The sequence below is a fragment of the Acidimicrobiia bacterium genome, from assembly GCA_018057765.1.
GTDB lineage: Bacteria > Actinomycetota > Acidimicrobiia > IMCC26256 > JAGPDB01 > JAGPDB01.
Window position 1 is genome coordinate 1 of record JAGPDB010000014.1, and the last position, 45,480, is coordinate 45,480.

43 protein-coding genes are annotated in these 45,480 nt (G+C 36.5%); 17 read left to right on the top strand and 26 right to left on the bottom strand.

What is annotated here, in order from left to right; genetic code table 11:
• Position 1 precedes the first annotated feature (1 nt).
• The gene (locus tag KBF89_05650; GenBank protein ID MBP9115813.1) at positions 2-925 is read right to left on the bottom strand and encodes a hypothetical protein; all 924 of its coding nucleotides are present in this window, start codon (positions 923-925) and stop codon (positions 2-4) included.
• Positions 926-1,013: 88 nt separating this feature from the next.
• Here KBF89_05650 and KBF89_05655 point away from each other — a divergent pair, with 88 nt between their 5' ends.
• Both KBF89_05655 and KBF89_05660 read left to right on the top strand, forming a co-directional pair.
• Positions 1,014-2,024: an aldo/keto reductase gene (locus tag KBF89_05655; protein MBP9115814.1), complete on the top strand. Its 1,011-nt coding sequence runs from the start codon at positions 1,014-1,016 to the stop codon at positions 2,022-2,024.
• Between the two features lie 48 nt (positions 2,025-2,072).
• A complete protein-coding gene (locus tag KBF89_05660) occupies positions 2,073-2,693 on the top strand; it encodes a TetR/AcrR family transcriptional regulator (protein ID MBP9115815.1) in 621 nt (206 codons plus the stop codon).
• Positions 2,694-2,704: 11 nt separating this feature from the next.
• Here the strand turns inward: KBF89_05660 and KBF89_05665 are convergent, their stop codons facing one another.
• The 8 genes from KBF89_05665 to KBF89_05700 all read right to left on the bottom strand — a co-directional run bounded on the left by KBF89_05665 (position 2,705) and on the right by KBF89_05700 (position 10,759).
• Entirely contained in the window at positions 2,705-3,919 is a 1,215-nt protein-coding gene (locus KBF89_05665; protein ID MBP9115816.1) for an acyl-CoA dehydrogenase family protein, read from the bottom strand.
• A gap of 162 nt (positions 3,920-4,081) precedes the next feature.
• Positions 4,082-4,555, bottom strand: coding sequence for an HU family DNA-binding protein (locus KBF89_05670; protein MBP9115817.1), 474 nt, complete (start codon positions 4,553-4,555; stop codon positions 4,082-4,084).
• 72 nt (positions 4,556-4,627) lie between these two features.
• Positions 4,628-5,935, bottom strand: coding sequence for a right-handed parallel beta-helix repeat-containing protein (locus KBF89_05675; GenBank protein MBP9115818.1), 1,308 nt, complete (start codon positions 5,933-5,935; stop codon positions 4,628-4,630).
• 47 nt (positions 5,936-5,982) lie between these two features.
• On the bottom strand, positions 5,983-6,726 hold the full coding sequence (locus tag KBF89_05680) for a gamma-glutamyl-gamma-aminobutyrate hydrolase family protein (GenBank protein ID MBP9115819.1): 744 nt from the start codon (positions 6,724-6,726) through the stop codon (positions 5,983-5,985).
• Between the two features lie 31 nt (positions 6,727-6,757).
• On the bottom strand, positions 6,758-7,654 hold the full coding sequence (locus KBF89_05685; protein ID MBP9115820.1) for an ABC transporter permease: 897 nt from the start codon (positions 7,652-7,654) through the stop codon (positions 6,758-6,760).
• Positions 7,651-8,481 carry an ABC transporter permease gene (locus KBF89_05690; GenBank protein ID MBP9115821.1) on the bottom strand — a complete coding sequence of 277 codons (831 nt, stop codon included), beginning with the start codon at positions 8,479-8,481 and terminating at the stop codon, positions 7,651-7,653. The genes KBF89_05685 and KBF89_05690 overlap by 4 nt, the downstream gene beginning before the upstream one ends.
• A 72-nt stretch (positions 8,482-8,553) precedes the next feature.
• The gene (locus tag KBF89_05695) at positions 8,554-9,702 is read right to left on the bottom strand and encodes a spermidine/putrescine ABC transporter substrate-binding protein (protein ID MBP9115822.1); all 1,149 of its coding nucleotides are present in this window, start codon (positions 9,700-9,702) and stop codon (positions 8,554-8,556) included.
• A 28-nt stretch (positions 9,703-9,730) separates the two neighbouring features.
• Positions 9,731-10,759: an ABC transporter ATP-binding protein gene (locus KBF89_05700; GenBank protein MBP9115823.1), complete on the bottom strand. Its 1,029-nt coding sequence runs from the start codon at positions 10,757-10,759 to the stop codon at positions 9,731-9,733.
• A 213-nt stretch (positions 10,760-10,972) separates the two neighbouring features.
• Here KBF89_05700 and KBF89_05705 point away from each other — a divergent pair, with 213 nt between their 5' ends.
• The 6 genes from KBF89_05705 to KBF89_05730 all read left to right on the top strand — a co-directional run bounded on the left by KBF89_05705 (position 10,973) and on the right by KBF89_05730 (position 18,263).
• Positions 10,973-11,542: a hypothetical protein gene (locus tag KBF89_05705; GenBank protein MBP9115824.1), complete on the top strand. Its 570-nt coding sequence runs from the start codon at positions 10,973-10,975 to the stop codon at positions 11,540-11,542.
• 1 nt (position 11,543) lies between these two features.
• Positions 11,544-11,867, top strand: a complete 324-nt coding sequence (locus KBF89_05710; GenBank protein ID MBP9115825.1) for a 4a-hydroxytetrahydrobiopterin dehydratase — start codon at positions 11,544-11,546, stop codon at positions 11,865-11,867.
• 41 nt (positions 11,868-11,908) lie between these two features.
• Positions 11,909-13,189, top strand: coding sequence for a DNA repair exonuclease (locus KBF89_05715; GenBank protein MBP9115826.1), 1,281 nt, complete (start codon positions 11,909-11,911; stop codon positions 13,187-13,189).
• The gene (locus tag KBF89_05720; GenBank protein MBP9115827.1) at positions 13,189-15,789 is read left to right on the top strand and encodes an AAA family ATPase; all 2,601 of its coding nucleotides are present in this window, start codon (positions 13,189-13,191) and stop codon (positions 15,787-15,789) included. The genes KBF89_05715 and KBF89_05720 overlap by 1 nt, the downstream gene beginning before the upstream one ends.
• 64 nt (positions 15,790-15,853) lie before the next feature.
• Positions 15,854-16,891 carry an agmatinase gene (speB, locus tag KBF89_05725; GenBank protein MBP9115828.1) on the top strand — a complete coding sequence of 346 codons (1,038 nt, stop codon included), beginning with the start codon at positions 15,854-15,856 and terminating at the stop codon, positions 16,889-16,891.
• Positions 16,892-16,895: 4 nt separating this feature from the next.
• Positions 16,896-18,263 carry an aminotransferase class V-fold PLP-dependent enzyme gene (locus KBF89_05730; GenBank protein ID MBP9115829.1) on the top strand — a complete coding sequence of 456 codons (1,368 nt, stop codon included), beginning with the start codon at positions 16,896-16,898 and terminating at the stop codon, positions 18,261-18,263.
• Here KBF89_05730 and KBF89_05735 read toward each other — a convergent pair.
• The 5 genes from KBF89_05735 to KBF89_05755 form a co-directional block, all read right to left on the bottom strand.
• Entirely contained in the window at positions 18,260-19,009 is a 750-nt protein-coding gene (locus KBF89_05735) for an amino acid ABC transporter ATP-binding protein (protein ID MBP9115830.1), read from the bottom strand. The two genes, KBF89_05730 and KBF89_05735, sit on opposite strands and share 4 nt — an antisense overlap.
• Positions 19,006-19,806 carry an amino acid ABC transporter permease gene (locus KBF89_05740; GenBank protein ID MBP9115831.1) on the bottom strand — a complete coding sequence of 267 codons (801 nt, stop codon included), beginning with the start codon at positions 19,804-19,806 and terminating at the stop codon, positions 19,006-19,008. Before KBF89_05740 ends, KBF89_05735 begins: the two co-directional genes overlap by 4 nt.
• A gap of 43 nt (positions 19,807-19,849) precedes the next feature.
• On the bottom strand, positions 19,850-20,635 hold the full coding sequence (locus KBF89_05745; protein MBP9115832.1) for a transporter substrate-binding domain-containing protein: 786 nt from the start codon (positions 20,633-20,635) through the stop codon (positions 19,850-19,852).
• Positions 20,636-20,759: 124 nt separating this feature from the next.
• Positions 20,760-22,337, bottom strand: a complete 1,578-nt coding sequence (locus tag KBF89_05750; protein MBP9115833.1) for an aldehyde dehydrogenase family protein — start codon at positions 22,335-22,337, stop codon at positions 20,760-20,762.
• Between the two features lie 9 nt (positions 22,338-22,346).
• Positions 22,347-23,780: an FAD-binding oxidoreductase gene (locus tag KBF89_05755; GenBank protein ID MBP9115834.1), complete on the bottom strand. Its 1,434-nt coding sequence runs from the start codon at positions 23,778-23,780 to the stop codon at positions 22,347-22,349.
• Between the two features lie 114 nt (positions 23,781-23,894).
• On the opposite strand from KBF89_05755, the gene KBF89_05760 reads away from it, so the two are divergent.
• From KBF89_05760 to KBF89_05775, 4 genes are all read left to right on the top strand, one after another.
• On the top strand, positions 23,895-24,989 hold the full coding sequence (locus tag KBF89_05760) for a saccharopine dehydrogenase NADP-binding domain-containing protein (protein MBP9115835.1): 1,095 nt from the start codon (positions 23,895-23,897) through the stop codon (positions 24,987-24,989).
• Between the two features lie 17 nt (positions 24,990-25,006).
• Positions 25,007-26,086 carry a DUF1338 family protein gene (locus tag KBF89_05765; protein MBP9115836.1) on the top strand — a complete coding sequence of 360 codons (1,080 nt, stop codon included), beginning with the start codon at positions 25,007-25,009 and terminating at the stop codon, positions 26,084-26,086.
• Positions 26,087-26,166: 80 nt separating this feature from the next.
• Positions 26,167-27,078 (top strand): pirin family protein, encoded by a 912-nt coding sequence (locus tag KBF89_05770; protein ID MBP9115837.1) that lies wholly within the window; start codon positions 26,167-26,169, stop codon positions 27,076-27,078.
• Positions 27,079-27,103: 25 nt separating this feature from the next.
• Positions 27,104-28,378 (top strand): MFS transporter, encoded by a 1,275-nt coding sequence (locus KBF89_05775; protein MBP9115838.1) that lies wholly within the window; start codon positions 27,104-27,106, stop codon positions 28,376-28,378.
• Between the two features lies 1 nt (position 28,379).
• On the opposite strand, the gene KBF89_05780 is transcribed toward KBF89_05775, so the two are convergent.
• The 3 genes from KBF89_05780 to KBF89_05790 are packed head-to-tail and all read right to left on the bottom strand — an operon-like array spanning position 28,380 to position 30,957.
• Complete coding sequence (locus KBF89_05780) at positions 28,380-28,838, bottom strand: CopD family protein (protein ID MBP9115839.1); 459 nt, start codon at positions 28,836-28,838, stop codon at positions 28,380-28,382.
• Positions 28,839-28,885: 47 nt separating this feature from the next.
• The gene (locus KBF89_05785) at positions 28,886-29,710 is read right to left on the bottom strand and encodes a YwiC-like family protein (GenBank protein MBP9115840.1); all 825 of its coding nucleotides are present in this window, start codon (positions 29,708-29,710) and stop codon (positions 28,886-28,888) included.
• Positions 29,710-30,957 carry a hypothetical protein gene (locus KBF89_05790; GenBank protein MBP9115841.1) on the bottom strand — a complete coding sequence of 416 codons (1,248 nt, stop codon included), beginning with the start codon at positions 30,955-30,957 and terminating at the stop codon, positions 29,710-29,712. The genes KBF89_05785 and KBF89_05790 overlap by 1 nt, the downstream gene beginning before the upstream one ends.
• An 84-nt stretch (positions 30,958-31,041) precedes the next feature.
• Here KBF89_05790 and sufB point away from each other — a divergent pair, with 84 nt between their 5' ends.
• From sufB to sufT, 4 genes are read left to right on the top strand one after another with little or no spacing between them, the layout of a single operon-like run.
• Complete coding sequence (sufB, locus tag KBF89_05795) at positions 31,042-32,478, top strand: Fe-S cluster assembly protein SufB (protein MBP9115842.1); 1,437 nt, start codon at positions 31,042-31,044, stop codon at positions 32,476-32,478.
• Positions 32,478-33,227 (top strand): Fe-S cluster assembly ATPase SufC, encoded by a 750-nt coding sequence (gene sufC / locus KBF89_05800; GenBank protein MBP9115843.1) that lies wholly within the window; start codon positions 32,478-32,480, stop codon positions 33,225-33,227. Before sufB ends, sufC begins: the two co-directional genes overlap by 1 nt.
• Complete coding sequence (gene sufD / locus KBF89_05805; GenBank protein ID MBP9115844.1) at positions 33,224-34,468, top strand: Fe-S cluster assembly protein SufD; 1,245 nt, start codon at positions 33,224-33,226, stop codon at positions 34,466-34,468. The genes sufC and sufD overlap by 4 nt, the downstream gene beginning before the upstream one ends.
• The gene (gene sufT, locus KBF89_05810; protein ID MBP9115845.1) at positions 34,461-35,003 is read left to right on the top strand and encodes a putative Fe-S cluster assembly protein SufT; all 543 of its coding nucleotides are present in this window, start codon (positions 34,461-34,463) and stop codon (positions 35,001-35,003) included. The genes sufD and sufT overlap by 8 nt, the downstream gene beginning before the upstream one ends.
• A gap of 95 nt (positions 35,004-35,098) precedes the next feature.
• Here the strand turns inward: sufT and ric are convergent, their stop codons facing one another.
• The 4 genes from ric to KBF89_05830 all read right to left on the bottom strand — a co-directional run bounded on the left by ric (position 35,099) and on the right by KBF89_05830 (position 39,036).
• A complete protein-coding gene (ric, locus tag KBF89_05815; GenBank protein MBP9115846.1) occupies positions 35,099-36,133 on the bottom strand; it encodes an iron-sulfur cluster repair di-iron protein in 1,035 nt (344 codons plus the stop codon).
• A 100-nt stretch (positions 36,134-36,233) separates the two neighbouring features.
• A complete protein-coding gene (locus KBF89_05820; protein MBP9115847.1) occupies positions 36,234-36,878 on the bottom strand; it encodes a helix-turn-helix domain-containing protein in 645 nt (214 codons plus the stop codon).
• 340 nt (positions 36,879-37,218) lie between these two features.
• Positions 37,219-38,796 carry an AAA family ATPase gene (locus KBF89_05825; protein ID MBP9115848.1) on the bottom strand — a complete coding sequence of 526 codons (1,578 nt, stop codon included), beginning with the start codon at positions 38,794-38,796 and terminating at the stop codon, positions 37,219-37,221.
• Between the two features lie 87 nt (positions 38,797-38,883).
• Positions 38,884-39,036, bottom strand: a complete 153-nt coding sequence (locus tag KBF89_05830) for a hypothetical protein (protein MBP9115849.1) — start codon at positions 39,034-39,036, stop codon at positions 38,884-38,886.
• A 102-nt stretch (positions 39,037-39,138) separates the two neighbouring features.
• Here KBF89_05830 and KBF89_05835 point away from each other — a divergent pair, with 102 nt between their 5' ends.
• Positions 39,139-40,134 (top strand): hypothetical protein, encoded by a 996-nt coding sequence (locus KBF89_05835; GenBank protein MBP9115850.1) that lies wholly within the window; start codon positions 39,139-39,141, stop codon positions 40,132-40,134.
• 15 nt (positions 40,135-40,149) lie between these two features.
• Here KBF89_05835 and KBF89_05840 read toward each other — a convergent pair whose 3' ends face one another.
• The 5 genes from KBF89_05840 to KBF89_05860 form a co-directional block, all read right to left on the bottom strand.
• Positions 40,150-41,547, bottom strand: coding sequence for a hypothetical protein (locus tag KBF89_05840; protein MBP9115851.1), 1,398 nt, complete (start codon positions 41,545-41,547; stop codon positions 40,150-40,152).
• 144 nt (positions 41,548-41,691) lie between these two features.
• On the bottom strand, positions 41,692-42,381 hold the full coding sequence (locus KBF89_05845) for an anaerobic ribonucleoside-triphosphate reductase activating protein (GenBank protein ID MBP9115852.1): 690 nt from the start codon (positions 42,379-42,381) through the stop codon (positions 41,692-41,694).
• Positions 42,382-42,384: 3 nt separating this feature from the next.
• The gene (locus tag KBF89_05850; protein ID MBP9115853.1) at positions 42,385-44,553 is read right to left on the bottom strand and encodes a ribonucleoside triphosphate reductase; all 2,169 of its coding nucleotides are present in this window, start codon (positions 44,551-44,553) and stop codon (positions 42,385-42,387) included.
• A gap of 401 nt (positions 44,554-44,954) precedes the next feature.
• Positions 44,955-45,251, bottom strand: coding sequence for a hypothetical protein (locus tag KBF89_05855; protein ID MBP9115854.1), 297 nt, complete (start codon positions 45,249-45,251; stop codon positions 44,955-44,957).
• Positions 45,223-45,480: hypothetical protein (locus tag KBF89_05860; protein MBP9115855.1), on the bottom strand; the 258-nt coding region annotated here is incomplete at its 5' end. The genes KBF89_05860 and KBF89_05855, both read right to left, overlap by 29 nt.

Sequence of the window (45,480 nt, forward strand, 5' to 3'; positions counted from 1 at the left end):
GTTAAGAAAGCATCCATTCAAGAATTGCCGCACGAATAAATAAACCATTTTCAACTTGTTCCCAAATTAAGCTTCGAGGATCGCTATCAGTTTCGATTGTTAACTCTCCTGTTCGAGGTAGAGGATGCAAAATTAATGCATCTGATTTCATCATAGAAATAGTTTCGTTATTTACTGGTGGATATATATTATGTTCTGTAGATCCCCATCGTTCTTTTTGTGGTCGCAGTACACTTAGTACATCAGCATCTTCAATTACATCGATTAAGGATTTTGATCTAACAACTTTTGCCCCACGACTTTTTAAATCTTGTTCTAACACAAAATCAATTTGCATATCATCATCTGCAACAAAAGTAAATGTAATTCCTTCTCTTGCCAGTAATCGAACTTGGGAATACATTACACGTGAATTAATTAAGTCACCATATGAAACAATATTTTTTATTGAACTCAAATCACGATGTTGACTTATTGTAAAAACATCTAATAAACCTTGAGTAGGATGTTCGTATGCACCAACTCCAGCACTAACTATTGGTTTTGTTACATTATCTCGAATTATATCAATTGTTCCAAATTCTTTACGACGAATAACAATTGCATCACAATATTTTTCAATTACTCGAATTGTATCGACTAGCTGTTCACCCTTTGCGGAACTAGTTGAAGCGGGATCATCAAAGCCAATAGTTTTACACCCAATTCGTTGGGCTGCACTATCAAAAGATAACTTAGTGCGTGTCGAAGGTTCAAAAAATGCGAGACCGACTACAGGAGCATTTTCATAACCTAACTTATAAATATTAGAATTCGAAAAACCTTTAGATTTAAATTCCAATGCTCTTGAAAAAATATCTTTTATCGCACTAGAACTAATATCATCAACGCTCAACAACTGATTCGAAGAATTATTATCACTCACACCATATATATTACCTAAATTCTTATTAAATTTGTCTAGCCAACCTCAAATTTCTTTATTTATAATTCATCGGACATAGAATATAACCATGAAATTACGAAAATTAGGAAATACAGATCTATTAGTATCCGAAATAGGTTTTGGAACTTGGACTATTGCAACGAACTGGTGGGGTCAAGCAGACGATCCATCCGACATGTTAAAAACTGCATTCGACTGTGGAATTAATTTTTATGATACCGCTCCTGCTTATGGTGACAATGGTCTCGGCGAAACAATAATGGCAGATTTCATTAAAGAACATAAAGATGAAATAATTGTTACTACAAAATGTGGCTACGATATTCATGCAGAACGACCGAAAGAACACAGTGAACGACCACACAATTGGTCGCGTAATTCAATAATTTCTCAAACAGAAGATTCTTTAGAACGATTAGGTCTTGAAACTATTGATCTAATGCAATTACATAATATCCGACTTGATGCAGTTGAGAATGATGAACTATTTGAAACACTTGACGACCTTGTTGAGCAGGGAAAAATTCGTTATTATGGAGTTTCACTTGGACCTGCAATTGGCTGGGAAAATGAAGGTATGATCTCCTTAGATAAAAGGAATATTGTTTCACTTCAAACTGTTTATAATGCTCTAGAGCAGGAACCTAGTAAAACGTTTATGAAACATCAAAAGTGTATTGATGGTTCAGTCTCAATGATCTCTCGTGTACCTCACGCAAGTGATTCTCTTTCTGGAAAAGTAACTCGCGAAAATCTAGATGATATGTTTAAAACTGGAGACCACCGTTCATTCAGAGTTAAAGATAACATGCTCGACAATTTAGATAAAGCCGACACACTTTCATATTTGTGGGCACCGGGAACTAATAGAACAATAGGACAAGCAGCTATTGCAGCAATTCTTGCCGAGAAGAAGTTTGCTTGTGTATTACCTACTTGTCTAAATGTCGAAGAGATTCGTGAATATGCAAGTGGTAATGATAATCCTTTAACATCAGATGAAGCTGAAAAATTATGGGCGCTTTTTGACTCTAACTTTGACCATGAAAATCGTTTCGATATGGAAATGCGAAGCTAAAGCTACCAATAAGTAGACATCCATCTCCTAAGTTACTAAGATCGTAATATGGTAAATAAGGATTTGTCAAAAGCAACAACTCGAATGCGCGCACATGATCGTCGTAGACAGCTATTAGATGTTGCAACTAACGTTTTTGCTGAACGCGGTTTTTCGGCGACTATTATGGATGATATAGCTTTTGCTGGTGGTATTACTAAACCAGTTTTATACCAACATTTTGATTCGAAACGTGCTCTTTATATTGCAGTATTAGAAGATGGTGGATCAAGATTAATAGATTCTATATCTATTGCAACAAGAAAAAGTTCAACACTTCGTGAACAAGTCACCTTAGGTTTTGATGCATATTTTAATTTCGTCCGAGACGATGAAGCTGCTTTTAGATTACTATTCACATCAAGTTCAAAAAGTGATACTGATTTTGTTGTTGTAAAAAATAAGGTACTTGAACAATTTTGTGATCATGTTACATCGCTAGTTATTGATCAAATAGAAGATGAAGAGCGTAGACTAATCGCTCACGCAATAATTGGTATGGCAGAATCAGCTGCAAAATATTTCTATCTTAAAGAAATTGATTCTGAAGTTGAAAATATAACAGAAGAACAATTTCGTAAATGGGTAAGCGACCTTGCATGGAAGGGTATGCGCGGTATTAACGAATAATAGGAGTTAAATTAAACTATGTGTTCACCAGAGATTGCACGAGCAACAACTAGTCTCTGAATTTCAGAAGTTCCTTCAAAAATCGTATATATCTTTGCATCACGATGCCATCTCTCAACTGGATAATCACGGGTATAACCATATCCACCTAAAATTTGAATCGCACGATCAGTAACACTCACAGCTACTTCACCAGCTTTTAGTTTTGACATTGAGCCTTGACCAGTATCGAAATGTTTCCCATTTCTAGCCATCCAACAAGCACGCCAAACTAGTAGTCGCGCAGCATCAATTTCAGTCACCATATCAGCCAAAGAAAAAGCAATAGCCTGATTTTGAATTATAGGACGACCAAACTGTACCCTTCCCTTCGCATATTCAAGAGCATATTCATAGGCCGCGCGAGCAATCCCAATTGCTTGAGCACCAACTAACGGACGCGATGCTTCAAATGTACTCATTGCAGCTTGAGTTTTAGAAGATTTACCTTCTTTAGCTTTAGCAATACGAGCATCTAGTTTCTCTTTTCCACCCAATAGCATCGACCCTGGGATACGAACATCATCTAAAACAACTTCTGCAGTGTGGCTAGCTCTAATACCATGTTTTTTGAACTTCTGGCCTTGAGATAAGCCCTTGGTTCCTGGTGGAACAATAAAGCTTGCATGACCGCGTGAGCGCAACTCTGGTTCTACACTGGCTACCACAACATGTATGTCGGCTATTCCACCATTTGTAATCCATGTCTTTGTCCCATTTAATACCCATTCATCTTTTGCTTCGTCATAAACAGCTTTTGTACGAAGTGAACTAACATCAGAACCAGCATCTGGTTCGCTTACACAAAATGCTGCGAGACCTATTTTTTCTTTAGTACCAAAACACTGTGGAATCCATAAAGCAATTTGTTCAGGTGTACCATTTCCCATTATTCCACTAACGCCGAGTGCTGTCCCCATTATCGATAAGCCAATACCAGCATCGCCCCAGAATAATTCTTCCATTGCAATTGGCATGGTGATTCCAGTTTCATCAGTGAAAGCCTGCGCTAAAAATTCCCAAGAATACAATCCTATATTTGCAGCTTCTTGAATTATTTCCCAAGGGGTTTCTTCACGTTCGTCATAATCAGATGCAACTGGACGAATAGTATTCACAGCAAACTCGTGAATCCAATCTTTTATTTGTACTTGATCTTCCGTAAGCTCTACATTAAAACCTGACATTGACACTCCTATTAATACTCATTAAGCGATATCGGTATATTCTAAACGGAAATTAAGTACTTTGTATGCAATTCTCAATCTAGGTTGAGTCTTGGCATAATTTGGCATAAAAAAAGAGACTCGCAAGGAGCCTCTTTAGACATTATATTTTAGCGCTATAAACTATCGTTTTTTAGCAGTAGTTTTCTTTGCAGCAGTTTTACGTGCTGGAGCTTTTTTAGCTGGAGCTTTTTTAGCAACTGCTTTTTTAGCTGGAGCTTTTTTAGCTGGAGCTTTCTTAGCTGGAGCTTTCTTAGCAACTGCTTTTTTAGCAGCTGGTTTCGCAGCAACTTTAGAAGCAGCCATTTTTCCAGTAAGCGCAGCATCTTTGAAAGCTTTCAAAGGTGTGATCTTTGCTTTACGTGAAGCTTTGATTTTTATAGTTTCGCCAGTTGCAGGGTTGCGACCCATACGAGCTTTGCGATCTACGCGAGCAAATTTTGCAAATCCTGGAATTGCAATAGTTTCACCTTTTGCAACGCTTTGCATAATTATTTCGACGATGTGTTGTAACACTTCATCACTTTTCTTTTTTTCTAGTTCAGCACGTTCTGCAATTTCTGCAACGAGTTCTTTTCTATTCACTTTATCCTCCATTTGGTTTAAGTTAGTAATAGCTTTGCACATTATTAACACTAAATGTTGCATTTAACTCTTATTTTATTGATTTTATTTAGATGTTGGTACTTTCAATAGCGTTAAATCTGGAGACAATATTTTCACTATTTGCTTAGGTAGTTGTTTTAGGTCACCTGGCATTTGGGGTTCTGTTATTTCTGACAAGTTAATAGATGAATAAACTGGTGGGGTCTTTGTTTTTGATTTAGGTCTAAAAGAGGCAGCAAATGGCCCAGGTGTAGCACCTTGGCAAGTTAGTACCGATTCTATTTTTTCTATATTTGAGGATCCAAAAGTATTATCTTTAAAACAATTCCCCAAGCTCATTACATTCGGTCGGCCTGAAATAAAATACTGTATATCAATAGCTCCATTGCCGACTAAGTTTTTCTTCTGTTTCCCTATAAAGTTCTCTGATATTTTATTATTCATTGGCAAAAAATCTTTTTGTGAAGTCAAAATTATCCCACCAACTATATGATCAATAATAGAATTACCGACTATAGAATTAGATGTTCCACCAGCAATCACTACCCCATAACCAAAAATATCTGGATTTATATTTGGAGCATCTTCATTATTGTTATTAGAAACAAGATTTGCTGCAATGACAGTATTGCCCTGAAATACTTCTTTATTATTTGAATCATTTAATAGATATATACCTGATTGGTTATTTGTGAATTCATTTTGATAAACATAAAGTTCACTAGCTGAATTTTCTCCTTGAAAACCTAATCCGTTAAAAGTTGCATAGTTATTATCAACATCTATATTGCAAGGCTTACATTGACCAATATAGATACCTGCCTTAGCATTTGCGTAAGTAAATGTATTTTCAATCACACCATTTTTTGCCAATGATGAAGAAATGCCGGAGATACCGTTGCTATTTGCATTTATATATTGGACACTAAAACGTTCTATGGCTGAAGAAATATTGGAAGTCTTTTTTGGGTTTTTAGTGCTTATATTATTTGGATATTCGTAGCCTCCTTGTATTAAAACACCATTATCACGAAATTTCTGTACTGTTAAGTTTTCTATACGTACACCATCGCTAGCGACAATGATTCCATTATCTTGTTCATAACTACCATCAATAATGACACTATTTCTATCAAGGCCTCGCAAAGTTATATCTTTGGTTTTGATGACAATCGATCCTGAATATTTCCCTGGTTCAATCAAGACAAGATCTCCAGGTTTAGATTTATCAATAGCGCTTTGAATCGATTGGCCATTAGTAATAGATAATATTTTTGGTTTTTGTAATACTTTCGAATCTGATGAACATGCATTCAAGCTCAAAAGTAATATCGAAACTATTGCGATAACAAAAAACTTTATATATTTCACATCTGAATTTTAAACCAGTCAGCAGTACTTTTAAGGCTTTAAAAAGTTTATTCTTCTCGTCGATTATTTAGTGTACGAAAGAGTGCAACTTCCTCAAGGAAACGGCCAAAAATTATTGATGGATTCCCAAATAGTTCTGGATGCCACTGGACTCCAACAGCGAACCAATCTGAAGTAGTTTCTATAGCTTCAATTGTCCCATCACTAGCGTAACCACCAATAAGTAGATCTTTACCTAGTTGGTCAATACATTGATGATGTACCGAATTGGAAGTTATTTCATTCGTTGGAAATATTTTATCAAACCAAGTTCCTGAAACAATATCTACTCTGTGCCTGACTGCAGATCTCTCTTCAAATGTCTCTCCTAATATAGGATGGTCAGATCTCTTACCAGCGATATCTTGATTTAAAGAACCGCCTTTAAAAACATTCAGTGCTTGCATACCACGACAAATTCCCAATGTTGGAATTTGCATTTCTTGCGCAGTTTTCAATAGAGCAAAATCACTTTTATCTAAAGCTTCGTGAGGAATTTTTGTATTTTCTCCTAATTCCTGTCCATAATATTTTGGGTCAATATCACGACCACCCGGGACTACAACTCCATCAATCGCTGATAATATAGTTGGCATATCCTCAAGCGAAGATATAGGCATCAATGTCACGATAGCTCCTTGGCTCCGCAATGCATCAATATCAGCTTGATAAACATATTCTCTAAAACGAGGTTCATGTTTAGGAGCAGCATCACTTGAAGGTCGAGTAGCTATTAATATTCTGGGTTTCATGTAAGTCTCTTCGGGCTATTAAGGTAAACTCTCAAGGAGTATTTGCACGTATCTTAGCAATTTTTTTCTGTTTTCGAATAGATAAAACTGTCGGAATTATAAATATTGTTGTAGTTATTATCAATAAAATGCTCGATAGTACGTTTATCTGAGGAGGGATAGCAGTTCTAGATTGACCAAAAACTTGAATAGGGAATGTTTTAACGTCACCACTTACGAATAGAGTAATAATAAAATCATCAAAAGATAAAGCAAAAGATAATAAAAATGCTGCAAAAATACCAGGCAGTGCTAGTGGAAATATTACTTTAAAAAAAGTTTGTCTCCCGTTTGCACCTAAGTCCTTGGCGGCATCTTCTATGGCCCAATCGAAACCTCGTAATCGCGCTTTTACTGTTAATGTTATATAGCTCATGCAAAACATTATGTGTGCAATAAATATTGTTGGCATACCAAAAGGAATTTTTAAAGTATGTCCACCTATTTTATATGTGAAGTCTAAAAATAGTGTTAGGAGTGAAGCACCAAGAACTATTTCTGGTGTAGTAAGCGGCAAAACTAGAAAACCTGCGATTGCACCAGAACCTTTTATTTTCCTTCGCGCTAGAGCAAAAGCTATAAGTGAACCAAGGATCACTGCGATTAGAGAAGAACCCAATGCAATATATATAGATCTATATAGAGAATTATTTAATTCTGGATAATAAAATTTATTAGGCTCTCCGCCCATAATTGTTTTTACCCAATGTTTAGTCGTGAAGCCTTTCCAAACTAAATTAAATTTTGATGAAGGGTCATTAAAGCTAAAAATCAGAATGATTGAAATTGGTATAAATAGATAGATCATTACAAGGGTTCCAGAAATATTAACTCCCCAGCGGCCTAATTTTCCCCCTCTTGATTCAACGTAAGTTTCTTTATCACTCATCCAGCTAAATCCTCTGCATCAAAAATTGAACTGTAAATTATGAATAGAATTACAACAATCAACATAAATATAAAAGAAAGTGCCGATGCTACAGGATAATTACTTTGACGCAAAAATTGGTCTTGTACAACTGTACCTATCATAGATGTTTTTGCTGAACCTAAATAATATGTATTAACAAAATCGCCTGCAGCAGGAATAAAGACTAGAAGACTACCTGCAAAGATTCCTGGTGCAGCCATAGGTAGAATTATCTTTCGAAATGCTATAAATGTATTTGCATATAGATCGCGTGCAACATTCATTAATTTTGGATCGATTTTTTCTAATGCAACGTATAGAGGAAGAATCATGAATGGTAAGAAGTTATATACGAGTCCACCAATTACAGCATATGGTGTTCTTAAAACTTGAAAATCACTAGGCAAAATTGAGATAGTTGCATTAGGTCCAACAAAGTGAGAGAAAATAGGTCCATGTGAGCCAAGAATAGTTTTCCAAGCTAATGTTCTAATTAAGAAACTCGTAAAGAATGGCACCATTACTATGCCCATCCAAAAGTTTTTCCATCGTCCAGCTCTGAAAGCTATTATATATGCGAGTGGGAATGCTAAAAATATTGCAATAATTGTTGCAATGATGGCATAGGTGAAAGATCTTTGAAATTGTGCTCCGTAATCTGTGAATGCAGTCGAATAATTTGACCATTCCCAAGCAAACTTAACGTTTCCAAACCTGGTTGGCCTTACTGAAAGTGATTTAATAAATAAAGAAATTAGAGGTATCAGAAAGAATAAAATTAACCAGATTATTCCAGGAGAAAGCATTGCTACTGGAGCAAATCTTCTTTTTCTTTTTACGGTTTCTTCTACCTCTATATCTTCAGCCATTAATTAGTCTCATCCGGCACCAGTTATTTCAGATGATCTAGCATCGAATTCTTCTTCATCTTTTTCACTAAGTGATGCAAAGATATTTAGACTTTCTAAAAATTCATCTGATGGATTTACTAATGGGTTATCTGCAAGTTTTGCAGCTTCTCCACCAAGTTTTCTTAATTCTTCACCTACACCTTTTACAGGTGAAATAAATTGAACTTCCTGAACCCATTTAGCACTAACTACTGGATCATAAAAATAGTTAATAAATTCTGTGGCCAAACCTGGTTTATCCGAAGAAATAGGGATCATGAAGTTATCCGATGCATTTGTTCCACCTGATTCTGGAACATAAAAACGAACGTCAGGGTTATCTATGGTAATTTGGGCAACGTCGCCGGCCCAAGCGAAACATGCAGCTAGGTTACCGCCACTTAAATCTGTAACATATTCATTTCCATTTATACCACTAATTTTCCCTGAATCAATGTAATTCTTCAAATCATCAAAGACTGGGCCGAATTCTTTCATGCCTGAATTTTCAATATCAATTCCTTTTGCCAAACCAATAATTCCAATTGTATCTCTCATCTCTGAAAGTACAGTTTTTGTACCCGAAACAGCTAAGAAATCATCAAAGGTCTTAAGTTCTTTTCCTGTCTGTGCAATATTATAAGCAATACCGGCAGGTACTGACGCCCATGGTGCTGAATATTTACGAGTTTTATCAAAACTAGGCGAAGCCAAATTTGAAGTTAGATTTTTCTTATTAGGAAATTTAGAATCATCTAGTGGTTGTGCCCATTTAACTTGATTTATAATGCGGTTAGCCATCCAGTCAGTTAACATAAATCCGTCGCGGTTAATAGATTCATTGCGATTTAGTACTGGTTGGATTTTTGCAAAATATTCACTGTTATCATTTATATCTTCAATGTATGTGAGTTTTATTCCGGTATCTTTTTCAAAATCTTTTTTTAATTGATCTGAAATATATGACGTCCAGTTCGAAATAGTTACCGATTTAGCTTTACTAGAAGAACCACTAGAGCATGCTGCGAGAATTGCAGGAGATATTGCTAGCGTACCACCAATAATTCCAATGGATTTTAAGAAATCTCTACGATTTACTTGTAATCCGCTTGATACTTCTTTTTTTTCGTTTGTCATTATTCCCCCATTATCATTTTGTTTATATTTATTTCTTGAATGCTCTGACTACCTTTTGATCACATGTCAATCGCAATGGTGAACCTACTAGCTGTTCATCCAAATTATCCACCCAATCAACATATGCAAATAATTCTTGACCATTTGGCCCAATGAGTGAATATCGCGACTGTGCACCTTCAAATGTATGTGAACTTACTGTGCATTCTAAATAATTACTATCTGGTTTAGATGCTGAATTTTCAGGAAACAGAACAACTCTTTCCGGTCTTATCATTATTGTTACATCATCGCCAACTTTTAAATCATCTGGAGTTGATTCTGACTGGATTTGATTATCTCCAACAGCGATGGTTAAAACACCGCCATTATCTTTTGTAACTTTTCCTTCTATTAAATTTGCATCACCAATAAAACTTGCAACAAATTGAGTACTTGGATGATTATAGATCTCTTCAGGAGTACCTATTTGTTCGACGCGACCTTGGCTCATGACAGCAATACGATCACTCATTGTTAAGGCTTCATGTTGGTCATGGGTAACAAAAATGAACGTTATACCGACTTCACGTTGAATTCGTTTAAGTTCAAGTTGCATATTTTGACGTAATTTTAAGTCAAGAGCAGCTAATGGCTCATCTAACAATAGTGCTTTAGGCATATTTACCAGGGCTCTGGCCAATGCAACTCTTTGTTGTTGACCACCACTTAATTGCGCTGGTTTTCGATCTGCAAATTGTTCCAGTTTTACTATTTCTAGCATTTTCATTGCACGCTTTTTAGCTTCGCCTTTTTTTACACCTTTTATTGTTGGTCCAAACATTACATTTTTGAGTACAGACATATGAGGGAATAATGCATATTGTTGAAATACTGTATTCACATCTCGTTTAAATGGAGGTGTTCTTGATACATCTTCGCCTTCTAAAAGCACCCGGCCTTTAGTCGGCAAGTCAAAACCTGCAATCATTCGAAGTGTTGTTGTTTTACCACAACCAGATGGTCCAAGCATCGAGAAAAATTCACCTTTTTTTATTTCAAAATTGGCATTTTCCACGGCAACATATTTTTCAAAAATCTTTGATACATTATCTAATTTGATAACAGAGTCAACTGACTCTTCTGGTGATTTGGAATCCACGACTAAATCATATACCTAATGTTGTCCAATATGGTGGAATTAGAGGATTGTATCAATATTTATAAGGTATAAAAACATTTTTCATACGGCGAGTTGAATATATCTAAACTTCTAACCTAAATTAAACGTATGGAAAATATTTCGCAAGATGCAAAACCTCACGATCTTTCAGATCAAAGCCCATGGGAATCATTTAAAAAATCAGCATTTAGACTCGAATCATTACCAGAATACCGTGTTGATTATGAAGCTAAAGATTACGCTGACTATCTAGCTGGCAAAGATGTAGATATTACAAATAATGATGGCATGATAAAATGGTGTGATTTAGTTAAATCTAAAATTGCTGTTGGAGCAAGAATGGACCGCGCCCGTATTGTTTGTAACCCTTCGACTGACTATCTACGATTTGAAATGACACATGCCTACGAGATGACTACGAAAGCTGGTGAAGTTATTAGACTTATTAGTGAAGATGATTTTGATCTTACGTGTGACGATAATGAGCTAGATGTAATTTTTAACCGCTGGGGTGCCATTGATTTTTGGTTATTAGATGAAAATCATCTATTAATTATGGACTATGACGACGATGGAACATATATTGGAATTAATGAATCAAAAGATGAAGAAGATTTGCGTGATGCAATTAAAATCCGTGACGCAGTAATGCGCATTAACCATTTTGTAGAGATTTGATATGGACAATATAGATAAACAAGATAAAATAGTCAAACTTTCACATAGTGAGATCGTTGAATTGTTGAAAAATTCTGAACTTGATGGTTTTCGTCATAATGATGCATCTATTTCTAAAATATATCGATTTGATACTTTTACAAAGGCAATAAATTTTATGTTTAAAGTATCTGAATTTTGTGAAGAAATAGACCACCACCCTAATTGGACAAATATATATAATCGTGTTGAAGTTGATTTATCTACCCACGATATTTTAGGTGTGAGCGAAAAAGATTTAGAACTAGCTAAGGTAATGAATAAAGTCGCAAAATCTATTAACTAAGCATATAATAATTGTCACACAGCCATGATACGCTTGTTTATATGAGCTTGAAGTTTCCGTCCCTCAAAATTCTGCATTGCGCAGATCTGCATTTAGATGCTGCATTAAGTGGTTCTTTAAGAACTAGTCAAAATGCGTATATTGACGATCGCGATATTGCTATATTACGAGATGCCCCGCTTTTGGCTCTAAATAATATTTCTAAGACCGCGATTAGCGAAAAAGTAGATATTCTTATTATTGCCGGCGATTTATTTAACATGAAAGATGATGCGGCAATGAATCATCGTGTCCGATCTTATCTTTTCAATTTCTTTAAAATTTTAGAATCAGAAAATATACAAGTTGTTATCACTGTTGGTAACCATGATCCGCTTAAATTTATTTCTGAAATTTCAGCTTCATGGCCAAAAAATGTTTTTCTTTTTAGCAATAAAGAAGTAGAGACAGTTTCTTTTATATTCAATGGTCATAGCGTTGATATACATGGTGTTAGCTATGCAACCCAAAACGAGGATCGTAATTTAGCAAAACAATTTCCGACTAAAACAAATGCAGATTTTAATATTGCAGTCTTACATACAAATGTTGGAGGAGACTTAAATCATTCAAACTATGCGCCAAGTAGTTTGAAAACTTTGACATCATATGATTACGATTATTTTGCACTAGGCCATATTCATAAACGCGCAATTCTCTCAGATAACCCTTTGGTTGCTTATAGTGGAAATCATCAAGCATTTAGCCCAAAACCTTCAGAATGTGAAGCCAAAGGCGTATCGATAATCGAATTCGAACATCCTGGATCGATAGCAATCTCTATATTTATCGAAACGGATGTCGTCAGATACATAAAAGAAGATTTAACAATCGAGAATTCGAATAGTGTTGAAGAGATCGCCGAAAACATTAAGCTGCAATTAGAGAATAAATACGAAGACATATCACAACTTATATTATGTCGTTTAGTTTTAACATTGATTGAGTTTGAAGGTTCATATATAGATACTGACGACCTGACAGACATTATTAATGAGAATATTACTGGAGTAATAATTACAGAGATCAAAACCAACAGTCAAACAGAAAGTTTCGAAGAGCTTGTGCAAAACAGCGAATATTTTCAAAGCATCGAACAAGAAATTGATTCTATAGGCAATATTGAAATAGATGAACTCTATGGCAAACAGGCTTTAAAAATATCTAATGCCTTATCAATAAGCGAGATTAACGTTTCAGACTATGTACCTATAGATACAGAAATAGAAGTTAAAGAATATATTTCACAAGTACATAATGAATTATTAGGAAAAACTAAATAATGACTAATCCATACATTTCATCAATCCATATTGAGTACTCCAATTTAAACCCAGTAAATATTGAAGATTTATCTCCAGAATTGAATATAATTTTTGGTGATAACGAAACTGGAAAATCTCGGATACGTGATTTTATCACTTGGATGCTTTTTGCAAATGGTGAAAAATTTCATTCAGATAGAACAAAAAATATAAGTAGTAGCTATAAAGATACATTTAAGAATATTGATATTTCTACAAATGGTGAGATATCAATCGTCAGTGGCTCTGAAAATAATACTATTAGACAAATATTGAATGGTTCAAAATTAGAGAATCGATTTTTACCAGCAAACCTTGACCTTAGAAGAACCTTAACAGATGGCATTTCTTATAACAATTATTCTTCAATATACTCATTATCTTTAGATGAGATAAACAAAGACACATCTGAGTCAATGTTAAAAGATCAAACGCAAGTTGAATATATCTTTGGCGCATTACAAGCTAAGACATCAGTTTCACCCGCACTATTGATCAAGACAATTAAAGAAAAATGTGAATCTTTGTTCCTAGAAAATGCTACAGCTAAAAAAGAAATCAATATCGTATTGAAAAAGATTGATGAAAATAAAAAAGAACTTAAAGCACTAAAAACCGATTCAAAACTATCAAATGATCTTGAAGGTGCTATTGCACAATTAAATATAGAACGTATTGAAACTAGATCTGAAGCAGACTCCATAGAACTAGAGATTAAAAATCTTAAATCTATGATTGATAATATTGAAATATACACGAAATTTAATGAATTAAAAGCAATTTCTCCACAGCCATATAACGAAAAATTGGTTGATGAGGTAAACGACATCGATGTATTATTAAAACAATCAAAACATTTAATTACTGATGAAAAAGATTTAGATACTTTAGAAAATGAGAAACAGAGCCAGCTAAAAGATCTTGAGCAAATATCATTACGTTTAAAAGAAACACTCGATCCAGATGATACAACTACATATCTTGTTTCTCAAGAATTTGAAGCTGTAATAGAAGATCAAATTTTATCACGATCATCAAATAAGTCGATTTTAGAAAATTTAAAAAATGAAATAAGTAATTTGTCGAGCAAAATAGAACTCTCTAATAAACAATTAGAAAAATATGCTGCAGAGTCGAAAATTCAAATTAAAGAAAATACCAATGATACAAGTACTTTTGAGAAGAAATCATACAAGAATACGAACACTATAATTGCATCCATATTATTCACATCTTTAATAGGTGCTGGATTTATGTTTAAAAATATTACAATAAGTGCCGTTGGAGCGACAGCATTATTTGCAACCATAATTGGATATCTACTTTCATCTAAAAATGCGATTAAGTCAAATTCACCAATAGAAGTTATAACAACATCTATAAATCCAACTTTAAGCCAGGTTGACCATCTTCAAATAGAAATTGAACATAACAAACAATTACTTTCATTAAAAAAACTTGAACAGGTGAAATTACTCGAAGATATCAAAATTGGAAGTAGTACATATGGTAATAGCTGCTTAAAAGCAGGTTTTAAAGAGAAAATTGAACCAAATCATGTTCAAAAATATATTAAAGATTTCAATTCATTAACAACTATAAATATTCAAATAGATAAAACTATAAATTCAATCAAAAGACTGACTTCGAAATTCGATAGCTTTTATTCCACAATAAACGATTTAGCTGAACGATCAGATTACAGAAAAGAAAATGATATTTCTTTTCTATCTATTACTCATGCGCAAAATTGGCTAGATACATTAAATGGCATTGCAAAGCAACAAAAAGAATTGAAATCACAAGCAGATGTTCATAATACTAAAATGGAAAAACTCGAAAATCAATTATTGGAGAATTTCACTACATTAGAAAATGCTAAACGTGTTTTTATAGGACAATCATCTGAAAGTTTACTTTCTAATCTCTCGGATGCAAATTTTGAAAATGCACAAATAAAAGAAAAAGTAGATGAAATATCTCAATCAATTGGAACATTGAGTGAAAAACAAGAAGTTTTAAATAAATCGACACTTATTCAAGATCTCTATTTAATTCAAGAAGAATTAGTAAGCGAATTACGCCACTTGCATAATAAATATAAGCTTGCTTATATTAGTTCCAAAGTATGTGAGTCTGCTTTTAATAAATGGCAAGAAAACTTTCAACCAGAGGTTACTAAAAAAGCATCAGAACTATTTTCAAAAATGACAAATTCCAAATGGGAATCTATACAAACAGATATTGAAAATATTAGCCAATCAAAGTCACAACAAAGTTTATTTAATGCCAGAAACGCCAAATCAATACTAGATAGCAACAAGCTTTCAAGGGGAGCTAGTGAACAACTTTATTTAGCTTTTCGCTTAGCCGTTATGCAAACCAATAAACGTGCTCCTTTTATACCCGCGATGTTTGATGATATTGCCGTAAATTTCGATAAAACACGATTTAAATCTATTGTGCCAATTATTAACGAGATCGCAGAAAAACGTCAAATATTTTACTTTACGTGCCATGAATGGGTTCGTGACTCACTATTAACAAATACAGACGCAAAACTCTTCACCTTAACCTAAGCTATATCAAGACAAACATAGGTGAGTACAGTCGCAGCAATCTAAGTTCGTATAACATAGACATATGGAAAATAGTAAAACTGAAAACGGCCAACAGAATATAAATCCTGAATTCGAGGCACTAATACCACCAGGATTACAAGAACAATTAGATGCTCCAAGCTATCAAGGTATGTTGAGTTTCGGAAAATTTCCTTACCTTACAGAGCCTGAACAACTTGATGCATTCAAACCAGATGTTGCAATAGTTGGAGCGCCTTATGATGACAATACATCAAATCGGCCAGGTGCAAGATTCGGTCCACAAGCAATTAGAGCAAGAGCATATCATCCTGGTACTTTTAACATAGACCTAGAGATTGAGCTATTTGAGAAACTCAAATGTGTAGATTACGCAGATGCAATATGCCAAGCTGGAATGTGGGAATATTCACGCAAAGCAATATTTGATCGTGTATTAGAAGTAGCAAATAGAAATATCTTCCCAATAACAATTGGTGGTGACCACTCAATAGTAAACCCAGCATTTAGTGCAATAGCTGAAAAATATGGTAAAGGAAAAGTCGGTATAATTCATTTTGATGCACACGCAGATACAGGCAATATAGTCGATGGAAATCTTTGTAGTCATGGAACGCCCATGAGGCGACTCATTGAATCTGGTGCTGTAAAAGGAGAGAACTTTATACAGGTAGGACTGCGTGGTTATTGGCCAGGTACTGAAGAATTTCAATGGATGAAGGACCAAGGTATGAGATGGCATACTATGGAAGAAGTGTTCAAAGATGGCATACAAAAGGTAATTAGTCAAGCATTAGAAGAAGCAAAACAAGGTACAGAATTCTTATATATGTCAGTAGACATAGATGTATTAGACCCAGGATTTGCACCAGCAACAGGAACCCCAGCTCCCGGTGGAATGACTCCGCTTGAACTATTAAAAACTGTTAGACGAATTGCTCTGGAAACAAACTTAGTAGGCATGGACTTAGTAGAGGTATCGCCACCCTATGACTGGGCTGATGTAACTATTAATAATGCTCATGGAGTTATATGGGAAGTACTCTCAGGTCTCGCCTATAAAAAAATAAATTCGAAATAATCAAATGGGATTACACGACTTTAATGAAGATACAGCAGAGCTTGCAGAACGAATATTAAAATTTACTTTAGAGAGACTAAAGCAAGACCCGCCGTCTCTCGGCGGGCCAGTTCCACCAGAAATACTTTTACCAAAATTTAATGGAGTAATTACAAATAAAGGACTTGGTGGAAATAAAGCATTTAACTTTTTTGAAAATATAGTTCAACCTGCAACAATATCTACTGATCACCCTAGATATTTAGCTTTCGTAACCAATGCACCGTCAAACACAGCATCACTTTTTGATTTAGTCGTATCAGCATGCTCCATGTACGGTGGCACTTGGCTTGAGGGATCGGGAGTAGTAGCTGCTGAGAATCAAGCATTGCGTTTTATCATGGACATGGTGGGTTATCCAGAAAGCGCTGCTGGTGTTTTTGTTTCTGGAGGAACCGCCGCAAATCTATCTGCACTTATTGCTGCAAGACATTGGTTTCGAAGAGTGCATCCAGAAATGGAAAAGGTTAGATTAGCATTAGCGTGTGCACCAAGTGCACACACCTCAATCAAACATGCAGCCCAAGCTATGGATGTAGATTTACTTGAGATTCCTGGTGATGAATATAATAGACTTACTCCTGAAAATCTTCAAGCAGCACTAAATTCATATTCAAAAGAAGATAGGGATCGACTCTTTTGCGTTGTTGCAACTGCCGGTGCAACAAATACTGGTTATGTAGACGAACTAAATCAAACAGGAAAAATAGCATATGATATCGACGTTTGGTTTCATGTTGATGGCGCATACGGTGGTGCTGGTATGTTATGTGAATCCACAGCACCGTTATTTGAAGGTGTGACACAAGCCGATAGTTTTGTTGTAGATCCACATAAGTGGTTGTTCTCACCATATGATTGTGCAGCACTTATATATAAAGACCCACTAGATGCACGTCTTGCACACGCTCAACACGCAGAATATTTAGATGTTGTAAATGATACAGTTGAATTTAATCCTTCCGACTATGCACATCATTTGACAAGACGTGCGCGTGGATTGCCGCTTTGGTTCGCACTTGCAGTTCACGGTACCGATGCATTTTCAACAGCTGTAACGACATGTGTTGATGTAAGCAATGAAGGCGGGGAACTAATAAGGAAATCTGACCATCTCGAGTTAGTGATTGAGCCACAATTGAGCGTGATCTTATTTAGAAGAAAAGGTTGGACTGGGCAAGATTACACTTCTTGGTGTAATACTTTGTTAGAAAATGAATTTGCATTCATAGTACCGACATCATTTAACGGCGAGACTGTTATACGTCTATGTATAACAAATCCGAATACAACAGTTAAAGATTTAGAGTTGATAATTGATTCATTAGCTTAAAGCCTGTCAAGTACACGAGACAGAAATAATTTTGTTCTCTCATTTTTTGGATTAGTGAATATATCCTCTGGGTCACCTTGTTCAACCACTACTCCATCATCCATAAATACTACCCGGTCTGCAACGCCTCGAGCGAAGTCCATTTCATGAGTTACCACAACCATAGTCATACCTTCATTAGCGAGTTTTCGCATAACTTGTAAAACGTCACCAACTAATTCTGGATCAAGCGCAGATGTCACTTCATCAAATAACATTATGTCAGGCTTCATTGCCAATGATCGTGCAATGGCGACACGTTGTTGCTGTCCACCAGAAAGCGATGCTGGAAACATGTCGATCTTATCACTCAGTCCAACATCTTTTAATACACTCAAAGCGATCTTTCGAGCCTGAACTTTGCTCATATCTTTTACTTTTACTAGCGCTAAGGTAACATTTTTGATGACTGTCATATGAGGAAATAAATTGAAATGTTGAAACACCATACCCACGTTAGTACGAAGTTTATTTATCTCTTTTTTATTTATTTTTGAAACCGCTTTACCTAAGACGGTGATTTCACCTGTTGATATTTCTTCTAGCTGTGTAATACATCTCAATAAGGTTGATTTACCAGAACCAGAAGGTCCTATTATACAAACAACTTCTCCTCGAGTAACATTAAAATTAATATCTTTTAATACGACCTTGTCACCAAAAGATTTAGCAACATTTTCAAACTTTATTACAACTTCATCACTCATCGTGTACCTGCTTTCGCACGACGCTCAAAAAATGCCACAAGTTGAAGTAGAGGGATAGTAATTAAAAGATAACAAATACCCGCTGCAATTAGTGGCGTTGTATTTGCGAGTTGATTAGTAGCATCACGTGCAAACTTTGTTAATTCTCTACCACCAACTTCTACTCCTAAAACAGAAACTAAAGAAGTATCTTTAAATAGTAATGCAAGTTCATTTGTCAGTGGACCAACAATTGTCCGAAAAGCTTGTGGCAAAACAACTTTTTTCATCGTCTGAGTATTCGACATACCCAGTGAACGGGCAGCCTCAGCTTGGCCACGTGGGACTGATTCAATACCCGCACGAATTGTTTCTGCCATATACGCGCCAGCTACCAATGATAGCGCCAATGCACCAGGTATGTACTTCGTACCATCTCGACCAAATGGCCAAAGATTATTAAAAAAACTTAAAGGACCAGGAAAATTTAAGTTATATTCTTTAAATAGGATAGGGAAACCTAAACCGATCACAATCATTATTAGCAACAAAGGTAGGCCGCGAATAAAATCGATAAAAGTTGCAGAAGGCCATCTCAAATATTTCTTTTTGGAAGTACGCATTAAGGCTAAGAACAGACCAAATGAAAGCCCCCCAATAAAAGCTATAGTCGTAAAAACAATAGTATTTCTTGCAGCTTCTAAGAATATTTCGGGGAAAACCTTTTTGAATATACGTAGAGAAAAAAATTCATCAAGTATCCCCTCAACTCCGCCAGCGGCAAGTCTTGGATACAAAATAAGCTGGTGTGCAATCATATTACACACCAGCTTATTGTAATTTAACTAAAATTGATGGTTCTTAGTTAGTACCTAAGTATTTAGCAACGATTTTATCGTAAGTATCATTACTCTTTAACTTTTTCAAAGATACATTTATGGCTTTAGTAAGTTCAGGATTATCCTTAGAAATTACAAATCCATAACCCTCATCACCTTCGAACTTTTTAGTTACAGTTGCAGAACCATTCGTAGTTGACTCATATGCGTTAATTGGATAATCTTGGATCACACCATCAATCGAACCTGCACGTAAAGCGCTTAAAAGCTCATCCGCACCAGTAAATTCTTTGACTGTATAGCCATCTTTTTCTGATGATTCTTTTGCAAAATCGGCTCCTGTAGTTTCACTTTGAACGCCAATTACTTTTCCAGATAATTTATCAAGATCTGTCAAGGTTTCTGTATCTTTATTATTAACTAGTAAAGACTGTGTGATTGTGAAATAAGAATCAGAAAAATCATTTGACATTTTCCTCTCATCTGTTATAGAAACAGAAGATGCAACTACGTCGCACTTACCAGCTTTTAATTGAGCAAATATTGAATCGAAATCAGTATCGACGAATTTTGCTTCAAGAGAATTGTCTTTAGCTATAGCTGAAATTAAATCAGCATCAATACCAACAACATCTTTACCATCTAAAAATTCAAATGGAGCATATGGAATGTCAGAACAGATTGTCAGTTTTCCAGCCTCTACTGTTGATAGACCTTCAGTAGTTTTTTTCTCTTCTTTCTTAGAACATGCTGTAAAAACTAATGTACAGACAATAGTCAGCGAAATTATCGTTAATATTTTTTTCATTGTACCCCCTAGGTTTAATACAATGACTCTAGTGCTTTTAAAGCATGGATGCACGAAGTTCTATTTTGTTTAGGGTACACAACAAAACTGTGGATAACTCTGCTAAAAAGGATAAAGCTACGTTTTAAATGAATTCGACGCCTTGAGCCAATGGTAATGAATCTGAATAATTAATTGTATTGGTGGTTCTTCTCATATAAGCCTTCCATGCATCTGAACCAGATTCACGCCCACCGCCAGTCTGTTTTTCGCCGCCAAAAGCACCACCGATTTCAGCACCACTTGGACCAATGTTCACATTTACAATCCCACAATCAGAACCAACTGGTGACATGAACAATTCCGCTTCTTTAATATTTGTTGTAAATATGGATGACGATAGACCTTGCGGAACTTTATTATTTAACTCAATAGCTTCTTCAATATCACAATATGTGATAGTACTTAAAAGTGGAGCAAATGTTTCATGATCTAAATCTATAATGTGAGATTCCATTTTTATAATGGCTGGCATTCGATAATATGCATCTGGATAAACAGCATCGAACATACGCTCACCCCCAACAACTACTTGTCCGTTATTGCTTAAATTATCTATTGCTAATTCCATAGCTTGAGAAGAATTGCTTTCTATTAAAGGACCAATCAAAGTATCTGAATTAAGAGGATTACCAATTTTTAAACTTGCATATGCTTTTTTTACTTTTTCCATCAATTTCTCAAAAATTGATTCATGAACAATTAGTCTACGCAATGTTGTACAACGCTGGCCTGCAGTACCTGCTGCCGAAAACACAATTGCTCGCGTTGCTAATTCAATATCTGCACTTGGAGTAACAATCATCGCATTATTACCACCGAGCTCTAAAAGAATTTTTCCAAAACGTTCATTAACAATTTTACTAAGAGCAGCACCGGCAAGAGTTGAACCAGTCACACTTAAGAGTGCTATATCTACATGACTCGCAATAGTATTGGCTGCATCAATTCCACCTAGAACCAGTTGACAAACATTCTCATCAATTCCTACTTCTTTTGCGGCTCGCTTTGCTAATTCATAAATCGCAATGGCACTAACAACGCATTTATCAGAAGGTTTAAATACGACCGGGTCACCACAAATAAATGCTAGTGCAGCATTCCACGCAAATACAGCGACAGGAAAATTAAAAGCTGTAACAATACCAACAACACCAAGTGGCAAATACGTTTCACGCATTGAATGCATAGGTCGCTCACTTGCAATTACCTTTCCGAAGAGTTGTCTTGATTGACCTAGTGCTAAATCACATATATCAATCATTTCCTGCACTTCGCCTAAACCTTCACTTAAAATTTTTCCAGCATCAACACTAACTAGAAAACCTAATTCGTTTTTATATTCTCTAAGTAGATTTCCGTAGATTCTTACAAACTCACCGCGTTTTGGTGCCGGGATCATTGCATATTCTTTATAGTAACTTTTTGCATCAGAAATTTTTTCTTTAATTTCGTCTATCGTTGTAGCAGATATAGAACCATAAACCTCACCGGTAATTGGAGTTCTTAAATTTATTCGAGAATCATCTATTTTCTCTGAGCTACTAAAACCATAGCTATTGATCTTTATTGACAATATATCTAATACTCGAAAGACTTCGTCTGAAATATCTCCTGTATTCGGAATATCAGTACCTATAATTTTGTCACTTAACTTAAACATAAATTTCCACTACTCTCCTGTTATAAAATCTATTGACGAATGACCGAGAATATTTTCTGGGTCACAGAATATTTTTAAACTTCTCGTTAACAACTTATCAACTTTGGGGATATATTCGTGATAATAATCAGAATTTAGTGCACCTAATCCATGTTCTGCCGAAAAACTCCCGCCATAAAAATTGGTTAAATCATTAACTACTCTTCTTATCTTCTTTACATCTTCGTCAGAAAAATCGACATCACTTAAAGACTTTGGAATAGCAATATTCATATGTATTCCACCATCTCCAACGTGACCGAAATCACATATGACAAGGTCTGGATATATTTTAGAAATTTCTTTATGAATACTTGTTCTAAGTTTAAAAAATTTATCTTTGGTTGTTGATATATCACATGTAATGAGTTTCCTAGAAAAATTTCTCACAGATTCAGAAAAACTATGTCTAATTTCCCACGTTTTTGATGAATCTAAGTTCAAAGCATCATCTACTAAACCTAATTCTACAAGTTTAGCTAAAATTTCTTCACCCTTATTTTTGATATCATCATTTTCTAATGTAGTAGCGAACTCTACAAATAAAACATCAACTTGATCTTTTACATAAGGTATAACAATTTTAGAATTTAATTCTGAATAATTTTCATTTGTTGCCTTTAAAACATTTGAGCTAACCATCTCACAAGCGACTAATAAATCACCACTTATACTTTCAAGTTTATTAACTAATAAAGCAGTATTTTCATCATTTGATAGTGGAATCCAATAAGTAGTTGATGCTTTTTCTATTGGAAAGACTTTCAAGGCAACTGAAGTTATAAAACCTAGTTGACCAAATGACCCACAGAATGATTGTGTAAAGTTCAACGAAGAATTATCTTTTATAGGTCTTTGTAATGAATCATAAACACTTAGATCGACATCCGCTAATACTACTTGGATACCTTTCATTAAAGATCGAAAATCACCATGACGCAATACAGATGAACCTCCAATATTTGTTGATGCCATAGCCCCAACCATAGGGTCAGAACTTACATTAACAGGTAAAAAATAGCCGAATGTTTTTAAATATTCATTAACTTCACTTAACAAGAACCCAGCATCAACAATCAACCTTTGATCCTGAACGTTAATTTTCATGTTCGAACGGTATTTTTCAAATGATACTATTACAGAGTTTTCACTATTTTCTTTACTTGGTACTGATGCATCAACAAGTCCAGTACGCGCACCTTGAGGTAGCAATCTATAACACTCGTTTTTAGCCCAAGTAATAGTTTTTTGAATATGCTCAATAGATTCAGGAAATACAATTGCTATTGCTGATCCAATTTTGCCTCTCCAGGGTTCAAAATAGCGCTCTGGAATATCTTCACCAATAATGCACTGCTGGCCCGTTATGGCACAAAGTTCATTAAACGCGTTTTGGTCAGTCATATTTACTATCATCGTCTCTATAGATTAAGAAATAAAGCCCTTAAAGCTTTTGTTCTAACTAGTCGAAATCATACTCATAATTCTAGGATAAAACACTGATAGTAAGGGGAGAAAATGCAAGGCAGTATTAAGAAAATAGCTGTAGTCGGTCTCGGCAAGGTTGGTAGTTTAGTTGCTAGTTTGCTCCATTACGATGGAGTGGAAGTTACTGGTTTCGACCAAGTTATTCGTTCAGATTTCCCATTTTCTACACAAAGCATTGATGTAACTGACGAAAAAGTTCTAGAAGATTCAATAAAAGGTTATGATGCAATTGTTAGTTGTTTACCTTATTTTTTAAACACACTTATTGTAAAAGTAGCTATTAAAACACAAGTTCACTATTTCGACTTAACAGAAGATGTTCCACATACACATTTTGTTAAAGAAAATAGTGCAAATTCAAAAACTGCTTTAGTTCCACAATGTGGACTTGCTCCTGGGCTGATAGGAATTATTGGTTCTTCTTTAATGAGGAAATTCGATAAAGTTCGTTCATTAGAACTTAGAGTTGGTGCACTTCCTAGAACTCCACATGGACTACTTGGATACTCTGTTAATTGGTCAGCTGAAGGAATAATTAACGAATATTTAAATGATGCAGAAGTAATCCGTAAAGGCGAAAAACAAATTGTGCCGTCGCTTAGCGAATTAGAAACCGTGATTATCAACGGAATAAAACTAGAAGCATTTATTACAAGTGGTGGTTGCGGGACTATGACTGAGACATATCAAGGAAAACTAGAGAGTTTGGATTACAAAACTTTGCGCTATCCTGGACATTGTAAATTAATGAATTTTATGGCAAATGAAATGCGTATGGGACAAGATAGAAACTCATTAGCAAAAGTTCTAACAGAAGCTAAACCTCAATCTACTGATGATGTTGTCTATATTTATAGTGCTGTTGAAGGTGAGCAAGAAGGAAAATTTATACGAGATACTTATGTTAGAGCTTTTCATGCGAGAGAGATTAATGGGTCAAATTGGAGGGCAATATCATGGACTACAGCATCTAGCTGCTGTGCAGTAATAGAGTTAGTGTCTAAAGCAATATTGCCACAACAAGGTTTCATACGCCAAGAAGATATATTGTATAAAGACCTTGTAGAGACAAGTTTTGGTAAACTTTTTACAGATGGTATTGCGGTATCGCATACATCGGACTGATTTGAAGATAGGTATATATGGATAAATCAATGTCATTGTGCTCAACGGACATAACTATATATAATATTATTCGTGAGATAGTTGGTCAAAAAAATATCGAAGAGTTTTCCCATGTAATATTAATACCTAATGTTGTATCTTCATTTGGTGATGAAAATGTTCCAAGGGCACATTTGTCATTTAGTTTATTTCTCACACTATATGCTGACCTGCTCCAAAGAGTTCCACATGCCAGAATTTATTTTGATCGACATTTAACAGAGGAAAGAACCATCATGTTTGATCACGGTGCCGTTAGGACTGTGTTATACGATAGGAATGGCAATTTGCCATCTGGCGAAGAATCCTTAGTAAGAATATTGCGTGCTCTAGGTTATTTTCATAACAATACTTATCCATTAGAAAAGTTAAAAATGACTGGAAGAAGCTATACTCACACTGATTTTCCAGAAGTAATTCCACAATATTTCGTAAGCGAATTCCATCCTGAACAAGTTGATGATGATAATTTTGTAAAAGCAGTTATCAATGTGATCGAAGACTCCATTGATCCACTAAGTGAACAAACAAAATCTGATCTTGAATTTTTGTCTAATAATAACTTTTTGCCAAGAGAAAAATGTGGTGAATTTTTGGCTAATATAACCTCTGCTTTTGCTCGTCAACACCCAATACCAAAATTAAGTGACTATAAAAATATTTTTAAACATTCTGCAGAAATGGCCTGGATATCAACCGAAGGTAATGCATTTAATCATGCTACAGATAGAGTAAAAATATTAAGCGATTTAGTCAATGAAGAAAACGAATTTGGGTCACCAATGAAAGAGTCTATAGAGGTCTCAAAAACTGGAAGGGTCCTCCAAACAGCATATAGAGCAGATCCAATCAATCGTTGTTTCATTGACGATTCTGGTGAAACTATCCAATTAGACGTACCTGGTTCATTTTTTGAATTTATTGAACGCCACATCGACCCTGAGACCAAAAAATTAGATTTAGCCTTTGACGCTAGTAATGCTACCGGAATTTTTAAAATGACAGAAGGTAACCATTCTTTGATTGATCCTGTTGATGAATTAGATCAGATCGAATAACAATAATATGTATCATCAGGAATATTTTTTGTTTTAACGAGTTTCTATAATTAGTTCAGTTTTGAACTATATTGGAGATTATGATGCATACAAGGATAATAAAAGTTCATACGACATTAGAGGGTGAAGGCTTTGAGGTGCAGCGTCCATTCCCAGTTGAAGGCTTAAGTCAGATTGATCCATTTTTACTTATAGATCAAATTGGCCCAAAAACGATGTTGGCAAACAATAGAATAGGAACAGACTGGCACCCCCACCGCGGGTTTGAAACAGTTTCTTATAACATACGCGGAACTAGCGACCATCTAGACACTCTTGGAAATGAAGGACATATGGAACCTGGAGATGTTCAGTGGATGACTGCTGGATCAGGTGTAATACATAAAGAAGGACCTAAAAAAGTTAATTTCAACGAGGAAAATCAAGACAAGGAAGTATTTAGCATTCAACTCTGGGTTAACTTGCCAAAAGCAAATAAGATGGATCCGCCAAAATACCAAGACATGAGAACAGATGAAATTCCATCAGTAAACATTGGCGATGTAGTAATTAAAATTATTGCGGGTAATGCGTTTGGTATTGAATCTCACACAAACACATTTACGCCTATAGTTTATGCGCATATCTCAAAAGACAAATCTTCAAAGAAGTATAATAAAGAATCATTTTTTTCAGTTATCGACCCTGACCACAATGTGATTATTCTTCCTTTGGTTGGAACAATTTCTGGAAAGCTTTATGATTCAGCAATAGGTGAGATAAAAAACTTTACGATAGCAAAAGGCCATACATTCGTCGCTAGTGGTATAGACAAAATAGAATTTGAAGAACCAGATATTACAGAAGATGGAACAGATGTATTATTGTTAACCGGAAAACCAATTGGAGAGCCAGTTGTTAGATATGGACCGTTTGTAATGAACAGTGCTGAAGAAGTTCAACAAGCATTTGAAGATTTTCGTGCTGGAAAAATGGGAGAAATCCCCGCTTAAATAAGTCACACAAGAATCAGGCAAGATGAAAAATAAAATAAGCAATGTATTTCGACAAATATTTTCATCACTACATAATCGCAACTTCCGACTCTTTTTCATAGGACAACTGATTTCAAATACAGGAAACTGGATTACCAATATTGCTTTAACTTTATTAGTACTACATTTAACTCATAGCGGTCTTGCTATTGGAATATTAGTAGCTTGTCAATACGGGCCTATTTTGTTGTTTTCCGTTTGGGCTGGAACAATCGCAGATAGGTCTAACAAAAGAACACTATTGATAATCACTCAATTTTTAGAGATGTTGCAGTCATTTGTACTTGGAATGATTGCGTTTATTCCTAACCCCAAATTAAGTCTTATATATGCTGTTTCAATAGCTGGAGGATTATTTTTAGCTTTTGATATGCCTGTGCGTAGAAGTTTTGTTACTGAAATGGTCTCAGTGAAAGACCGCCCAAATGCTGTCATATTAAACAGTGCTATGGTCAATGCATCCAGGATATTTGGTCCTGCCCTGGCTGGAATACTTGTTGTAACAGTTGGATATGGTTGGGCATTTATTATTGATGGTATTTCATATCTAGTTGTTTTGGCTGCACTATTTATGATGCGTGAATCAGATATCATGAGGACCCCTAAGGTTGAAAAAGCAAAAGGTCAAATACGTGAAGGACTTAGATACATCTTAGGTATTCCTGATTTATGGATACCTTTTCTTATGCTGTTATTCGTAGGAATATTGAGCTACAACTTCAGCGTACTATTTCCACTTTTTGTTGAACATGCGCTTAAAGGAAGCGACAGTGAATTTACTATTGTATATGTAGCATTTAGCGTCGGCGCACTTCTCTCTGCATTATATGCCGCGTATAGGCGCACCGTAAATGTGCGACAAATAATTTTTGGTGCTTCTAGTCTTGGTATAACAATGATGATGTTAACTTTTGTTCCTAATATTTGGGTTGCTTTACCTATAGTTTTTTTAGTAGGTGTTAGCAGTATTACTTATATGACTGCAACAACTTCAATTATTCAAGTTCGTGCAGATTCACGTATGCACGGAAGAATTCTTGCACTTCAAGCTGTTTTGCTAATTGGAACCACACCAATTGGTGGTCCAATAGTCGGTGCTGTTGCAGACCGTTGGGGAGCGCGTACCCCATTAGCTGTCGGTGGGATTGTCGCTATCCTTGCAGCGATTGGTGGACAATTACTATTGCGCAGAGAAAAAAATAAAGCTGTAAAGCATGATATTTGTGAATCAAATCTCGATTTAACAATCCCAGATTAGATTAATTTTTAAATACTGGATAACCACCAAATCGTATTGTTATGCCAGCGAGAACAAAAAGTACTGCTGAAAAAGTTACTATTCGTACATGCCATGCAAGTGTGTTCATATCAGTATCAGTGAGTTTTGGAATAACACGGAATCGTGCATTAATAGCAAGACCTGCAGTAAGAACTAGGAGGCCAAGTTTGATCTGAATTGCATGGGCAATCGAATTATTCGCAAACCAGTTTTCTAGAGGACCAAGTATGCGCCATGCCAACCAAAACCCAGATAGTATTTGTGTCCCAAGTGCAGGCAAACCTATTTTTTCAAATCGTTTCTCATAATCAAGAATTATCGAAGCATCCTTTTTTTTAAGAGCATCAGGAAGAATACTAAGCGCTAAAACCAGATGACCTCCAGCCCAAATAGTTGCTCCTATTATGTGGATACTAAGAATAATATAATAAGTTGCCATTATTTAAGCCTTTAGATTTTTCATATTCATTAGAGTATTAATTCTGTTCATACTAACACCGCAATAGCTGTTATGACTACGAGCGTAATACCAAAGAACATTTGTTGTAGTCCTATTATCTTTGCAGGTAAAGGGGTGTTGCGAATCGCAATAATATTAAAGATGGCAATAATAACAATTGCTATTGTAGGAGCAAGAGGCACAATATGAAATAGGTAAGCAATTATTACACTCACTCCAGCAAATAGTTGGGCAAGGTCGCTATGCCAAACTTTAACTGGACGTCCACGCTTCCTGAAAACTTGTGTCCTAGCATAAGGAATTGCTGCAACACCTCTTGTTGCGACTACTATCCAAAGTGCATAGGCAGTAGTGTTAGCAACTCCATTTGCAAGTACGATTGCTGATGCTACTGAGCCAATTCCTACAGTACCGCAAAGTTCAGGTAAAAGTCTGCGGCTTTTACTTCTTATATCAAAGTATAATTGGATTGCAACGAGCGGTAAAGCAATAAGTAAAGGTATCAAAAAGTTATTCTCGGCTTCGAAAATTGCATAAACAATTAATGCTATAAATAAGAATACTTCTATTGATGCAACACGAGCCGCAACACCAGAACGCTCTAACCATCTATTGCGCCAAAGATCCCCTAATACAATTTTTAGCGGTGTACGTGCAATGAATGCCAACATAGCTGCAAAGCCAAGTGCTAACCCTGACCATGACCAAGAAACAACCAAAGCAAGCACAACAGGCTCTAAAGTAAGACTCCATCCGCCGTGTTCCGTGGGCATAGCAACTGCTTTTAGGATCGACCGATCGCCTGCTATGTTTGGGGCATCAGCTAAGTACGCATCCTCTTGGTTACCCATCAATTCTCCTTTAATTTAATAGTTCGTTTTTTAACTTTAAGTAATATTGCACGAACAACAATATCGACTATCCAGAACATAAGCACTAAAGCTAGAAAATTATCTTTATCAAATAGCGACAACAATGCTGCGATATTGCCTAATACTAGTGAGACCCACGAGCGTGTAATTGCAAAGCCGGCAGTAAGCAGTTGATGTCCACCACCACGTATTACTGGGCCGAGATATGCCAGAGACGATATAAGTATTTGTGCAAAACCACCAATCACTAATGCCTGTAATACTTTACGGTTTACTCCCAATTCAACTGTTGAAATTCCTAAAGTAATAGTCATAGCAATCCACCAAATAATTCCGGTCATCAATTGTAAGATACGTGGCTCCATCCATCGTGAATTATTCTTTAAATTTATTGGTAACATTATCAAAACCAATAATATACCCAATGCATAAGTACAAAATCCTATTGTTACAAGCTTAGCTTGTTTAAGTATTTCACCATTTACTGCAATAACAACAGCAGATGAAAGTATAAATAGTGTTATGCGTTTTAGCGATGTTGTCGCTCGTGGCGACATTTTACTACGCACCTGGGTAGCAATAAAATATGGAAGTGTTCCAGCGATGACAATTCCGACGAGTCCGAATAAGTTTAAGATCAAATGAGCACCGCGAAGTTCTATAGAGAGTTCACCACCACGGTTAAGACCGAGTATTAAACCTATTGTCATACCTATTGCTCCAGCGACTATAGCTACAATATATGCTTCAATAGCTTGAGCAAATCTTTTAGTGACAGCGTGTTTAAGTATCCACAGCAAAATAGATGCCAACAATAACACCGCAAATATAACAATTAACCCACCAAAAATTATCATCCATGACTGCTTTATTTCTCGACCTAATACAAGAAAAACTGCACCAAATGCAATTCCCCATCGTTGTAAAATAACAATAATTGATGAAGGTGGAGGTGAAGTGGACCAACTTACAGCTAACATTTGTGTCGTTGTTGATATTGCACTTAACAGTGAGCCTATTAGAAATAAGTGTAGAGGGACCCACCAACTAGTACCAATTCCTAAAATACCAATAAATAATGAAATTATTAAAAAACAAAGTGCTACAAATAGACCTTTGCGTGTTTCGGAGTGGATCTTGGTGATTCGCCCAGGTGAACCTTTGCTAGTTGGCTCACTGATTGAAGATTTCTCGTTTTCGGGACTAGAATTTACAGGTTGAGTCATAACTTCCTACCCCTCAGATCATCGCCCACTATTATTTCTAGTATACACTGTGATAAAGTTATAGGGTAAATAGAAGGAGATTAAATGTCTGATGTTGTAAACGAGATCGTTAATAGAGAGTACGCATATGGTTTTCATAGCAACCTCGAAACCGACTTGGCCCCGAAGGGTTTAAACGAAGATGTTGTTAGGCTAATCTCAGCTAAAAAAAATGAACCAGAGTGGCTTTTAGAATGGCGACTAGGCGCATTGGCGCACTTTATGACATTAGAAGAACCCAATTGGCCAAACCTGTCTTTTCCTCCTATTGATTATCAAGATATGCATTATTGGGCTGCTCCAAAGACCAAAGCAAAGTTAAATAGCCTTGATGAGGTTGACCCAGAAATTCGAGCAACTTTTGATAAATTGGGAATTTCAGTTACTGAGCAAAAGCGTCTTTCAAATGTAGCAGTAGATACAATTTTAGATTCAGTATCAGTCGCAACTACTTTTAAATCTACATTAGCTAAAGTAGGCGTTATATTCTGCTCATTTTCCGAAGCAGTAAAAGAACATCCTGAACTCGTAAAAAAATATTTAGGGACAGTAGTTGGCTATCGTGACAATTTTTTTGCAACATTAAATTCCGCGGTATTTTCTGATGGATCATTTTGCTTTATCCCAGCGGGGGTTAAATGTCCGATGGAATTATCAACATATTTCCGCATTAATGCTGCAGAGACTGGCCAGTTCGAACGTACATTAATAATCGCCGAAGAAGGTGCCAGTGTTAGCTATCTTGAAGGGTGCACTGCACCTATGCGTGACGAAAACCAATTACACGCTGCTGTTGTTGAGTTAATTGCACTTGATGATGCAAATATTAAATACTCAACTGTCCAGAACTGGTATCCAGGCGATGAAAACGGCAAAGGTGGTATCTATAATTTCGTTACTAAACGTGGAAGTTGTACTGGAGCGCGCTCAAAAATTTCTTGGACACAAGTCGAGACTGGGTCAGCAATTACATGGAAATATCCGAGCGTAATTTTAAAAGGCGACGATTCAGTAGGCGAGTTTTATTCAGTTGCAGTTACAACTAATTACCAGCAAGCAGATACTGGAACAAAAATGATCCACATAGGTAAAAATACTAAAAGTACAATTTTATCTAAAGGAATTTCTGCTGGACATGCCCAAAATACTTATCGAGGTTTGGTAAAAATTCTTCGTAGTGCAACAGGTGCACGAAATCATACTCAATGCGATTCTCTACTCTTAGGTCCTGATTGTGGTGCACACACATTTCCTTATGTAGAAGTAAAAAATGACACTGCTCAGGTCGAGCACGAAGCAACAACATCAAAGATCAGCGACGACCAGCTTTTCTATTGCCGCCAACGCGGACTAACCGAGGAGGACGCATCAACAATGATTGTAAATGGATTCTGTAGAGAAGTATTCGACGAACTGCCAATGGAATATGCAGTGGAAGCACAGGCACTAATGCAAGTTAGCCTAGAAGGGTCAGTAGGATAATGTTACATATAGAAAATCTACACGTAGGTGTTGGAGATAAAGTAATTCTTGATGGATTCAGCCTTGATATTCCAGATGGTGAAGTTCATGTAATCATGGGACCTAATGGGTCTGGAAAAACAACACTATCTAATGTACTTACAGGACGCGAAGGTTACGAAGTATCAGGTACAGCCACTTTTGATGGCATAGATCTTTTGCCACTTGCACCTGAAGAAAGAGCGGCTGCTGGTATATTTTTGGCTTTTCAACATCCAGTAGAAATTCCTGGTGTTGGAAACATGTATTTTCTCCGAACTGCAGTTAACACTGTAAGAAAAAACCGCGGGCTTGAAGAGATTAGCGCTATGGAATTTTTAAATTTTGCAAAAGAACATATGGCAAAACTTGAAATGGATCCAGCTTTTCTTAGTCGTTCAGTTAATACTGGATTTTCTGGCGGTGAGAAAAAGCGTAACGAGATTTTACAAATGTCGATGCTTGAACCACGTTTAGCAATCCTCGATGAAACCGATTCTGGTCTTGACATCGATGCACTTCGAATAGTTGCATTAGGAATTGAACGTCTGCGCAACCCTGAACGATCGATGTTGATCATTACTCATCATCGAAAACTTCTAGATACTGTACGTCCTGATTATATTCATGTTTTAAGTGGCGGAAAAATTGTCCGCTCCGGCGGAATTGAACTGGCAGATGAGCTAGAGATCCAAGGCTACAGTTCAATTGCAGATAAGGTGACGCAATGACCAATACAGCTACACTAATTGGCGCGCCTAGTTCCAAGGAAGAAGCTTGGCGATATACTCCGGTTAAAGATATTGCTACTCGCGTTCAAAATGCAACAAGCGCTCGACGTTCAAGTATTAGCTCAATCACAAAACCAGAATTCGATTCACTCATAGGCAACTTAAGTGGTACCCAATTGGTATTCGTAAATGGTTTTTATAACGAAGAACTTTCAAACACCGAAAACTTACCTGATGGCCTCTACTGCGGTTTAGCTAGTGAAAATAGTTCAGTATCTAAAGAGCTTGTTTTGTTGAACGAGAATGTTCGAACTGTTGAAGGTATTTGCAAGCAGAATGACGAGTACGATATTGCTGTAGTAAAGACTGATAACGACATAATCTTAGATGACCCGATTCATATTGTTCATATTGCTACTAATGACATAGACGAAAATAATTCACAAATAATTTCACACCCACGTACTATTATCGAATTGGGTGATAATTCTCACATCACCATCGTAGAAACTTATTGTGGTAATGAAAATAACACAATGACTGATGCTTGTACAACTATTCGTATTGGCGATAATACAAAGCTCGACCAAATTCGGATACAAAATGAATCGTCTAGTGCTACCCACATTGGTAATACAAGAATTGAACAAGGTAAAGATTCCCATGTAAAGATGGCTTCGATCACGAAGGGTGCAGATATTGCACGTAATGCAATTGACGCGCATCTCGATTCAGAAAATTCTGTTATTGAACTAACTGGTGTAAATATAACCTCGATCAAGCAAGTTCATGATACTGAAGTTACTGTAGATCACGCTTCTTCAAATTGTGCGAGCAATCAACACTTTGTGGGTGTTGTTGATGACCATGGCCATAGTTCTTTTAGTGGTGAAATTATTGTAGAACATGGAACTGTTGGTACCGATGCCCATCAAACAAATAAGAATCTTGTACTTGATGAACATGCGCAGGCTGACACTCGGCCATGGTTAAGAATTTATGCTGATGATGTGCAATGTACTCACGGCTCAACTGTGGGCCGCCTTGACGAGGAGTCACTTTTTTATCTTCGAAGTAGAGGAATTGAAAACGATAAAGCACGAACGATGCTAATAGAAGCTTTCATTGCGCAAATAACTGATGAAATTGAAAACGACAAAGTTCGAAGTCATGTAGCAACATTGACACAGCATCTACACCCATTTGTTCAACAAGAGATAAAAAGGAAAATAAATGAGTAACACAGAACCTATTAAACTAAGTAGAGATTGTATTGCCACAACCATTCCTTATGGTGAAAAAATTACACTTGATGCTGGTGCAATAGTAAAAATTGTTCAACAGCTTGGCGGTAGTTTTACTATCAGCACTGAGTATGGAAATTTGTTACGCATAGATGGTCATGATGCCGACGCACTTGGTCTCGAAGTAGCTAAATCAAGCGATGTTGATGATAGCGGGACTTTTGAAATGAGCAAAGTAACAGATGTTCTCGGTACCATTTATGACCCTGAGATTCCTGTCAGCATTGTTGAACTTGGTTTGATATATCGTTGTGACGAAATAATGGACGATGACGGAAAAAGAAAAATTGAAATAGATATGACTATGACTGCTGCAGGTTGCGGTATGGGTGATGTTTTGAGTGACGATGCAATTCGTTTAGTTGGTGCAATTCCAGGAGTTGACGAGGTTGAAGTCAATGTAGTCTGGGACCCACCTTGGGGTATGGACAAAATGTCTGATGCCGCAAAACTCCAACTCGGAATGCTTTAAAATACATTATCCTACTTATAAAGACTTGAGGCTATTACATAAACAATAAGTATTATGTAATAGCCTCAATATTTATGCTACTTTTTAACTGTCAACTACGATACAGCGCTTTTACTCCACATATTTACTGGCTCAGTTCCTAGCGCAGGAAACAATACATTGCTCTCTTTGTGTATATGTAAATGTATATCAGACTCAAGATCTGCCAATGCTTGGTAGCATGCAGCATAGGTTGCACATCCATCAGCAGGTGTTGAATAACCATTAGTTATTAAATTTAATTTTGCAAGCATATCGCCAACATTCTTATGTTCATCAGCAATTTCTTTAACTCGTGCAACGAATTCTTCAGTAGCGGCTTCTGTACTTTCTGAATTAGCTATTTCACGGACCTTTGGAAATAGCATTTCTTCCTCTGCTTTAAGGTGTGGTTCTAGGTCAGCTCGGATTGCTTCGTATAGACTTTCTACTTCAAGTAACTCTGGGTGTCGCTCACCGTGAACATCTGCAATTTTTTGTACTAATGCGCCTGTACGATCAAAATTATCCCATAAATATTTGTGATGAACTGACTCAATATTGTCCATTAATTCAACTGGGCTAAGCGATGCCCAATCTGCTGGCTCTTCATCGATCATTGCATCGGTTAATTCATCTGCAAGTTTTTGCGCATCGAGACCTTTAGAAGTGGCTGCGTCTTGTAATGTTCTTGCACCTTGACAACAATAATCGAGACCACGCTTTTCGAATTCTATAGCTAATGATGGGTTCTGAGTAACAATTTCTCCGAGTATCATCGATGGAACTATTGTGTTCGTGTTCGAGTTTGTGCTTGTAGTTGAATTCATTTTTATTTCACTTTCTTTATTATGTGTACACGATGTTGATAATGTGACTGGTTCAAGATTTATCATCTGGGTTTCACCAGAGTAAATTTCTGTACCATGTAAGCCGGCACTAATAGTTGCAGTGATAGATTCGAGTGCTCCATCGTCATAGTCAATCTCGATGCATGGTCCAGAAAATGATCCGTGTACAGATTGCACGCCTTCTAGCTGTGAGAGGTTTTCGAGCGTCTCGTTAAAACAACTTGGACAGTTAGCACCTTTGACACTAATTGATGATTGCATATCTCCTACTTTCTGACTTCTTAGATTCAGATTCAATATTCATGCTAGTCGATTATATATATTATTTCTAGTATTCAATAGAATTAATACTAGACGTGCTTTAAGCTTGAGTTTCGACGTGACAGCTCAACCTACAGGTTCCACGACGTGGATCATGCTCTGCTAACTCATCTACCACTAAACCATCAAGTGATTCAACAGCACCTTTTGCGAGCCCTAGGTGAAGTCCACATACGGTTTCTGGATCGACCAATGCTGTTGTTTCAAATGGACAAGTTCCAAATAGTATGTCAACCTTCTTGCCTCTACGTTTTGCAATTGGTTCGAAACCATGTCGAGTCATTGCTTTAACCAAACTCTCAACTGGGTCAGCATCTTTATCGACTTCACAAAGCATTTGCTTTGCAGAACGTCGTCCGACTTCAACTGGTGTATCACCACTTTTTATTATTTCAGAAAAAAGTAAAGTAAGTCTCTCGTATGGTCCAGTAACTCCCCATTTACTTTCGGCAGATGGATCAATTATGTAACATAAACGTGGTCTGCCGCGACCGGTTGATGGAACAGACGCTTCAGATACAAGATTTGCATCTACAAGTTTTGCTAAATGCTGACGTATTGCGTTGTGATGCAGACCTAAATGTTTTGTTAATTCAGCTACTTCGACAGGTCGTTTCGCATCGCTTATGTATCGAAATAGTTCGTGTCTAGTTCGATCTCCAAGTGCACGTGATTGGGTCAACAAATCATTCACGTTAAACCATCCAATCTCAGTATTTAAATTTTAGATATACTTCTATACGATACATCTAATACTTCAGTATTAATTCTAGCGTATAGTGTAATTATATGCTAGAACTGGTTAATTCGATATTGTTAATTATAATATCAAACTCAAAATCTACATCCGAAAATGATTTTCTTAGCATTCATTGAAAAGTGCCTCTTTATTGAGTTTAAATTTAAACCATGAAGACTTCGTCAATAAAAGAGTATTTTAGAAATTCTTTATAATGGTTCGTTTAACGCCGATCTTTTTATTATTAAGATTTAATAGATAAAATTTTATTGTGCCTATTTGATTTTTATAAACCAAGATCTGGATCATGAGGAGTTGAAAGAATGCCTGCTATTCCTGCATCAAAAGCACCTTGATCAAGTGTAATTTCAGTTGGATTACCTAAATCTAAACTTTCAACATCAACATTAATATAGCCTATTGCGCGAGCAGCTGCTATAAAGTCTTCGCGGGTAATATCGTTAACTAAAGCGGTACCAGTCGTAAGAAAGTCTCCCGCTGCTGAATCTCTCAATGCGCTCTCAAAATTTCTAGCAGTTGCCCAGTAACCAAATTCCACACCAGCAGTTTCTATCATCTGATCAAAAAGCCAAGCCGTATGATCAGCAAAATTTGGCGGTAAGCCAATTCCATCTTTAGCAAGCGAATACGTCACAGAACTAGCTAGTTGCACTTTGCTAGGTAGATCAAGGTCTATTAACAATAACCTTCTGTCCCAACCTGCATCTTGTGAGAGCACTTGCTTAAATTCATTTCTATAACCTGCAAATATAACTATGACGCCACTATTCAACAAATCATCAACTTGTTCAAAAACTACGTCAAGTGTACGTTTTCTAAAATTTGCAGAGCCATTAGAGCCTTTACCTTCATTGAATTTATGCGCTTCATCAACTAATAAAACACCGCCATTTTCCTTTAATTTTACTAAAGTGTCCTTTATTTCCTTTGCCATATGGTCAACAAATTGTTCAGTATCTTTTCCTGGTGAAAATACCACAAATTCATTTCCGCATATTCCCATAGCTGCAAACAGATGTTGAAGAATTTTTGCTGATTCAGTTTTACCAACACCTGGAGGTCCCAATAGTGCTATATGACGAGTCAGCTTGCCCTGCCTGGCAATCTGGCCTGATAGCATTTTTGCGAGCGCCCAAGCTGTTGGTAAAGCAGGATTTTGAAGGTTCTGATTTAAAACTCCACTTAATAAAGGAAATCTTTTTGCAGCATCAGGATGGATAAAGTACCTCTCATCTGAGACTGGATGATTAGGTGGTCTTGTTTCGTGATGAGATGGAACAGAATCAGGTTGCTCTGGTATGACAACATCAAGTTCATTATCGTCTATATTTGGCCATAACTTACTCGGATTCCATGAAGCAGTGATTACATTATCTTGATCGTCTAATTCTAACACTTCTTTACCGACTAGATAGTTAAGATATTGCCAAAGATATCTGTCTTCTCTCATAAATTTTAACATGCTAATTAATGATTGGGCAGAATCAGGAGTCGAAATATTTTCGAATAATCTATCCTCGATACCATTGCTTCTCCACATTCTATATGTTTTAACTAATGTACTACCGACTATCTGTTTATGCGCGTCATTAGGCTCTTCTGTGTCTTGATCGAAACAAAACTCCTTAACGTCGTCTAAAATTTCTTTGTACCCCTGATAAAAAAATGTGTGTTTAACTTCAGCATCTAGATCAACTAAAAATGACCCCAAAGTAAATAAATCGAAATTTGGTAAATCTTCACAGACGAACCTTACCCAGTGCTTTTCAAATTCAGCATCGGTTCTAGGTTGAGAAGCCAATCTTTGAAGTGCTTCGTCATACTCAATATCTGTATATTCCATTTCCTCGTTCCTTCGAGCTAGACCAGTAAAATTTATGATTTATGCTTGTATTTTATATCTTTGTCTTATTAAACGTCAATTCGAGAATTAGTTTAGACAGACACCAACTATTTTGAATGGACCTTCTGGTGACGATATATCTACTACAAGTTCTTTCATTAGTGCAATGACTTGATTTCGAACAAAGTCCATTCCCATGTCTTCTACAAGTTCAGATTGTTTTGCTGGTTGTAATGACATATATAGGGAATAGCTAGCCAGTATATATTGCGCAAGTATAGACATATTGCTAGCACATACGAAAGTTGACAGATGTAAAAGTTTTATACTACTATGGGCGTTATGACCAATACTTCCGGCCCTAATGCGCCTAACCCGCGTGGAAATACTCAAAATCAAGAACCAGGCCAACAACCTGGGATCGACACTTTAGAATTCTATGCCCTAACTCCATATGTAGACCAGATAAGAGCAATAATCCATGCTCTGAATCCAAAACAACCTGACACTGTAACCATTGATACTGCACACCGCACTTTAATATATTGCCAATCCATGGTGCTACGTGCATTTCCATTTGACCTCGAAACTCCTTACCAAAAAAATACTATGGGTTTCGAATCGTATAATAATGGTTTTAATTTATATTATGAACAAAGCAAAAGAGGTGGAACCTATGGAGAACGTTTGTCTAGCCAACGATTAATGGAAGCAGGATTTTGGCTTGAACATAGACAGGTACATGAAATTGCCGGTACAAAACTTTTGGATTTTAAAAGACATGACCCAAATATACAAAAAGGTTTTGATCGGGAATCAAATAGTCTAACCAACAATCCAGAAAATCCAATTGATGGTATGTGTCAACGTCATGGTAGATCAATGCAAGCTACTTTTGTTATGGACCGATTCGAAGCGCTTGCCCTTTATGTTTTACATAGTGCCCGCGAACGTGGAATCCCCGTGGAATTTAAAGGCACAAGTTATGACACTCAAATCTACAACGGATTTGCGCGCTATAAAGTAAATGGTGTACCCATGATGCTTGCCTCTCTTGGTAGTCGATTAGAAGATAGAATGACTTGTGTAGCTGCTATTAACAGCGAGTTGAGCAAAATTGATAGTTTTGATAAAAAAATGGGAATAATAAAACCTGATGACCGTGTTAGTGCTACACCTGGCCGTAACGGATATTCCCAGTTCGCCGAATTTAGTGATGGTTCACGGTCTAAAAATGTAGCAGCGGGAGTCGAAGCTATGCTTGATGCTATGTCGAAAGTTGTCCAACTCACACAAGTCGAACTCACTAAGCCAATAACAGATTCATTCTATCCTTAAACTGGCCACCAAAAACTAATCGGCATAAGTCCAGTCAGGCTGTTTGCGAGAATATGACCCATCATAAACTGCAACTCCATCTTCAAGATTAATCAATTTAGGGATCAACAATTCTCTCGGGTTTGGACATTTGCCTAGTTGTATATGCTCTGCAAATTCTTGTGGAAAGGCACGCATAATACTTCGCACCATTACTTGTTCTTCGACAGCTAAATAACAACGGTTTCCATCGGCAACATGATTCAACCAACCTTTGATTGCTTTAATGTCTTGCTCATCACCATTGCCCGTCTCAATCTTGTTTAGATGTTCGGTAATTGCACCTGAACCAATTTTGCACGGCGGACATTGGCCACATGATTCAATAGATAGAAATCTCGAAAAAATATTTGCGACATTTACCATACAAGTAGTGTCGTCATAAACAATAAATCCTGCAGACCCAAGGCCACTGCCGATTGCTTGAAAACTTTCATAGCTAATTGGGACATCAAGATCAGCAAATGTCACCACGGTATTAGCAACACCAGAAAATACTGCCTTTATGCTACGACCCTTTGCTAGTCCGCTACCAACAGCATTGATGACAGTGTTTAATGGTGCACCCATTTCCACTTCACCAACATCGGGTGCAAGAACATCTCCAATCACAGTTACAATAATTGTCCCAGGTGATTCTTTTGTACCCATCGAGCGAAACCAGTCGACACCATTAGTCAAAATGTGAGGGATGTTCGATAAGGTTTCAACATTATTTACCAAGGTAGGATTAGAACCGCCAGTCACAGAGTTATCAGAGCCATCGCCTGCCTCACTGTTTTGTGATTGCCAACCAGTTTGTGGTCCATCAGAAAATAACCCTTGTACATATGGCGGCAACCAACGTGGCAGTGGATCATTGCCTTCAATAACTTCAAGCATTGCTTTTTCTTCGCCATATAAATATTCGTCGGGACCAGCAACAATAGTTATTGAACAACTTCGACAAAGCTCTGCTGTCTGAAATTCTTTTACTGCGCGTGTGAGTATTTCAATCTCACGCTCAAAACTTTGCTTTAAACAAATGAATGCCTCAACAGCTCCTATCGCAAAAGCGGCTATGGCGACTCCTTCGACGAGTTGATAAGGGTTTGCACGAATTAGTGCTCGATCCTTAAATGTTCCCGGTTCTCCTTCTGCACCATTACAAACTAAATAACGTTGGCCACTATTCTGCTCGGCTATTCCAGCCCATTTTTTCCCAGTAGGAAAACCTCCACCACCGCGACCTCTTAATCCTGACTTCGCCACTTCCAGTATTGTAGCTTCACGACCAAGTTCGTGTGCACGAGCAATACCTTTGCCCCCTGTCAGAGATTTAAGATAAGCATCAATTGTTGTAATAGGTTCTGGTGGCAATAAGAAAGTAGTCATAGCTATATTCTCGCACATTGATTAGACCCGCATTGGATTTAATAATATTTATTAGAAACACAACTGGCAAACTTCTATATCATCATATTTAGAATTGTGCACTCAATGTTTTGCGTAATGTAGCTTGTTAAGAAATAAGTGTTGCTAACGCACTAAACAACTGTGTACAAAATTGTTCATGGTTTCTTGAAAGCCTTGCATCTCTGCATCAGAATAACTCTCATTATCCATAAACCCTGGATCTAAAGTTTTACAAGGAGAAAACTTTTGAAGAAAATGTTTATCCGCTCCTTTAATCAAACTACCAATCTCAACAAAATCATTAATGTCGAGTTGGCCTTTCATCACAGTAGTGCGAAATTCATAATCAATACCCGAACCCATTATTATATCAACGCTTCTTTCTATGGCTGAGGTATCAATTGGACGACCAGTAACTTCACTGTATCTATCTAATGGTGCTTTAATATCCATCGCAAAATAATCAACAAGATTATTTTCAATAACGTCCATCAACAATTGGGGATTAGTACCATTGCTATCTAGCTTTACGGCAAAACCCCTATGTTTAATCTCTCCTAAAAATTCTGACATATCTTTATGGATGCTAGGCTCGCCTCCACTGAGCACAATGCCATCAAGTTTACCAATACGATTATCTAAAAAATTGTATATCTCATCCATGTTTATAGCTGGTTCAAATAAATTCGGCAATACAAGTTCAGGATTATGACAATACCCACAGCGCATATTACATCCCGATGAAAAAAAGACGGCAGAAGTTTTCCCTGGAAAATCGACCAAAGAAAACTTCTGCATACCGCCTATAATCATGACTTAACTCTTTAATACTTCTTTGACAGAGTTAGCAGCACGAGAAGAACTTTGTTCGCAAGCTTTTAACGCGTTAGGTAATTTAGTATCAACACTGTAATGCTCTCTCATATCAAACTCTGCACGCTTGCCTTCATTCCATTGTGAGACGCTACGCAAATACCCAACGATTCGAGAATAAACTTCAGTTGGCTCTTTACAATCAGGGCAAATATGGACTTCACCTCTTAAATATCCATGGTTATGACAAATACTAAAACTAGGTGTCATTGTGAAGTATGGTAAACGATAATTTTCACAAATTGTTTTTACCATCGACTTTAAAGCCTGAGCATCACTAGCGCGCTCGCCCATAAAGAAATGAATTACGGTTCCGCCTGTATATTTAGTTTGTAACTCATCTTGAAGATCGAGCAGTTCAAATAAATCATCAGTATAGTTAACTGGTAGATGTGATGAATTTGTGTAAAACGGAGTCACTACAGCCTTGCCTTTACCATTAGCAAAAATTGCATCTTCAAATAATTTCTGATCTAATAGTGCTAATCTGTAACAAGTACCTTCAGCAGGTGTAGCTTCGAGGTTATAGTTATTTCCAGTTTCTTTACGATAATCACTTAGACGATCACGCATATATTGCAATACGCGTTCAGAAAAAACTTTGCCGTTCTCTGACGCAATATTTTCGCCTAAGAAATTCTCTACAGCTTCATTCATTCCTAATAAGCCAATTGTTGAAAAATGGTTTATCCAATATTTATCGTGTGCAGCTTTGACATCTCGCAAATAAAATTTAGTATATGGATAAAGATTGCTATCTGTTAAACGTTCTAAATATTTACGTTTAATTTCTAGCGAATCTTTCGAAATATCCATAAGCTCGCCAACGCGATCAAAAAATTCTTCTTCAGTGGTACAAGTCAAACCTATTCGTGGCATATTTAAGGTAACAACACCTATTGAACCAGTAAGAGGGTTTGCTCCGAACAATCCTCCCCCACGATATTCTAATTCGCGGTTATCTATACGCAAACGACAACACATCGAACGAGAATCTTCTGGTTTCATGTCAGAATTAATAAAGTTAGAGAAGTAAGGAATACCATATTTTGCTGAAGCTTCCCAAAGATTCTCTACTACAGGGTTATCCCAATCAAATTCACTAGTGATGTTATATGTAGGAATCGGGAATGTGAATACACGACCGTGAGCATCACCTTCGGTCATCACCTCTAAGAATGCGCGGTTTAGCAAATCCATCTCAGCTTGATAATCACCATAGGTTCCTTCCTCGCTAGGTACACCACCAATGATTACAGGCATCTCACCATAGTGTGATGGTGCTACCAAATCTAAAGTTATGTTTGTAAATGGTGTTTGAAAACCTACACGGGTAGGAACGTTAATGTTAAACACGAACTCTTGTAATGCTTGTTTTACTTCTTCATAATCGAGATTGTCGTGTCGGATAAATGGGGCAAGCAAAGTATCAAAACTAGAAAATGCTTGAGCTCCAGCAGCTTCACCTTGCAATGTGTAAAAGAAATTTACTATCTGACCTAGTGCAGAACGAAAATGTTTTGCGGGTTTGGAAGCAGTTTTTCCAGGAACACCTGTAAAACCTTGGGAGAGTAAATCGAAAAGATCCCAACCAACACAATAAACACTTAGGAGATTAAGATCATGAATATGCAGATCACCATGTAGGTGTGCGTTACCAATTTCACTTGGATATACTTTTTCTAACCAATAAGTCTTTGTTACTTCACTTGCAACATAATTATTTAGACCTTGCAAGGAGTATGACATATTAGAATTTTCTTTAACTTGCCAATCTAATTTGTCGAGATATTTATCAACCAAATCGATGTGTGCAGACTCAGCAATTTTGCGCATCGAAGAGTGTTGTGCACGATACAATACGTATGCTTTTGCAGACTTTTTATATCGCGATGCTAAAAGTGTATCTTCAACTATATCTTGAATTGTTTCAACACTAATTACAGTTATGTTGCGTATATCTATTTCCATAGAAACTTGATTAGCAAGTTTGACTGCGTCCGTTTTATCAAATTCTTTTGTTGCTTTGCCAGCTTTTGCAATCGCAATCACGATTTTATTTTCATCGTAATCTACTGGTTCTCCATTGCGTTTTGTTACTAATAACTCCATCTTTGATCCTCTCTGAATATCAAATAGCTAATCTCAAAAGTGTAAATTTACGTTTTCGAATTAGTAGTCCTACAGTACTATTGAATATCAAAAATTATGTGGACTCTTTGCCAATATTCCAATAGGTCAACCTAAGAAAAAGTCACTAAAATAACGACTTTATGACAAGCTCTTGTGAAACCTTGTTAGGCAATGTGCAAACTAGTATCCAAAATTTTTAGTGATAAAAATAAAAAAATTTAGAACAGTAAAACTGTATAATAAAAGCGTTTTAAGATGTTTGAATATTATTTAATTACCGACACTTTCATCTAGTCTGTCGTCTATCTAAAAACGAATATTTCTAGTGTTGACTGTATATATACTAGTTCAAGTATTTATAGCTGACAAAATTTATGCCTCTAACGTCGAGGCTCTTCGGCTGAATATGTCCAGTCGGGTTGTTTGCGCCAAAATGATTGATCGTAAGTAGCTACACCTTCACTGAGGTCAAGCAGTTTGGGAAATTCTATTTTATGTGTACTTGGACATTTACCAGTTTCAATATGCGCAATGAACTCATCGGTGAATGCAATAATTATGCTCGAAACAACTTTTTGTTCCTCAACAGCTAAGTAACATCTATTGCCATCTGTGACGTTTTTTAACCAACCTAAAATTGCATCAAGATCATGTTCGTCGCCTAAACCTGTTTTCAATTTTTTCTAAATGTTTTGTTATCGCACTTGAACCAAGTTTGCACGGCGGACATTGTCCACAAGATTCTATCGATAGGAATCTTGAAAAAAGATAAGCAATTTTCACCATACAAGTTCTATCATCATAAACAATGAAACCAGCCGAACCTAAACCACTACCTATGTCAGCAAAACTCTCATAACTTATTGGCACATCAAGATCGCTTGCTTTTATAACCTCATTGGCCAC

Excerpts from the sequence above, each read along its gene's own strand:
- KBF89_05750 (MBP9115833.1), bottom strand. The coding sequence starts at position 22,337 with ATGTTTAAGTTAAGTGACAAAATTATAGGTACTGATATTCCGAATACA.
- sufT (MBP9115845.1), top strand. The coding sequence starts at position 34,461 with ATGAGTAACACAGAACCTATTAAACTAAGTAGAGATTGTATTGCCACA.
- KBF89_05770 (MBP9115837.1), top strand. The coding sequence starts at position 26,167 with ATGATGCATACAAGGATAATAAAAGTTCATACGACATTAGAGGGTGAA.
- KBF89_05780 (MBP9115839.1), bottom strand. The coding sequence starts at position 28,838 with ATGGCAACTTATTATATTATTCTTAGTATCCACATAATAGGAGCAACT.
- KBF89_05830 (MBP9115849.1), bottom strand. The coding sequence starts at position 39,036 with ATGTCATTACAACCAGCAAAACAATCTGAACTTGTAGAAGACATGGGA.
- KBF89_05755 (MBP9115834.1), bottom strand. The coding sequence starts at position 23,780 with ATGACTGACCAAAACGCGTTTAATGAACTTTGTGCCATAACGGGCCAG.
- KBF89_05660 (MBP9115815.1), top strand. The coding sequence starts at position 2,073 with ATGGTAAATAAGGATTTGTCAAAAGCAACAACTCGAATGCGCGCACAT.
- KBF89_05715 (MBP9115826.1), top strand. The coding sequence starts at position 11,909 with ATGAGCTTGAAGTTTCCGTCCCTCAAAATTCTGCATTGCGCAGATCTG.
- sufC (MBP9115843.1), top strand. The coding sequence starts at position 32,478 with ATGTTACATATAGAAAATCTACACGTAGGTGTTGGAGATAAAGTAATT.
- speB (MBP9115828.1), top strand. The coding sequence starts at position 15,854 with ATGGAAAATAGTAAAACTGAAAACGGCCAACAGAATATAAATCCTGAA.
- KBF89_05760 (MBP9115835.1), top strand. The coding sequence starts at position 23,895 with ATGCAAGGCAGTATTAAGAAAATAGCTGTAGTCGGTCTCGGCAAGGTT.
- KBF89_05835 (MBP9115850.1), top strand. The coding sequence starts at position 39,139 with ATGACCAATACTTCCGGCCCTAATGCGCCTAACCCGCGTGGAAATACT.
- KBF89_05745 (MBP9115832.1), bottom strand. The coding sequence starts at position 20,635 with ATGAAAAAAATATTAACGATAATTTCGCTGACTATTGTCTGTACATTA.
- KBF89_05790 (MBP9115841.1), bottom strand. The coding sequence starts at position 30,957 with ATGACTCAACCTGTAAATTCTAGTCCCGAAAACGAGAAATCTTCAATC.
- KBF89_05845 (MBP9115852.1), bottom strand. The coding sequence starts at position 42,381 with ATGATTATAGGCGGTATGCAGAAGTTTTCTTTGGTCGATTTTCCAGGG.
- KBF89_05740 (MBP9115831.1), bottom strand. The coding sequence starts at position 19,806 with ATGATTGCACACCAGCTTATTTTGTATCCAAGACTTGCCGCTGGCGGA.
- KBF89_05765 (MBP9115836.1), top strand. The coding sequence starts at position 25,007 with ATGGATAAATCAATGTCATTGTGCTCAACGGACATAACTATATATAAT.
- KBF89_05825 (MBP9115848.1), bottom strand. The coding sequence starts at position 38,796 with ATGGAATATACAGATATTGAGTATGACGAAGCACTTCAAAGATTGGCT.
- KBF89_05705 (MBP9115824.1), top strand. The coding sequence starts at position 10,973 with ATGGAAAATATTTCGCAAGATGCAAAACCTCACGATCTTTCAGATCAA.
- KBF89_05720 (MBP9115827.1), top strand. The coding sequence starts at position 13,189 with ATGACTAATCCATACATTTCATCAATCCATATTGAGTACTCCAATTTA.
- KBF89_05850 (MBP9115853.1), bottom strand. The coding sequence starts at position 44,553 with ATGGAGTTATTAGTAACAAAACGCAATGGAGAACCAGTAGATTACGAT.
- KBF89_05695 (MBP9115822.1), bottom strand. The coding sequence starts at position 9,702 with ATGACAAACGAAAAAAAAGAAGTATCAAGCGGATTACAAGTAAATCGT.
- sufD (MBP9115844.1), top strand. The coding sequence starts at position 33,224 with ATGACCAATACAGCTACACTAATTGGCGCGCCTAGTTCCAAGGAAGAA.
- KBF89_05665 (MBP9115816.1), bottom strand. The coding sequence starts at position 3,919 with ATGTCAGGTTTTAATGTAGAGCTTACGGAAGATCAAGTACAAATAAAA.
- KBF89_05710 (MBP9115825.1), top strand. The coding sequence starts at position 11,544 with ATGGACAATATAGATAAACAAGATAAAATAGTCAAACTTTCACATAGT.
- KBF89_05680 (MBP9115819.1), bottom strand. The coding sequence starts at position 6,726 with ATGAAACCCAGAATATTAATAGCTACTCGACCTTCAAGTGATGCTGCT.
- KBF89_05685 (MBP9115820.1), bottom strand. The coding sequence starts at position 7,654 with ATGAGTGATAAAGAAACTTACGTTGAATCAAGAGGGGGAAAATTAGGC.
- KBF89_05735 (MBP9115830.1), bottom strand. The coding sequence starts at position 19,009 with ATGAGTGATGAAGTTGTAATAAAGTTTGAAAATGTTGCTAAATCTTTT.
- KBF89_05655 (MBP9115814.1), top strand. The coding sequence starts at position 1,014 with ATGAAATTACGAAAATTAGGAAATACAGATCTATTAGTATCCGAAATA.
- ric (MBP9115846.1), bottom strand. The coding sequence starts at position 36,133 with ATGCAATCATCAATTAGTGTCAAAGGTGCTAACTGTCCAAGTTGTTTT.
- KBF89_05730 (MBP9115829.1), top strand. The coding sequence starts at position 16,896 with ATGGGATTACACGACTTTAATGAAGATACAGCAGAGCTTGCAGAACGA.
- KBF89_05690 (MBP9115821.1), bottom strand. The coding sequence starts at position 8,481 with ATGCTTTCTCCTGGAATAATCTGGTTAATTTTATTCTTTCTGATACCT.
- KBF89_05840 (MBP9115851.1), bottom strand. The coding sequence starts at position 41,547 with ATGACTACTTTCTTATTGCCACCAGAACCTATTACAACAATTGATGCT.
- KBF89_05775 (MBP9115838.1), top strand. The coding sequence starts at position 27,104 with ATGAAAAATAAAATAAGCAATGTATTTCGACAAATATTTTCATCACTA.
- KBF89_05785 (MBP9115840.1), bottom strand. The coding sequence starts at position 29,710 with ATGGGTAACCAAGAGGATGCGTACTTAGCTGATGCCCCAAACATAGCA.
- sufB (MBP9115842.1), top strand. The coding sequence starts at position 31,042 with ATGTCTGATGTTGTAAACGAGATCGTTAATAGAGAGTACGCATATGGT.
- KBF89_05670 (MBP9115817.1), bottom strand. The coding sequence starts at position 4,555 with ATGGAGGATAAAGTGAATAGAAAAGAACTCGTTGCAGAAATTGCAGAA.